Source organism: Brevundimonas sp. P7753, assembly GCF_013386595.1.
Classification (GTDB): domain Bacteria; phylum Pseudomonadota; class Alphaproteobacteria; order Caulobacterales; family Caulobacteraceae; genus Brevundimonas; species Brevundimonas bullata.
The window spans coordinates 1-46667 of sequence record NZ_JACARP010000025.1 but is presented as its reverse complement, the minus strand read 5'-3'; the positions used below and the strand labels follow the sequence as shown (position 1 = coordinate 46667).

The window sequence follows — 46667 nt, the reverse complement described above, 5'->3', positions numbered from 1 at the left end:
TCGGCTCGGTAGCCTGTCCCGAGAGATTTTACGACGTGGGTCTTGCCGACAATCGTGACCAACGACCGGGGAACACGAAGTCGAAGGTAGTAGGTCGATCCACGAACGATGAGGCCAGACGTTTGTCGCCGCCCAGCATCTGGGGACCGTGGAGACGGTTGAAGGGGCCTTTTGGACGGTGTGTGCGCCGAGGTGGTGCTACAGGCTTGGGAAGCTGAACCGACTATAGAGGAACGCTTTTTCGACGGTCGGTGTGGGACCGAGTGACACAGCGTGGTGTCAGTTTTCTCGCCTGATCCTGTCCAAACCCTTGTGGAGCAAGGATTTGGTGGAGCCGAGGGGAGTCGAACCCCTGACCTCGTCATTGCGAACGACGCGCTCTACCAACTGAGCTACGGCCCCGACCGACAGGCAGGGGCGGAGATAAGCGGGGCGTCGGGGGAGTGTCAACGGGTCGCGGACGAAACCTTGGCGTTCGGCGGCCGCGCCGCTAGAAGCGAACAGGTTTCACAGGAATTCGCTCATGGGCATCGGCGCCGGCGTCATCGGCTTCATCTTCTTTCTGATCGGCGCGCTGCTGCAGCTGCTGCTGTTCGCCATCATCGCCAATGCGATCCTGAGCTGGCTGTTCGCCTTCGACGTCATCAACTACCGCAACCGCTTCGTGGCCCAGGTGGCCGAGTTTCTGGATCGGTTCACCTCGCCGGTTCTGGCGCCGCTGCGCCGGGTCATTCCGCCGTTGGGCGGCATGGACCTGACGCCGATCGTGGCCCTGCTGATCATCCAGGGCGTGCAGGGCTATCTTCTGCCGCCGCTGCACGTGGCGGCGCTGGGCCTGGTCGGCGCCTACTGATCTGAAACGTTGGGGCGGGGACACGGGCGGTCAGGAATCGCAATCCCGCCTCATTCCGCCCCTTGCGCGCGGCGGGCGGGCTCCTAAGGTGCCCGCGATTGGTCCCTGCGGGGCCGCAGATTGCGCGTATCTATGACCACGATCAGGACAGTCGCCGTTATCGGCGCCGGGCAAATGGGTTCGGGCATTGCTCAGGCGGTGTCGACCGGCGGCTACGACGTGCGGCTTTACGACCTGTCGGCCGAGCGCATTCCTCTGGCCCAGGGCGAGATCGCGGCCAGTCTGGCGCGGCGCGTCGGGCGCGGCCTGATGACCTCGGCCGAGGCCGACGCCGCCCTGGCGCGCATCCGGCCCGTCGCCTCTCTCGCCGAAGCCGCCCAGGCGGATCTGATCATCGAGGCGGCGTCCGAGGACGAGGCGGTCAAGAAGTCCGTCTTCGTCGGCCTGCTGCCCCACCTGCGTCCCGAGACCCTGCTGGCCTCCAACACCTCGTCCATTTCGATCACCCGCCTGGCCTCGGTCACGGACCGGCCCGACCGCTTCATCGGCCTGCACTTCATGAAGCCGGCGCCGGTGATGAAGCTGGTCGAGATCGTGCGCGGCATCGCCACCTCGGCCGCCACCTATGAGGCCGCCGTCGCCTTCGCCGAGAGCCTGGGCAAGATCACCACCGAGTCCGAGGACTTCCCCGCCTTCATCGTCAACCGCATTTTGGTGCCGATGATGAACGAGGCCATCTATGTCCTGTACGAAGGCGTCGGCAACGTCGCCTCCATCGACAAGGCGCTGAAGCTGGGCGCCAACCACCCGATGGGGCCGCTGGAACTGGCGGACTTCATGGGTCTGGACGTGGTCCTGGCCATCATGAACGTGTTGTATGACGGCTTGGCCGACAGCAAGTACCGCCCCTGCCCGCTGCTGGTGAAGTATGTCGAGGCCGGCTGGCTGGGCAAGAAGAGCGGGCGCGGCTTCTACGACTATTCCGGCCCCGTGCCGGCGCCGACCCGCTGATGTCGCGCCTCGACCGGATCGAGGACCTGCCGGGCCTCAAGCGCGTCGCGCCGCAGCGTTCGACGCAGCGGACCGTACTGGCGTCTCTGGCCGCCGCCGCCTGGCCGCCGCTGATCATCACCCTGGCCATCTGGCCGCCCGAGAACTGGGCCTCGGGCGTCGATACCGACTGGCGGCTGGTGCTGCTGGTGCTGGGCCTGATCGCCGCGCCCGTCGGCCTGTGGATGCTGCGCCAGACCCATGCGCAGGTCGGGCGCCCCTCGACGCGGCTGGGCGTTGTCTGCCGCTTCATGGTCTTCGGCGGACTGCTGGCCGCCGCTGTGCAGATCCTGATCGCCGTGGTCATGTCCCTGTTGTCGGTGATCGCCTCGCAGAGCCTGATGCAGGGACTGGGCGCGCTGGAGACCACCTTGCTGATCTTCGGCGTCGCCGGCCTGCCGCTGGCGGTGCTGGTGGGCGTCAGCTACGCCCTGTGGGCCGGGCTGTGCGTGGCCTTCATCGCCTTCGCCCCCGCGCCGGTGGTCAAGGACCGCATGGGTCTGATGCAGAACGGCGCCGGCTGACATTACGCGGATTTAAGGTGCCGAGGGCGGGCGGGCCCGCGTAAGCCTCGCCTTGATACGGGGAGCGAAGACGCCATGGCCGACCAGACCATCCTGCAACCCGTAGAGACGGGCGCGCGCATTCATACGCTGGACGTGCTGCGCGGCGTCGCCGTGCTCGGCATCCTGGCCGTCAACGCCGCCGCCTTCGCCCTGCCCATGTCGGCGGCGATGTCGCCCGAGCAGTCGCCCTTCCCCCTGGTCGGCGCGTCGGCTGCGGCCCATTGGCTGGTCGAGGTCTTCTTCCATCAGAAGTTCATCACCCTGTTCTCCATGCTGTTCGGCGTGTCGATCTTTCTGGTCGGCGGCGAGCGCAGGGACGAGTCGGGCGGGCGGGTGCTGCGCCGACGCCTGATATGGCTGGGCCTGTTCGGCCTGATCCACGGCCTGGCCTTCTGGTACGGCGACGTCCTGCTGCTCTATGCATGGTCCGGGCTATTCGTGATGCTGATGCGCTCCATGCCGGCGCGCCCCCTGATCCTGTTCGGGATCGGCGCCACCCTGGCGCTGGCCACGCTTCAAGCCGGTACTCAGTGGATGGCGGTCAATGGTCCCTCCGGTCTGACCGAGGCCCTCGGCGACGAGTCCATGCGCCTCGCGGACGGCGCCGTCGCCGCCAGCATCGCCGCCTATCGCAGCGGCTGGCCGGCAGGCCTGATCGAGAACCTGAAGGCCTGGGGCATCCTGCAAAGCGCCAGCCTGTTCGTCTATGTCTTGGCCACCATCCCGCTGATGATGCTGGGCATGGGCCTCTTCAAGGCCGGCTTCTTCCACGGCCGCATGCCGACCCGCGTCTATCTCATCCTCATCGCCGTCGGCGCTGCGGTGCTGGCGCTGCTGGGCGTGCTGGAGTGGCGCGAGATCACGGCAGGCCCCGGCGTTGAAGCCACGCAGGGCTGGGCCAATGTCGTCGCCTCCTATCCGATATTCATCACCCTGGCCTACGCCAGCGGCCTGATCCTGCTGACCTCGCGAGGCGTCGGCTGGGTGCGGCGCATCTTCGCGCCGGTCGGGCGGATGGCCTTCACCAACTACCTGAGCCAGACCATGATCATGAGCACCCTCTTCTACATGCCGTGGGGGCTGCGCCTGATGGGACAGATCGATTATCCGGGCCAGTTGGGCATCGTCGTCGCCGTTTGGGCCCTGCAACTGATCTGGTCGCCACTGTGGCTGAGCCGGTTCCGCATGGGGCCGCTGGAGTGGCTGTGGCGCCGCCTCAGCTATGGTCACGACCTGCCCTTGCGCCGCGAGACCTGAAGCCACGGGTCGGGAAGTTGCAGCCGGTCCGCCGATGGCTTAATCGCGCGGCATGACCGACGAAGCCCCCATCCGCCCCGAAGCCCGCGCCCCCCGGGGGTTCGCCGACCGCCGCGGCCGCGACCTGACCGCCGAACGCCGCATCGTCGCGCGCGTATCCGAGGTCTACGAGCGCTGGGGCTTCGAGCCGCTGGAGACCCCGGCGTTTGAATACGCCGACGCCCTGGGCAAGTTCCTGCCGGACGCCGACCGTCCCAACGAGGGCGTCTTCGCGCTTCAGGACGACGCCGGGTCGGACGAGCCGGGCGAGTGGATGGCCCTGCGCTATGACCATACCGCCCCCCTGGCCCGCTTCGCGGCCCAGAACTGGGAAACCCTGCCCAAGCCGTTCCGCCGCTATGCCTATGGTCCGGTCTGGCGCAACGAGAAGCCCGGCCCCGGCCGCTTCCGCGAGTTCTGGCAGTGCGACGCCGACACCGTCGGTTCAGACCGTCCTGAAGCCGACGCAGAGATCATCGCCATGGGCTGCGAGGGCCTGCGCGCCGCCGGTCTAGGCGACGGCCAGTCGGTGATCCGCGTCTCCAACCGCAAGCTGTTCGACGGCCTGTTCGACGCCGGCGGCGTGACCGACGCGGTGCAGCGCCTGACTGCGCTTCGCGCCGTCGACAAGTACGATCGCCTGGGCCTGGAGGGCGTGCGCGCCCTGCTGGGCGAAGGCCGCCTGGACGAGTCCGGCGACTACACCAAGGGCGCCCGCCTGCCCGCCGCCGTCATCGGCGCGGTCGAGGCCTTCCTCGTCTCGGCCGAGACGCCCGGCCTGAGCCGCGCGGGCGTTCTGGACGCCGTGGCGAATGCGGGAGCCGCCTTGGGCGCGGCGGGCGAGGCCGCCCTGGCCGAGCTGTCCGCCATCGACCGCGCTCTGACCGCCATGCGCGTCGGCGAGGCCGAGGTGAAGTTCGACCCGACCATCGTGCGCGGGCTGGAATACTACACCGGCGCCGTGTTCGAGGCCGAGCTGCTGCTGGACACCAAGGACGACAAGGGCAGGGCCGTACGCTTCGGCTCCATCGGCGGCGGCGGTCGCTATGACGACCTGGTAGCCCGCTTCACCGGCCAGTCCGTACCCGCCACCGGCTTCTCCTTCGGCGTCTCGCGTCTGGCCTCGGCCCTGCGCGCCGCCGGTCGCGGCGCCGACGACGCCACGCGCGGCCCCGTCGTGGTCATCGTCTTCTCCGAGGACGACATGCAGCACTATCTCGACGCGGTGTCGGAACTGCGCGCCGCCGGGATCGCCGCCGAGCTCTATCTGGGTCGCGCCGGCATGAAGGCGCAGATGAAGTACGCCGACCGTCGCGGCTCGCCCGCCGTGGTCATCCTGGGCGGCGACGAACTGGCTGCGGGCGAAGTGACCATCAAGGATCTGGACGCCGGGCGCGCCCGCGCCGCCGCCATCGCCGACAACGAAGCCTGGAAGGCCGAACGCCCAGGCCAGCAGAAAGTGGCCCGCAGCGAACTGGTCACAACGGTTCGCGCCATTATCGAATAAGCTTCGATTAAACCCGCGCTCTCAACATGGGTTATCGATGTTTAGTCACAAATGGCTGCTTTTTGACGTTTGCATTGATTGACTTGAACCCTGAGTTCGCGTCATTTGGTCTCACTCAAGAGGCGCAGCGGTCAAACGCAGCGACAACTTGAAGGCGTTTCGGGGAGGAAACGTCCGCTCCTTAGAGAGCGATAAAGCCCGCTGCGATGTATCCCCCGCAGCGGGCTTTTTCATGCCTGAAGCTCGGAATATCGGCCCGTGCGCCTGACTTTCACAGAACCATTCTCGAAGCCTGTTCGATAGAGCAAGCCGCGCCTCAGCCATGAAAAAGGGCCGGAGCGTCGCCGCCCCGGCCCTCTTCATTCGTCAGGCGTCGCCTCTACCAGATGCGGACGCGGTCTTCGGGCGCGAGGTAGTACTTGTCGCCCGGCTTGACGCCGAAAGCCTCGTACCAGGCGTCCACGTTGCGCACCGGGCCGATGACGCGGAACTCGGCCGGGCTGTGCGGATCGGTGGCGATCTGATTCTTCAGCGCGTCCTCACGGTACTTCGACTGCCAGACCTGGGCCCAGCCGTAGAAGAAGCGCTGGTCGCCGGTCACGCCGTCGATCACCGGCGCGGGCTTGCCGGCCAGCGACAGGTGATAGGCCTCAAGACCGACCGCCGTGCCGGCGGCGTCGCCGATGTTCTCGCCCATGGTCAGGCCGCCCTGAACATGGAAGCCCGGCAGCGGCTCATAGGCGTCGTACTGGGCGCCCAGTCGCGTGGTCAGGGCCTGGAAATTGGCCTTGTCCTCATCGGTCCACCAGTTGCGCAGCACGCCGTCGCCGTCGGACTTGGAGCCCTGGTCGTCGAAGCCGTGGCCGATCTCGTGGCCGATGACGCCGCCGATGCCGCCGTAGTTGACCGCCGGGTCCGCGTTCGGATCGAAGAAGGGCGGCTGCAGGATGGCCGCCGGGAAGACGATCTCGTTATTGGCGGAGTTGTAGTAGGCGTTGACCGTCTGCGGGGTCATGCCCCACTCGGCCTTGTCGACCGGCTGGTTCAGGCGGTTCAGCTGATAGTTCCACTGGAACTGGCCCAGACGCTGGGTATTGCCGAACAGGTCGTCGGCGCGGACCTCCAGGGCGGAATAGTCGCGCCACGTCTCCGGGTAGCCGATCTTGACCGTAAACTTGCGCAGCTTCTCCTGGGCCGCCGCCTTCGTTTCCGTCCCCATCCAGGTCAGGTTGTCGATGCGGTGCGACAGGGCGGTGCGCAGGTTGGCGACCAGCTCTTCCATCTTGGCCTTGGACTCGGCCGGGAAGTATTCGGCGACATAGAGACGGCCAGCAGCTTCGCCCAGCGAACCTTCAGCAAAGCTGATGGCGCGCTTTTCGCGGCTGCGCTGCTCGGGCTGGCCCGACAGGTCGCGCGAACGGAACTCCCACTGGGCGTCCGAGAAGCGCTTCGACAGGGTCGAGGCGGCGTCATCGGTCGTGTGGAAGGCCTGCCAGGCCTGCAGGGTGTCGATCGGCGCCTCGGCGAAGATGGCGGCGATCTTGGGCATGGCGGTGTTCTGGCGCACGATCAGGCGATCGATCGAGCCTAGGCCCGCAGCGTTGAAGTAGCCGTTCCAGTCGAAACCAGGAGCTTCGGCGGCCAGGGTCTGGATGGTGTATTCGTTGTAGGTCTTGTCGCGGTTGCGGTTCTCGATCGGGGTCCAGTGGGCCTCGGCGATCTTGGTTTCCAGCGCCACGATAGCGGCGGCGTGACCGGCGGGATCAGCCCAGCCGATATTGGTCAGCATCCGCTCGATATAGGCCTGGTACTTCTCCTTCTTGTCCGCAAAGCGGGCGTCCAGATAGTAGTCGCGGTTGGGCAGGCCGATGCCCGACTGACCCGCCGAGACGACGTAACGAGTCGGCTGCTTCTGATCGATGGTGATGCCGGTGCCGAAGAAGGACGAGCCGACGCGGCCCTGGGTCTGCCCCATGTAGGCGGCGATCTTTTCGTGCGTATCAGCGGCGCGGATGGCGGCGAGATAGGGCTGCAGCGGCTGGGCGTCGAGTTGCTCGATGCGCGCCTCGTCGATGTAGCTGCGATAGGCGTCGGCGATCTTGGCCTCATCCGAACCGGGCGTCAGGTCCTTGCGGGCGACCAGGTCCTGGATCAGGGCCTTCATGCGGTTATCCGACAGTTCGCGCAGCAACGGGAAGGAGCCGTAGGAGGTGCGGTCCGACGGGATCTCCAGCTTGTCCAAGGCCGCCCCGTTGGCGTAGCGGAAGAAGCTGTCGCCCGGCGACACCGAGGTGTCGCGACCCGACAGGTCGAAGCCCCAGTCGCCATACTTGGGCGCGTCCGTGCCGACCCAGCCGGCCGGCGCGGCCCCGCCTTCGGGCGCCGAGGCGCCGTGGAACAGCTCCACGACCGTGCAGCTCTCGTCCACGCAGGCGTGGTCGTGACCGTCTTGCGCCGCCGCCATGCCGGCCGGCAGGAGCAGGGCGCCGACAGCGGCCCCGATCAGCAGTTTCTTCATAAGCAATTCCCTCGACTAACCCGTGCTCAGGTTCGGCGCGGACCCTAGCCCCGCCGTGAGCGCCGTCGCGTCTTAAAAAAAGTTCATGAAAGACGCGAGCGCTCTCGCCAGAACGTGATCGTCTGGGTCACAGTGCGGCGCTACGGAGGATCGATGGGCGAAACGCACGGCGGCGAGTATCGGGATCTGGTGGTCTTCCTGGCCGCTGCGGGGGTCGTCGTCCCCCTGTTCAACCGCCTCAAGATCAGCCCCGTGCTGGGCTTTCTGGCGGCCGGCGTCCTGCTGGGGCCCGACGGCCTGGGCCGGTTCGCCCAGAGCCACGGCTGGCTCAGCTGGCTGACCATCGGCGACCAGGCCCAGATCCGCCAGCTGTCGGAACTGGGCGTCGCCTTCCTGCTGTTCATGATCGGGCTGGAGCTGTCGTGGGAACGTCTGAGGGCCATGCGGCGGCTGGTCTTCGGCCTGGGCATGCTTCAGGTCGCCGTCTGCACCCTCGCCATCGCCGTCGTCTTCATGGCCCTGGGCCAGTCTCTGGCGGGCGCGGCGGTGCTGGGCATGGGCCTGGCCCTGTCCTCGACCGCCGTGGTCATGCCGGTGCTGGCGGCCCAAGGCCGGATCAACAGCGAGACCGGGCGCGCCACCTTCGCCGTTCTGCTGGCGCAGGATGTGGCCGTCGCCCCCATCCTGATCACCGTCACCGTCCTAGCCGCCCTGGCTCAGAGCGGGGCTTCCGTCGAGCCCGCCGAGCTGGGGCGCGCGCTCTTCACCCTGCTGCCGGCGGCCGGCGGCCTGTTCCTGATGGTGCTGCTGGGACGGCTGGTCTTGCGCCCCATGTTCCGGTCGGTCGCCCGGGCCCAGCATCGCGGCGAGGGGCGCGAACTGTTCGTCGCCGCCAGCCTGCTGGTCGTCGTCGTCTCCGGCCTGACGGCTCAGGCGGTCGGCCTGTCGATGAGCCTGGGCGCCTTGGTCGCCGGGGTGCTCCTGGCCGAAACCGAGTTCCGGCGCGAGGTCGAGGTGGCCATCGACCCGTTCAAGGGCCTGCTGCTGGGCGTCTTCTTCATCGGCGTCGGCATCGGTCTGGACCTCGACGCCGTCGCGGCCGACCCGACCACGGTCCTCGGGCTGGCGGGCGGGCTGATCGTGTTGAAGGCCCTGATCATCTTCATCCTGGCCCGCGCCTGGGGTCTGGCCGCGCGATCGGCCATCGAGACCGCCCTGGTGCTGGGCCCGGCGGGCGAGTTCGCCTTCGTCATCCTGTCCACCGGCCTGGTCGAGGGCCTGGCCTCGCCGGAACTGACGCGCAAGGCCATGCTGGCCGCGACCCTCAGCATGTTCACAGTGCCCCTGCTGGCGGTCCTGGCGCGCGCCTTGACCCGACAGGCCGCGCCCCCCGCCGACGTCGAGACCCAAGGCCTGAGCCCCAGCGCCGACGTCCCCACCCCCGACGGCGCCGTGCTGATCGTCGGCTTCGGACGGGTCGGGCGGCTGATCGGCGAACTGCTGGTCGAACATGATCAGAAGTTCGTCGCCCTGGACGCCGATCCCGCCTCGGTCCGGTCCGGTCGCGCCGAAGGCCATGAGGTCTATTACGGCGACGCCGCGCGGCCCGACATGCTGAGCGCCTGCGGCCTGGAATCGGCCCGCGCCCTGATCGTCACCATGGATAGCCCGACCAAAGTCGATGAGGTGGTGAAGACCGCCCGCGCCCTGCGGCCCGACCTGATCCTGATCGCCCGCGCTCGCGACGATCATCACGCCGCGCGCCTCTACGCCTTGGGCGTCACCGACGCCGTGCCAGAGACCACCGAGGCCAGCCTTCAGCTGGCCGAAAACACCCTGGTCGATCTCGGCGTACCCATGGGGCTTGTGCTGGCCTCGATCCACGAGCGTCGCGACGGCTTCCGCAAGGCCTTTCAGGCGGCGGCGCCGGATGGTCGCGGCGTCCGCCCCGCGCGGGCGTTCCGCAGCGTCCGTTCGTCGCCGCCGCCACCGAACACCAGTACGTAAACTACGTAAAAACCCTTATGCGGATTGACCTTACGGCCAAGCTTAAGCAAGATTTGAGATCGGTTCGCGACCCATTTTGGTCAATGTTCGGTGATGAAAGTTCACCTCCCCCCACGGGACGCTCGTTGTCGTCTTATCGTGGTCCACGCCGAGGCGGCGCCGGATCAGGTTCGCTGCGGCTGGCGTCCTTCACGACCGGCGGGCGTAAGCCCTTCCCGAGCCAGAGTATTTTCCTGATGCGTGAGACCATTTCGTCCGCCCCCGAAGTCGCCGACACCGAGGGCCAACCCCGCCTGAACCGTCGTCAGGCCGCCAAGATCCGCACGCGCCAGAAGGTGCTGGACGCCGCGCGCGCCCTGTTCGCCGAGCGCGGATACGACGCCGCCACCATCCGAGACATCGCAAAAGGCGCCGGAATGTCGACCGGCGCGGTCTTCGCCAACTTCCAGGACAAGGCCGAACTGTTCGAGTGCGTCTTCGCCGAAGAAATGGCCGGCCTCCTGCAGGACATCCAGACCGCCGCCGGACATGAAGGCCGCGTCGCCGAGCGCCTGGCCGAGGGCCTGACCGCCGGCTACCACCGCTCGCTGGAGCACCTGCCGCTGATGCAGGCCATGATCGCTCGCTCCTGGTTCCAGCCGGAAGCCGCCGACGAGCGTTCGCGCACCTTCGTCAAGCCGATCATCGAAGCCGTCATCGCCGTGCTGCAAGCCGGCATCCGCGAAGGCGAACTGCGTCAGGACCTGGACCAACTGGTGCTGGGCCGGATGATCTGGGACACCTTCATCGCCAACTTCCGCTACGCCGCCTACGACAACTGGGGCATTGAGGAACTGACGCCGCACATCCGCAAGCAGTTGGACCTGATCCTGTCCAGCCAGCTGGCGCGGCAGTAGTCGACGGGGGCCGATGCGCGCCCCTGACCGCCGAACAAAAAAGGCCTCTCCCAGCGCGGGAGAGGCCTTTTTCTTGGCTTCAAGCTTGGAGCGGGCCGACCGTGGCAGCCCTCCAATCAGCTCTTCCACCTCAAGACCACTTCCTTGATGGGATTGATGAAGCTGCGGCCTTCGGCGCGGCTCTTGATCCATTCGCGCTTGAGCTGCTGGTACCACTTGGCCTGTTTGTCGGCGTCGTCGATCCAGATCAGGGCCGGGTCGTACTTTAGCCCCTCGTTCTGCAGGTTCACCATGCCGCCGTCCTGCTTCAGGAAGGCGACGACGCCCATCCGCAGGAAGGGCTTGGCGACGTTGAACACCCAGTGGTCGGACCAGAAGATCTGGGTGATGCGCGTCTTCGTTTCCGTCACCGGCGTCAGGCAGGTCAGGGCCAGCACCTGCTTGGCGCCCACCTGGATATGCTCCCAGCGATAGCCGGGCAGGCGGAAGGTGATCTCGGTCGCCGGCGCCCCGCCCAGGATCTTGTAGAGGCGGCTGTTCGACGACGGGGCGTGGCGCACCATGGCCCAGCCATAGTCGCGCGGCGCAAAGGTCTTGGCCTTTTCGTGCATCGAGTGTTCGGAGCGCCACCACCACTGCTGATGGACGAAGGGGCCGTGCGCCGGGTCCATCAGGCCGATGACGGCGTGATCGATATGGCTGTCGAAATCCATGGCCTCGACCAGCTTCACCTCGCCCTCGGCCCCGGGGAAGAGCGGCGGCTCGTGGTCGGGCTCGGACGGGGCGCGGGCGTCCGCGGCCATCCAGACAAAGACCAGACCCTGACTCTCGCGCACCGGATAGGACCGCACGCGGATGCGGTTGGCCTCAAAGGCCTGATCCTCGACCAGGGACGGGATGGCGGCGCAGACGCCGTCGGGACGGAAGCGCCAGCCGTGATAGGGGCACTCGATCGTCTCGCCCTCGCCCGGCTTCTCGACCAGACGCCCGGCCGACAGGGGCGCGGCGCGATGGGGGCAGATGTCGCGCATGGCGTAGACGTCCCCCGCGCGCGTCCGGCCGATCAGGACCGGCTCGTCCATCACCTCATAGCGCTTCAGGTTGGCGACCGGCACGTCGCGCGCCAGGGCGACGAAATACCAGGCGTCGCGCACGAAGCCCTTGCCGAAGGCGGTCGGCGGCGCCTTGGCCTCGGGAGTGGTCGCGGAGGAGGAAGCAGCGTCAGCGGTCATGGCCGCTATCTAGCAGCAGGGACCGCCGCCCGTCCAAAGCCCATTCCCTTCCTCGCTCGATGAATTAATCTGGGTCAAAATCTCCGGAAGAGACGCCATGATCCGAACCGCCTGCATCGCCTTGTCCGCCGCCGTCTTGCTGGGCGGACCCGCTCTGGCTCAGGACGGCCACGTCAACCACGCCGAGGGCCATGCCCACGCCGCCTTCGCGTCCGACCGCATCCATGTCGCGGTCGACGGCGACACGGATGGTCGCGACATCATCCTCATTCCCGGCCTCAGTTCCTCGCCCGAGATCTGGCAGGGCACCGTGGATCACCTGATCGCGCAGGACGGCGTGGGCTGGCGGGTTCACCGCATCCATGTTCAGGGCTTCGCCGGCGCCCCCGCCAAGGCCAATGCCACCGGCCCCGTCGCCGCCCCGGTGGCCGAAGAAATCGCCCGCTATATCCGCGAAAACGGCCTGAACAAGCCCGCCGTCGTCGGCCACTCGATGGGCGGGACCATGGGCATGATGCTGGCCGCGCGGCATCCCGATCTGGTCGGCCGGCTGATGGTCGTGGACATGATCCCCTTCATGGGCGCCATGTTCGGCCCGCCCGGAACCACGGCGGAAAGCGTCGTCCCTGTCGCCGATCAGGTCTTCACCGCCCAGTCGACCGCGCCCCGCGACCAGTACCTGACCCAGGCCAAGGCCGCCGTCACCGGCATGATCAAGACCGAGGCCGCCCGCTCCGGCCCGTTGCAGGACACTGAAACCAGCGACCAGCAAGTATCGGCCTCCGCCTTCCGCGAACTGATCGTTACAGACCTGCGCCCCGAACTGTCCAAGATCACCGCCCCGGTCGAAGTCCTCTATGTGAAGTTCAACGATCCGCGCATGACCGACCCCATCACCGACGCCATCTATCAGATGTCGTTCGCGACCCTGCCGGGGGCGAAACTGAAGCGCATCGACGACAGCGCCCACTTCATCATGCTGGACCAACCCCAGGCGTTTTACGGTGATCTCGACGCCTTTCTTTCGGCGAAATAGGTCCTCACGCTCCTGTGATTAGAAACGACGGCGTTTTCTGCGGCGGCGTGACCCGGCATCTTGCTGGCGCGAATATCTGAGTTTGGACGCTGTCGCGTCCCGACGGATTTCGCTCTAGGGTCACGCCGCTGCAAAAGGGACTTTCATGGCGCGTAAAGACGGCGGACCGGACCGCAATGAGCAGGGCGGCGGCAAGAAGCCGCGTCGCTCCTTCCTCGGCAACCTCCTCTACTGGGGCGCGGTGCTGGCCGTCTGGGGCCTGATCTTCGCCGTCGTCTTCTTCGCCGTCTTCGCGCGCGACCTGCCGGACACCTCGACCCTCTATGACGTCGAGCGTCAGCCCTCAATCACCTATCTGGACCGCTCGGGCGCCCTGATCGCGGTGCGCGGCACCCAGATGGCGCCGCCGGTCGATCTGGACGCCCTGCCCGACTATGTCCCCGCCGCCTTCATCGCCATCGAGGACCGGCGCTTCTATCACCACCCCGGTTTCGACCCCATCGGCATGAGCCGGGCCATGGCCCTGAACCTCAAGGCCGGACGCGTGGTCCAGGGCGGTTCGACCATCACCCAGCAGCTGGCCAAGAACCTGTTCCTGACGCCCGACCAGAACCTGAAGCGCAAGGTTCAGGAGCTGATGCTGGCCGTCTGGCTGGAACTGAAATTCACCAAGAAAGAGATCCTCGCCCTCTATCTGAACCGGGTCTATTTCGGCGCCGGCGCCTATGGCATCGAGGCGGCCTCGCAGCGCTATTTCGACAAGAGCGCGGACAAGCTGACGGTGGGCGAATCCGCCCTGCTGGCCGGCCTGCTCAAGGCCCCGTCGCGCTATTCTCCCGTGTCCGAGAGCGAGCGCGCCGCCACCCGCGCCACCGTCGTCCTCAATGAAATGGTCGAGGCCGGCGTCATCACCCCGGCCCAGCGCGACGCCGCCGTGGCCGAGCCGGTCCGCGTCTCGCGCACCCTGGCCAGCCAGCACGCCCAGTACTTCATCGACTGGCTGGACAAGCAGATCCGCGGCCTGGTCGGCGAACCGACCGAGGACATGGTGGTCGAGACCACCCTCGACCTGACGCTGCAGACCGACGCCGAGCGCGCCGTGCGCCGCATCCTGGATCGCGACAAGGGCCGTGGGGTCGAACAGGCGGCCCTGGTCGCCCTGGACGGCGAGGGTCGGGTCCGCGCCATGATCGGCGGCGGCTCCTATGCCGACAGCCAGTTCAACCGCGCCGTCGACGCCCGCCGTCAGGCCGGCTCGGCGTGGAAGCCCTTCGTCTATCTGGCGGCGGTCGAGGCCGGCTACACCCCGACCACCCCCGTCGTGGACCAGCCCGTGACCATCGGCGGCTGGTCGCCGCGCAACTATTCCGGCAATTTCTCGGGCCAGATGACCTTGGCTCAGGCCGTGGCCCAGTCGACCAATACGGTGGCCGCCTATGTCGCCGATCAGGTCGGCCGCGATTCCGTGGCCCGCGCCGCGCGGCGTCTGGGCATCACCAGCGAGATCGGTCTGCAGCCCTCCATGGCCTTGGGCGCCGTCGAGGTCAGCCCGCTGGAGATGGCCCAGGCCTATGACGCCTTCGCCAACGGCGGCAAGCGGGTCGAGGCCTATGGCATCAGCCGCATCCGCACCCCCTCGGGCCGCGTCATCTATCAGCACGGCACGGGCGAGAACGGTCAGGCGATCAACAACCCGTCGCTCTACTACATGAACCAGATGCTGCGCGGCGTGATCACCTCGGGCAGCGGCCGTTCCGCCGCCATCAGCGGGCGCGACATCGCCGGCAAGACCGGCACCACCTCGGACTACAAGGACGCCTGGTTCGTCGGCTACACCGGCGGTTTCGTCGCCGCCGTCTGGGTCGGCAAGGACGACAACAAGGCCATGCGCGGCGTCACCGGCGGCTCCTCGCCCGCCGCCATCTGGCGCGGCTTCATGGAGGCCGCCCTGCCCAAGCTGGCGGTCCAGCCCATCCCTAACGGCCCGCCCCTGCCCGAGGGCTGGGTCGCCCCCGATCCGGTCGGCGACATGATGGGTCAGGTCGAGGACCCCTATGCCCAGCCGCTGGAGGGCGAGCCTGGCCCGGCCATCGTCGACGGCCAGCCGCTGCCGACGCCCGCGCCCCTGCCCAATGATCAGCCGATCATCCGCCCGACCTCGCCCCAACCATCCACCAAAGAAGCCCCGCGCAGCGACAAGAAGCCCGAGGCGGTGTTCTTCTAAGCGGAGGAGCAACCAGCTGTTGTTTTTGTCATTCTCCGACGAAGCGAAGCGGAGATCGGGGAACCCAACAGCGCCGAAGGCGAACTCTCAGCGACGCGCTTGGTTTTTCGCCCTTCGGGCGCCGCTTGCCGGAGGATGACGAAAGAGTTGAGAGCCTCAGCGCCCCACGGCGTGCAGCGCCGCGCCGTGGTCGCGCAGCCACTGGCGGAACGGGCGATGATCCCCGACCAGTCGGTGCACCACCGCCCAGTAGGCCGGGCTGTGGTCGGCGTGGACCAGATGGGCGACCTCGTGCGCGGCCAGGTAGTCAGCCACCTCGGACGGGGCCATGATCACGCGCCAGCTGTAGCGGATCGAGCGGTTATGCGGGCTGCACGAACCCCAGCGCGAGCGGGTGTCGACGATCGACACCTTGACCGGCCTTTGGCCTAGCGTCCTCAGATGAACCTCGGTGCGCTCGACCAGAAAGGTGCGCGCCGCCCGCTTGAACCAGTTCTCGACCCGACGCGAGAAGGCCTCGCCCTCGCCGCCCGAGCGGATCACCGGCCCGTCCGGCGTCTCGACCAGACGCGCCGCACCGGCCCCGCCGACGGCCTCCAGCCGCACGCTGCGTCCCAGCCAGGAAACCGTCGCGCCGGGCTCCAGCGGCGAACCCGCGACCCTTGCGGCCAGCCGGTCAGCGATCCATTCCGACTTGGTGCGGGCGAAGGCCACGACCTCGCTCAAGCGCCGCTCGGACGGCGCCACGGCCACGGCTTCGCCGGCGCGCGCGTCAATGCGGATCGATAGCCTTCGGGCGCGCGGGTTCACCGAGAGGCGAAGGGCGCCCCCGCCCTCAAGCGGCAGCCGCTGACCGTTCCGGTACTGCACACAAGGACTCGTTCTGGGCGATGAAGTCGCGCACGCGCGGATAGATCTCGTCGCGGAAGCGGCGGCCGTTGAAGACCCCGTAGTGGCCCACGCCCGGCTGGACGTAGAGCAGGCGGCGCTCATCGGGGATGTTGGGCGTCAGGCCATGCGCGGCCTGGGTCTGACCCACGCCGGAAATGTCATCCTTTTCGCCCTCGACCGTGGCCAGGCCGATGTCGGTGATGGCCGACAGATCCACACGCTTGCCCCTGTGCTCCAGCAGGCCGCGCGCCAGCAGATGCTGCTGGAAGACGATGTCGATGGTCTGGAGATAGAATTCCTCGGTCAGGTCCAGCACCGACAGATACTCGTCATAGAACTGCTCGTGCTTGTCCACTCCGTCGCCGTCGCCGCTGACCAGGTCCTCGAAATAGCGGCGATGGGCGTCGACGTGCTTGTCCTCGTTCATCGACATGAAGCTGTAGAGCTGGACGAAGCCCGGATAGACCCGCCGGCCAAAGCCCGGATAGGGCCAGGGCACGGTGTGGATCATGTTCGACTTGAACCAGGCGAAGGGCTTGGCCTCGGCCAGCTGGTTCGTCACCGTCGGCGACAGGCGGGCGTCGATGGGCGAGCCCATGAAGGTCATGGAGGCGGGCCGGTTCGGGTCGTTCTCTGCCGCCATGACGGCGCAGGCCGCGAGCACCGGCGGTCCCGGCTGGCAGACGCCGACGACGTGGGCGCGCGGGCCGATGGCCGTCAGCATGGCCCGGACGTGATCGATGTAGTCGTAGAAGTCGAAGCGGCCTTCCAGCACCGGCACCTGACGGGCGTTCTCCCAGTCGGCGACATAGACGTCGTGGTCCTGGAGGAAGCCCTCGACTGTGCCGCGCAGCAGGGTGGCGTAGTGACCCGACAGGGGAGCGACGATCAGGACGGCGGGCGCCTCAAGCGCCTTGCCCGCCTTCTTCAGATCGCCTGCGTCGCGCTTGAACCGGACCAGCCGACACCAGGGGGATGACCAGACGACCTGCTCCGTCGTGCGCACGACATGGCCGTCGATGTCGATGGTCTCCAAGCCCCAGCCGGGCTTGCCGTAGCGGCGCGTCAGGCTCTCGAACACCTCGGCCGAGGCGTAGGCCGTGCGACCGATGGCCGTGTCCGAGGCCGGATTGAAAGGCGACGTCCAGAACGACCGGGCCATCTGGGCCCCGATCCGAAACGGCGTCGCCGAATGATAGGCGAGCTCGTGAAATGCGTAGAGCATGAAACCCCGAATGCGGCCCCCGCCGATGTGGCAGTGCAGCATATAACGCATCTCGGCGCAAAGTGGACCAAGGCCGCGCCCGATCAGGGAAAGGTGATCAGCCGCGCTCCATGGCCCGCTCGATCAGCTTGGCGGTCTTGTCCGGCCCCAGGTCATGGGCCACGGCGCTGCGGAACTGGCCGTCAGGCCCCATCAGATAGACGGTCAGGCTGTGGTTCATCGTGTAGCCCTCGCCCTCGCCGACCTTCTGGTAGAAGGCGCGGTAGGCCTTGGCGACCTCAGCCGTCTGCTCCTGCGTGCCGGTCAGGCCGATGACGCCGTCCGGGAAGCCGTCCGACGACAGATAATCCTTCAGCAACTTGGGCGTGTCGCGCTCGGGATCGATGCTGACGAAGACGATCTGAAGGTCCTTGGCCTTGTCCCCCATCCGCTGCTGCACCGCATTCAGAACGCCGAGCGTCGTCGGGCAGTAGTCGGGGCAGTAGGTGAAGCCGAAGAAGACCAGGGTCCACTTGTCCTTCAGGATCGACTGATCGACCACCTGTCCGTCCTGATTGGTCAGGGTGAAGGGACCGCCGACGGTCGGCTGGCCGGTGCCGGTCTCAGCTGCAATCTGAGCGGACTGCTCGCGTCCCTTGACCACGACCATGGTGATCAGGCCCAGGGCCAGGGCGATGACCGCACAGGCGGCGGCGAACAGAACGACGGGACGACGCGGCATCGACTTCTCCTCAAGGTCTGGCGACGGGTGTGCAGCCGCCAGCGTCGCGGTCTATAGAAGAGGCGTGAGCAGCACAGAAGCCCCCTCCCTGTCGCAGGCCGTAAAGGTCGCGGGCCATCCCGGCGCCATGGAGGCCCTGCGCGAGCGGCCCCGGCGCGGGCGCGGCCTTTCGCTTCGCACCCTGATCGTGCTGCGCTGGCTGGCCGTGGTCGGTCAGACCTGCGCCATCCTGACCGCCTATTTCGCCCTGCACTTCCCCCTGCCGCTGTGGGAGTGCCTGCTGACCATCGGGGCCGGGGTGGCGATGAACCTGGCCACCATGGCGCGGGCGCGCCGCGTCGACGGCAGTCTGCCCAACGGTCTGCAGACGGCGACGCAGCTGGGCTTCGACATCCTGCAACTCGCCACCCTGCTGGCCCTGACCGGGGGCCTCGACAATCCCTTCTGCCTGCTGCTGGTCGCGCCCGTGACCATCGCGGCGGCCTCCCTGCCCTCGCGTCAGGCCCTGGTGCTGGGCGTCATGGCCCTGATCGCCCTTGCGGTGCTCTTCTCCTGGTCCCTGCCTCTGCCCTGGCGGATGCATGAGCATCTGGTCCTGCCGCCCCTCTATCGCTTCGGCATGGGCCTGGCCCTGGCCACCGGCGTCCTGTTCACCTCGGGCTACGCCTGGAAGGTGGCCGCCGACGCCGAGAAGCTGGAGCTGGCCCTGGCCACCACCCAGGACGTGCTGCAACGCGAACAGAGGCTGGCAGCGCTGGGCGGTCTGGCCGCCGCCGCCGCCCATGAGCTGGGCACGCCGCTGGCGACCATCCAGGTGGTGGCCAAGGAACTGCTGCGCGCCTCGCCGCCGGACAGCCCGGTCGCCGAGGACGCGGCCCTGATGCTGCAACAGGCCGAACGCTGCCGCGACATCCTGAAACAGTTGTCGGCCCAGCCCGAGGAGGGCGACGCCCTCTACGCCGACATCGACCTGAAGGCCCTGCTGGAAGAGGTGGTCGAGCCGCACCGTGGCTTTGATCTGGACTTCCAGACCGCGATCAAGGCCCCGCCCGGCCAGCCCGTGCCGCGCGTCCACCGTCTGCCCGAGGTCATCCACGGCCTGTCGACCCTGATCGAGAACGCCGCTGACTTCGCCCACAGCCGGGTGCGTGTCACCGCCATCGTCGACGCCGGGTGGATCGAGATCGACATTGTCGACGACGGACCCGGCTTCGCCTCTGAAATCCTGCCGCGCCTGGGCGAACCCTATGTGACCAGCCGCCCCCAGACCAAGGCGCGTCGGGCCCTGGCGGCCCAGATCGCCGCCGCCTCGAACGCGCCGCGCAAGGGCCGCAAGGCCGCGCCGCCGCCGATCACCGCCCCCATCGCCCCCAGCCAGGGCGGCATGGGCCTGGGCTTCTTCATCGCCCGCACCCTGCTGGAGCGCAGCGGCGGCAAGGTCTCGGTCGGCGCCGGCGACGGCGAAAAGGGCCAACCCAAGGGCGCGCGCGTCACCATCCGCTGGCCGCGACAGGCCCTGGAAGTCGCCGATCCGGCGCTGGAGCCCCGCGTGGCGGATGGAACCTGATGTCGCAGTCAGGAGCTAAAACCTTGACCATGCGGCGCAGACGCACGACCTGAGCGTCAGGAGAACCGAATGTCCGAACTCGAAGCCCGTATCGCCACCCTCGCCGACAAGACCCTGCTGCTGCTGGACGACGACGCGGCGCTGCGCACCCGCCTCGGTCGGGCGCTGGAAGCCCGCGGCTTCGAGGTGACCCTGGCGGGTTCGGTGGCCGAGGCCGGCGACGCCCTGCGTGTCTCGGTCCCCGCCTTCGCCGTGCTGGACATGCGGCTGGAGGACGGCAACGGCCTGAAGGTGGTCGAGGCCATCCGCGAGCGCCGCGAGGACGCCCGCATCGTCATGCTGACCGGATACGGCGCCATCGCCACCGCCGTCGCGGCGGTCAAGGCAGGCGCCGTGGATTACATGCAAAAGCCCGCCGACGCCGACGACGTGGTCAAGGCCCTGCTCTCGGTCGGCGAAGCCCCCGAACCGCCGGAAAACCCGATGAGCGCCGACCGGGTGCGCTGGGAGCATATCCAGCGCGTCTATGAGCTGTGCGACCACAATGTTTCGGAAACCGCCCGCCGCCTGGGCATGCACCGCAGGACCTTGCAGCGAATTCTGGCGAAGCGCGCGCCTCGCTAAGCCTTTCCTCCCCACCCTGTGGGAAGGGGGACCACGCAGTGGAGGGGGCGCGCAGACGGTCGCCGGGGTGTCGCCCCCTCCGTCTCGTCGGCTGGGCCGCCGATCCACCTCCCCATTCGCTCCGCGAACAGGGTGGAAAATCAGTCCCGCATGGTTCTGAGCGCCCCCAACCGGGCGAAGGCCAGCGTCAGCGCCTTCCTGCGCGCTGGGGCCAGGGGCGTGGCGGGTGCGTCCCGGACCACCGCCCCGCCGAAGCCGTCGGCGACGATCAGGCCCGGCGCCTCGGGCAGGACGGATTGCGGAAACTCCGGCGCGACGGCGAAGTAGAAGGCGTCGCAGAAAGGCCCATACTCCTGCCATTTGCGATCGACGCGATAGTCGTCGATCCCCGACTTCACCTCGCAGATGACGATATCGCCCTTCGACCCCAGGGCCATGACATCGGCGCGCCGACCGTTGGGCAGACAGACCTCCAGCAGGGGCGCATAGCCCATGTCCAGCATCAGCCGCGCCGCCCCGCGCGTGACCGACAGGGTCGTTTCTGGACGACTGAAAACCAGTTCGAGATGCAGGGCGGAGGCGGTCATACCGACTTTATGTTCCGCCTATGTTCTTATCGCAAGCGGCGCCGTCAGCGCCCAGTGTGAACCTGCTGGCCGCTGAAGCCCAGTTCCCGCGCCCGTGCGATCAGCCGCGTCCGCGTGGCCTCGGACGGGCTCTGGCTGCGGTGCCATATCCACCAGTTCGACTTGTTCGGCAGGCCCATGATGACCCAGCTGTAGTCGGGCGCATGGTCCCAGACCCAATAGTTCTGACCCGCCAGACCGCCAAAGCCGAGCAGCCCCCTCAAGGTGAAACGGAACTTGGCGTTGGTCGAGGCGTCGGTGACGCGGGCGGCGGCGCGCAGGGTCTCGATCTGTCCGCCCGGCCGCCGGGTGCAGGTCACGGCCAGGGCGTAGCGTCCGGTCTGCCCCTCAGGCGTAAAGTCGATCTGGGCGCGGCTGCAGTCCTTCTGGACATCATTGGGATTGCGCACGATCTCGAACCAGCGCCCGTCGAAGCGGTTCAGATCCACCGCCTCGGCCTGGGCCAGGGCAGGGCCGGCGAACAGACTGAGGCCGACGACCAGCGGCGCCAGGGGGCTCAAGGTGCGGTGTCTCATGCGGCGTCCTCCGAAAGTCCCGACAAGACCCATACGCCCGACGCCGGGCTTCGGATGACCTATCGGCTACAGACGCGCGCGGTTGGTCCGCCATGCCTCGCGCGTCTGGCCCCACAGGTTGACGGGGTGATGCTGGAACGGCGGCGGCATGGCCCCCAGCCCGCGATTGGTCGAGCCGAGACGCCGGGCCACCTTTTCCGACGCCAGATTTTCCGGGTCGATGCAGTGGATCACGTCGGGCCAGTCCAGCACATCGAAGGCATAGTCCATGGTCGCCGCCGCAGCCTCGACCGCATAGCCCTTGCCTGTGGCGTCGCGATGCAGGCTCCAGCCCACCTCGCGGCCCGGCCAGTCATAGGGGTGGAGCGGCCCGATGCGGCCCATCCAGTCGCCGGTCGTCTTCTCGATCAGCGAGAACATGCCCTCGCCGTGCAGAGCCCACATGCCGGCGACCGAAGCCATGGCGCGCCAGACCTCGTGCTTCGACTGCACCCCGCCGATGAAGCGGGTCGTCTCCGCGTCGCTCATGAAGTCGGCCCAGCGCGGGAAGTCCTCCAGCGTCGGCGGGCGCAGGAAAAGGCGCTCGGTCTCCAGCGTCGGCCCTAGAGGCGAGGTCGGACGCGCAATCACAACAGATACTCCCGTTCCAAAGTATAGACGCTGCCGTCGCCGGTCAGGACGCTGGAATAGAGGCCGAAGCGATCCACCCGGATCGGCGGCGACTTCAGCAGGTTGTGGCCGCTGATCCAGGCCCCCACGCGGTCCGGGTTCGTCTGGGGCTTCAGATAGGCCAGGGTCACGTGGGGCCGATATTCGCGCTTCTCCGGCGGCACGCCCGCGCGCTCGCCCGCCGCGCGGCAACGCCCGGCCAGGACGCTCAGCGGCTCCGACCGCTCCAGCCCGGCCCACAGGGTATGGGTGCGGTGGGCGTCGCCGAAGGCCCCGACGCCGTTCAACGTCAGTTCAAACGCCCCGCCGCCCTCAGCGCGGCTCAACTCCGAGGCCAGATCGTCAGCCGTGCGCTCCGACGCCTCGCCATAGAAGGCCAGGGTGACGTGCAGGGCGTCCAGCGGCCGCCAGCGGGCGCCGGGAAGGCCGGATTGACGGCGCTGAAGCGTCTCGGCGATGTCTTCCGGGATCGAAATGGCGGTGAACAGGCGCAACATGCGACCCTTGGTAGCGGGCGGAACGTCAGTTCGGAAGACGGGTTTTCCTTGCAAGGCGGCCCGTCCGTCACGATATTTCCAGCCAAGGTCGGCGCTTGCCGTCCAAATGGGAGACTTCTTTCGCGATGAGCGACTTCAACAACGGTTATGCGCGCCCGCTTCCGCAGTCGGCGGACATGTCCGTCGACGCCGGTCTGCGCGCCTTCATGCTGGGCGTTTACAACAAGCTGGCCCTCGGCCTCGTGGTCGCCGGCGCCCTGGCCTACATCACCGGCAACGTGCCCGCCGTGCAGCAGCTGCTGTTCGCCCGCACCGACGACGGCCGCATCGGCCTGACCCTGCTGGGGATGATCATCCAGTTCTCGCCCCTGGTCATGCTGTTCGGTTCGATGTTCTTCATGAAGAACCCGACGGCAAAGGGCGTGAACATGCTCTACTGGGCCGTGGTTTCGACCATCGGCGCGGGCCTGGGCGTCCTGTTCCTGCGCTACACCGGCGGTTCGCTGGCCTCGACCTTCTTCGTCACGGCGGCGGCCTTCGCGGGTCTCAGCCTGGTCGGCTACACCACCAAGAAGGACCTGACCGCCATGGGCAGCTTCCTGATCATGGGCGTGATCGGCCTGGTCATCGCCTCGATCGTCAACATCTTCATGCAGTCGGGCACGATGTACCTGATCATCTCGGGCCTCGGCGTCCTGATCTTCTCGGGTCTGATCGCCTATGACACCCAGCGCCTGAAGATGACCTACTACGCGCTCGGCGGTAATCAGGAAGCCATGGGCGTGGCCACGGGCTTCGGCGCCCTGAGCCTGTTCATCAACTTCGTGAACCTGTTCCAGTTCCTGCTGGCCTTCATGGGCGGCAGCCGGGAATAGAAGGCATCTGAGTGCGCTATGGCCGTGACACGGTCACGGCCGACTTGAGCGCGAACGGCCTCAAGTAGCCCGAAGGGTGGTAGGCCCAAAAAGAATAAAGGCCCCTGATGGAAACGCCGGGGGCCTTTTTCATTACCTCGTCATCCCGGCCGAAGCCGAAGGCGGAGAGCCGGGACCGCCCAAAACGCCGCCGTCAGCGCTTCTCGCGGTCCCGGATAGCGGCTTCGCCGCTTCCGGGATGACGGATCGGGTCATTCCACCACGCTGAACTTGCGGCTGTCGAACACCCGCAGCACCTGGGCCAGGTCGCGGCCGCGCTTCAGCACATGGCCGCCCTCGCCGATCACGGCCCACTGGCCCTGTTTAAGACGCAGGGCCGGGCGCTTTTCGATCCGATACAGAGGCGCGTCGCCCGAGCGGCGGAAGACGGCGAACTCGGCCACCTCCTTGTGGCCGATCATGGCGTAGTCGCGCCATTCGCCAGCGGCGACCATCCGGCCATAGACCCGCAGGACCAGCCCCAGTTCCTGACGATCAAAGAAGACCGGACCAGGCTGCGCGGCGTCTGAACTGTGCGGATCAAGGCTCATCGTCTTTCAACTTAAGCAGGCTCGCGCCGAACGCCAGCGGCGCCGCGACTTGTCACCCGCCCGCCACGCGTCCAAAAGGCGGTTCAAGTTCTAGATACGGAGACGAACCCATGGCGACGAGCGAAGGCTGGGATATGCCCACCGGCGACCTGATGAAGGGCAAGAAGGGCCTGATCATGGGGGTCGCGAACTCCAGTTCCATCGCCTGGGGCATCGCCTCGCAGCTGGCCGCCCAGGGCGCCGAGCTGGCCTTCACCTACCTCGGCGAAGGCCTTGAGCGCCGCGTGCGCCCCCTGGCCGAAAGCGTCGGCGCCAAGCTGCTGATCCAGGCCGACGTCACCGACGACGCCTCGATGGACAAGGCGTTTGAAGAGCTGGAAAAAGAGTTCGGCACGATCGACTTCGTCGTTCACTCGGTGGCCTTCGCCAACAAGGACGAGCTGAAGGGCTCCTTCGTCGACAACACCACCCGCGACAGCTTCCTGCTGGCCATGAATATCTCGGCCTTCAGCTTCGTCGACGTGGCCAAGCGTTCGGCGAAACTGATGCCCAACGGCGGCTCGATGATCACCCTGACCTACCTCGGGTCCGAGCGGGTCATCCCCAACTACAACACCATGGGCGTGGCCAAGGCCGCTCTGGAAGCCGCGACCCGCTACATCGCGCGCGACCTGGGTCCGAAGAACATCCGCGTCAACGCCATCTCGGCGGGCGCCATGCGCACCCTTAGCCTGGCCGGCATCTCGGGCGGGCGCGGCCTGCACTCCAAGTCGGCGCAGTTCTCGCTGATCAAGGAAGAGACCTCGATGGAAGGCGTCGCCGGCGCCGCCCTGTGGCTGTGCTCGGACCTGGGCCGCTCGACCACGGGCGAAGTCGTCCACGTCGACGCCGGCTTCCACGCCGTCGGCCTGCCGGACGACATGGAGGGCTGAACCCGACCGGGTTATGCCGCACATAGAGGGCCGCCGGGCGAACCGGCGGCCCTTTTTGCTTTTCGGCGCCTTGTCCTATGGCCTAGCTTGACCGCATGAGCCCGTTCCGTCTGCCCCCTCCCGCCAGCTTCTCCGCCGCCGCCGTGGCGATGGTCGTCGGTTTCGGCGGCACGGTCGCCCTGATCGTTCAGGCCGGTCAGACGCTGGGCGCCTCGCCCGCCCAGATCATCTCCATGGTCACGGCGCTGTGCCTCGGCATAGGCCTGCCGGGCGCGGTGCTGAGCTGGCGGCTGAAGATGCCGGTGGTTCTGGCCTGGTCGACGCCGGGCGCGGCCTTGCTGGCGGCCTCGACGCTGGGCCTGGGGTGGTCGACCGCCGTCGGCGCCTTCGTCATCGCCGGGTTGCTGATGGTGCTGACCGGCCTGGTTCCAGCCCTGGGGCGGCTGGCCGAGCGTATTCCCGCCGCCATCGCCTCAGCCATGCTGGCGGGGGTGCTGCTGCCCTTCTGCCTGAAGCTGTTTCTGGTCTTCCCCGCCGACATGGCGCTGGCGGCGGGCCTGCTGGCCGTTTTCCTGATCATGCGAAGGGTCGCCGCCGCCTGGGCCCTGCCCGCCGTTCTGGTCGCGGCCTTTGCAGTTCTGGCGCTGCGCGGCCAGGTCGGCCTGCCCGCCGGAACCGGCCTGTTCGGCGAGCTGTCGCCGGTCATGCCCGGCTTTGACTGGAAGGCGGCGATCAGCCTGGCCCTGCCGCTCTATCTGGTGACGCTGGCCTCGCAGAACCTGCCCGGTCTGGTGGTGCTGCGGGCCGCAGGATACGCTCCGCCCGCCGGAAAGCTGATCTTCTGGGGCGGAATGACCAGCACGATCCTCGCCCCCTTCGGCGCCCACGGCGTCAACCTGGCCGCCATCACCGCCGCCCTTTGCACCGGCCCCGAGGCCCACCCTGACCCCGAGCGCCGCTGGGTCGTCGGCGTCCTCTATGGGCTGATCTATCTGGTCGTCGCCCTGTTCGCCGCGCCTCTGGCGGGCCTGTTCATCGCCATGCCGACCGGCGCCCTGGCCGTCATCACCGGCCTGGCCCTGATCGCGCCGCTGACCGGGTCGCTGAGCGCCATGATGAGCGTGGCCGAGGATCGCGAGGCGGCGGTGCTGACCTTTGCCGCCACGGCGTCGGGCGTGGCTCTGTTCGGGGTCGGCTCGGCCTTCTGGGGGCTGGCGGTCGGCTTCCTGGCCCTGGCGGCGCGGCGCTGGATCAAGCCGCGCGCCTGATCCGGCCTGACCCGGTTTTACATTTCGCGGGCTTCCGTCCCCAGCGTGACTGTGAGAGCCTGACGCCCGGCCGACTGGCGGCCGTCTGAGCGAGGCGATCATGGCGCACAAGTTCGAAGTCTATCAGGACAAGGCCGGCGAGTTCCGCGTCCGGTTCAAATACAATTCCGAGATCATTTTCTCGACCGAGGGCTACTCCGACAAGTCGGGCGCCAAGCGCGCCATCGAGTCGATCAAGAAGCACGTCGGCGACGCCCCGACCGAAGAAGTCTGAGTTCAGCGGGGGCGCGGCGTAGAGCCCGCCCCCGCCACCCTCTCTTAAGGCCGCGCCGGAATGTTCAGACCGCGCTGCACCGCCGGTCGCGCCAGACCCCGCTCCAGCCAGGCGGCGACGCGCGGGAAGTCGGCGAAACCGACCAGATCGCCCGCCTCGTAGAAACCGATCAGGTTGCGCACCCAGCCCAGGCTGGCGATGTCGGCGATGGTGTAGTCCTGGCCCATGATCCAGTCCCGGCCCTCTAGCCGCCCTTCCAGAACCCCCAGCAGACGGCGGGATTCCGCGACGTAGCGGTCGCGCGGGCGCTTGTCCTCGAACTCCCGCCCGGCGAACTTGTGGAAGAAGCCGACCTGGCCGAACATCGGGCCAATCGCCGCCATCTGGAAGAAGACCCACTGGAGGGTCTCGTAACGCGCCGCCGGATCGGCAGGCAGGAAGCGCCCCGTCTTCTCGGCCAGATAGACCAGGATGGCGCCGGACTCGAACAGGGGCAGCGGCTTTCCGCCGGGACCGTCGGGGTCGATGATGGCGGGGATCTTGCCGTTGGGATTCAGCGACAGATAGTCGGGCGTCCAGGTCTCGTTCTGGCCGATGTCCACCAGATGCGGCTCATAGGCCAGACCCAGCTCCTCCAGCAGGATGGAGACCTTCACGCCATTGGGCGTCGGCAGGGAGTAGAGCTGCAGCCGGTCGGGATGGGCCGGCGGATACTGGCGGGTGATCGGAAAGGCGGACAGGTCGGCCATGGGGCGCTCCGGGCGGGTTGAAGCTTCCATGTTGGAAGCCTGACCGCCCCTCGCAATAGCCACTGCGTCGGTGGCGGTCGATCAGGCCTCGTCGCGCTCGTCCACCTCGGTCGGGCGCACGATGCGCAGCCAGCCCTCGGCGATGCGCAGGTCCGGCGCCGCCTCGCGCGTGAAGGGCAGATACCAGGTCGGACCGCCCTCCCTGGGCGCGATCTCCAGCATGTCCGAGGCGCCGAAATTCTGCACCGACTTGACCGTGCCGACCGCCGTGTCGTCGAGGTCGCGGGCTTCCATGCCCACGAGATCGGTCAGGTAGAACTCGTCTTCCTCGGGCTCGGGCAGGCGGTCGCGCGGCACGAACAGTTTTTGTCCACGCGCGGCGTCGGCCTCTTCCTTCGTGGCGATCTCCTTGACCTTGGCCACCACGCCCGCCTTGTCGGGCCGCGCCGAGAGCAGGGTCAGGGCGGGCGTACCGTCGGCCTTCAGCAGGGGCTGATAATCCATCAGGGCCATGGGCTCAGCGGTGAAGGCGGTGATCCGCACCTCGCCCTTTACGCCGAAGGCGCCGCCGACCTGGCCGACGAGGATCATCTTGTTGTCGTCGCTCATCGACAGGCTCCGTTTCTCAATTCCAAGCGCCAGATAACAGAAAAGCAGCGCCCGGGATCGGACGCTGCTTTTCATTTTGCATCCCGGCCGAAACCGGGAAGCCGAAGGGTTTAGCCTTCAGCCTTTTCTTCGGTCGCTTCAGCAGCGGCTTCAGCCGGAGCTTCAGCGGCGGCTTCTTCAGCAGCAGCTTCAACCGGAGCTTCTTCAACAGCCGGAGCGTTCTTGGCGGCTTCAGCAGCGGCAGCAGCTTCTTCCTTGGCGCGAGCGGCGGCTTCAGCAGCTTCGACCTTCGCGGCGGCTTCCGCTTCCAGACGGTCGGCTTCGCGCTGGGCGCGCTCGGCGGCGCGTTCCTGGGCCTTCTTGCCCGGAGCGCCCTTGTTCGGGTTGTTCGACTGGGTCCACTTGACCTTGCCGACCAGAACTTCGTCTTGCGACTGGCTGATGAAGCGCGCGACGCGGTCGGTCGGCTGGGCGCCCTTGGCCAGCCATTCCGAGATACGGTCGGCCTTCAGGACGACGCGCGGCGTGGCGCTGTCCTTGGAGAGCATCGGGTTATACGAACCCACGCGCTCCAGGAACTTGCCGTCGCGGGGAGCGTGGCTGTCAGCAACGACGATGTAGTAGTAGGGGCGCTTCTTGGCGCCGCCGCGGGCCAGACGAATCTTCAGCATTTTCAGTCTCTTTCTAGAAGGTCGAAATCAGTTCTTTTTCGGGAAGCCCGGCAGGCCCGGAAGGCCCCCCGGAAGTTGTCCGCCGCCCAGTCCGGCGAGCCGGTCCTGAATGGCTTTCATTTCGTCGGCGCTGGGTTCGGCCATCTTGCCGCCGCCCAGGGCCTTGAGGCGGGCCATGTCGGGGCCGCCCCCCATGCCGGGAAGGCCGGGCATTCCGCCGCCGCCTCCGCCGAGACCGCCCATCATGGCGGCCATCTTCTGCAGGTTCTTGCCGCCGCCCTTGGACAGGGACTTGACCATGTCGGCCATCTGCCGGTGCTGTTTCAGCAGGCGGTTGATGTCCTGGACCTCAACCCCGGCGCCGGCGGCGACGCGCTTCTTGCGGCTGGCGTTGAGCAGGTCGGGCTTCTTGCGCTCGGCCTTGGTCATGGAGCTGATGATGGCTTCCTGACGGGCGATCATCTTGTCGTTGACGTTGCTGTCGGCCATCTGGGCCTTCAGCTTGGCCACGCCGGGCAGCATGCCCATGATGCCCTGAAGCCCGCCCATCTTCTTCATCTGCTGCAGCTGGGCGGCCAGGTCGTCCAGATCGAACTGACCCTTGGCCAGCTTGCGGGCCATCTTCTCGGCCTTGGCCTGGTCCAGCTCGCCAGCGGCCTTTTCGACCAGGGCGACAATGTCGCCCTGACCCAGGATGCGGCCGGCGACGCGGCGGGCGTCGAAGACGTCGAGGGCGTCGACCTTTTCGCCGGCGCCCAGATACTTGATCGGCAGGCCGGTGACGGCGCGCATCGACAGCATGGCGCCGCCGCGACCGTCGCCGTCGGCGCGGGTCAGCACCAGGCCGGTCAGCGGCAGACGTTCGTGGAAGGCGGCGGCGGTGCGGACCGCGTCCTGACCCGTCAGGCTGTCGGCGACCAGCAGGGTCTCGACCGGATTGGCGACGCGGGCGACCTCGGCCACCTCGGCCATCAGGGCCTCGTCCAGGGTGATGCGGCCGGCGGTGTCGAGGATCAGGACGTCGAAGCCCTGGAGCTTGGCGGATTGCAGCGCGCGCTTGGCGATCTCGACCGCCGACTGGCCCGTCACGATGGGCAGGGTCGCGACCTCGATCTGCTGACCCAGGGTCGCCAGCTGCTCCATGGCCGCCGGACGACGCGTGTCCAGCGAGGCCATCATGACCTTCTTCTTGTCGAACTTGGTCAGACGCAGGGCCAGCTTGGCCGAGGTCGTGGTCTTGCCCGAGCCCTGCAGGCCGGCCATCAGGATGACGGCGGGCGGCGTCGCATTGATGTTGATCGGGGTCGGCTCTTCGCCGCCCAGCATCTCGACCAGGCCGTCATAGACGATCTTGACCACCTGATCGGCCGGCTTGACCGAACGGATGACCTCTTCGCCCGTCGCCTGTTCCTTCGCGCGGCTGATGAAGTCCTTGACCACCGGCAGGGCGACGTCGGCCTCGAGCAGAGCGACGCGGACTTCGCGCAGCGCTTCCTCGACATCCTTTTCGGACAGGGCGCCGCGGCCGGTGATCCGGTCGAATACGCCTGTCAGTCGCTCGTTCAGAGCCTCGAACATTCAAAACCTTTCATGCGCGAACCCTGACCTCCATAGAGAAACGGCCTCTGGCGACGATCACGTCGGCAGAGGGTCCTCGCCGGGCTCGTTCTTTCCTTTTGGGGCTATCGGCCGGTCGGCCTACTTGAGCCCGAATGGGCTGTGCTCAAGTAGCGCTCAGCGCGGTAGCACGACCAAGAAAGCTGTCGTACCGGAGGAGGCGCAGGTTCAATTGCGCCGGAAGCGCGGACTTATGGAGCATTCACAAGCAAATGTCGACTCCCGCTTCGGCGCCCCGACAACCACACAAAGGGTTTCAGCGTTGACCTTGGGGACTAGGCGGTTCGGATTCCGCTGATACGGTTCCGCTCCCAGCCTCCCCGCTGAAGGACAATGCGATGATCCAGGCCGCCGACGATCGACTGCGCGATGAGGTTCGCCTGCTGGGCGCCCTGCTCGGCGAGGTAATCCGTGAAGAGGGCGGCCAGGAACTCTATGACCGGATCGAGGCGGTGCGTCAGGCCTCGGTGGCCTATCACCGCGACCCGGCCTCGCACGACGCCGCCGAACTGGAAGCCCTGCTCAAAGACCTGTCGCTGGATCAGGCCATCGGCCTGACCCACGGCTTCGCCGCCTTCTCCCTGCTGGCCAATGTCGCCGAGGATCGGGCGGGCAAGCGCCGCGCGCGGGAACAGGCCGAGGCCGGCGAACGCGCCGACACGCCCGAGGGCGCGCTGAAGCGGCTGGATACGGCGGGGGTAGACCGGGCGGCGGTGCGCGACCTGCTGTCCACCGCCCTGATCTCGCCGGTCCTGACCGCCCACCCGTCCGAGGTGCGGCGCAAGAGCGTCATCGACCGCATCGGCGCGGTCGGCGCCCTGCTGGACGGCTGCGACCGCGACGGGATCGCCTGTTCGCCGACCACGCTGAAGGCGGCACTGCGGCGTCAGATCGTCATCCTGTGGGCCACGCGGCTGACGCGGGCCTCAGGCCTGGTGGTGCAGGACGAGATCAATACCGTCACCGACTGGCTGCAGCGCATCTTCCTGCACGTCGCCCCGGCTCAGCTGGCCGAATGGCGCACGCTTCTGGACACGCCCGACCTGCCGCCCTTCCTGCGCATCGGCACCTGGGTCGGCGGCGACCGCGACGGCAATCCCAATGTCGACGCCACGGTTCTGGCCGCCGCCTTCCGCACCCAGTCGCGCGCCGTGCTGCGCTTCTATCTGGAAGAGGCCAATGCTCTGGGCGAAGAGCTCAGCCTGTCCGCCGACCTGACCACCGTCACCCCCGAACTGGCCGCTCTGGCCGACAGCTCGGGCGACGCCTCGATCCAGCGCGCGGACGAGCCCTATCGCCGCGCGCTGAGCCAGATCTACGCCCGCCTGTCGGCCACCCATCTGGCCCTGACCGGCGGTCCCGCCCCCCTGCCCGCCCAGTTCGAGGCCCCGGCCTATGACGGCCCCGACGCCTTCCGCGCTGACCTGGCCGTGCTGCACGACAGCCTGATCCGCACCCACGGCGCCGTCTTCGCCGACGACCGGCTGGCCCGGCTGATCACGGCGGCGGACATCTTCGGCTTCCACATGGCGACCCTGGACCTGCGCCAGAACTCGGATGTGCACGAGCGGGTCGTGGCCGACCTGCTGAAGGTCGCGGGCGTCTGTCCCGACTATGCGGCGCTGGACGAAGAGGCCCGTCTGACCCTGCTGGCGCGCGAACTGGCCAATCCCCGCCCGCTGTTCTCGCCCTATGCCGACTATGCGCCCGAGACCCTGAAGGAGCGCGCCATCCTGCAAGCGGCGGCGAGCGCCCTGACCGCCTTCGGCCCCCAGGCCATCCGCACCCACATCGTGTCCAAGACCGACGCCGCGTCCGACATGCTGGAGGTCTATCTGTTGCTGAAGGAGGTCGGCCTCTACGACCCGGCCGACCCCGCCGCCTGCCCCATCCAGGCCGCGCCCCTGTTCGAGACCATCGAGGACCTGCGCGCCTCGCAGCCGACGCTGGAGCGGGTGCTGGCCGAGCCGTCCGCCCGCGCCGTGGCGACCGCGCGCGGGGTGCAGGAGGTCATGATCGGCTATTCCGATAGCAACAAGGACGGCTCCTACCTGACCTCCGGCTGGGAACTGCACGAGGCCTCGCGCGCCCTGCTGGAAGTGACCCGCGCGGCGGGGGTCCGTCTGCAGCTCTTCCACGGACGCGGCGGCGCCGTGGGGCGCGGCGGCGGGTCCAGCTTCTCAGCGGTTCTGGGGCAACCGGCGGGGACGGTGGCCGGCCGCATCCGCGTCACCGAACAGGGCGAGGTCATCGCCAACAAGTACGGCGAGCCCGAGGTTGCGCAGAGGAACCTGGACGCCCTGACCTGCGGGACCCTGCTGGCCTCGCTGGGGCCTCAGACCGACGGCGGCTACAGCGCCCAGCACGGCGCCACGGCGGCGCGCCTGTCGGCGGCCTCGATGAAGGCCTATCGCGCCCTGGTCTATGAGACGCCCGGCTTCGTCGACTATTTCCGCGCCGCCACCCCTATCGCCGAGATCGCCGACCTGAAGATCGGCTCGCGCCCGGCCTCGCGCTCGACCTCCACCGCCATCGAGGACCTGCGCGCCATTCCCTGGGTGTTCAGCTGGTCGCAGTCGCGGGTCATGCTGCCGGGTTGGTACGGCTTCGGCTCGGCGGTTCAGGGCGAGGACCCCGACGAACTGCGCGACATGGCCGCCGCCTGGCCCTTCTTCCGCACCGTGGTCCAGAACATGGAGATGGTGATGGCCAAGGCCGACATGGCCATCGCCCGGCGCTACGCCAAGCTGGTCCCCGACGCGGCCCTGGCCGAGCGCATCTACGGCGCCATCCGCGCGGAGTGGGACCGGACCCGCGACGCCGTCCTGTCGATCACCGGCCACGACGACCTGCTGGGCGGCCAGCCCGAGCTGGACCGCCTGATCCGTCAGCGGATGCCCTATGTCGAGCCGCTGAACCATGTGCAGATCGAGCTGATCCGCCGACGCCGCGCCCGCGACGACGACCCGCGCGTCAGGAACGGCATCCTTCTGGCCATCAACGGCGTGGCGGCGGGCCTCAGAAACAGCGGCTGATCACAACCACTTGGTGCGCTTGAAGGTGATGTAGAGGCCTAGGCAGATGGCGAAGATCAGCCCCATCACCGCCGGATAGCCATAGGTCCAGCGCAGCTCCGGCATGTGCTCGAAATTCATGCCGTAGATGCCGGCCACCGCCGTGGGGGTGGCCAGGATGGCGGCCCAGGCGGCCAGCTTGCGGGTGATGACGCCCTGACGCTGCTGCTCCAGCAGGTTGGAGACCTCGAACACCGAGGCCAGAATGTCGCGCAAGCTGGCCGCCCGGCTGGAGACGCGGCGGACATGGTCGGCCACGTCGCGGAAATAGGGGCGGACCTCGCGGTCGATGCAAGGCAGGTCCAGCGACTGCAGCTTGTTGGCCACCTCCTCCATCGGGCCGAGCACGCGGCTGAACTTCAGCAGTTCGCGGCGCAGCTGGAACAGGCGCTTGATGTCGGCGCGGGACAGGAAGCTGTCCAGCGCCCGCTGCTCCATCTCCAGGACGCTGTCCTCGATATCGTCGACGATGGGGACATAGGCGTCGACGATGAAGTCCAGCACCCCGTGCAGGATGAAGTCGGCGCCGTGCTTCAGCTGCAGCGGCGAGGCCTCCAGCTGGGCGCGCAGCTGGGTATGGGCGCGGGCCGAGCCGTGGCGGATGGTGATGACGTAGCGGGGTCCGACGAAGACGTGGGTCTCGCCGTACCAGATGGCGTCGTCGGCCTTTTGCGCCGTGCGGGCGACGATGAAGAGCTCGCCGCCATAGACCTCGATCTTGGGCATCTGATGCGCCGCCAGCGCATCCTCGACCGCCAGGGGGTGCAGATGAAAGCGCCGCACCAGGGCCTCGAACTCCTCGCTCGTCGGCTCGTACAGACCGATCCACAGGTATTCGCCGGGCTGGAGCCGCAGCCCCTCGTCCGTCAGCGGCGCCTCGCGAACCCGCTTGCCGTCCTTGTAGATATAGGAGGCGACGACGCTCATGGGCACTCCTTCATTCGAACGGCCAAGGCTTACGCCACCTCAGCCGGAAACAGAATGGGCTGCCGACAAGGCTCTTCCTCGCCGTCATTCCGGGGCGCGCAGCGAACCCGGAACCCAGGCGCCGAATCCTGTCGCGCCCTGCCCGATCAAGCGCCTGGGCCCCGGATCGCCCCTACGGGTCGTCCGGGGTGACGGCGCGGTTTGCGCGACGATGACGGCCAAAGAAAAGGGCCCAGCGGACTACTCCACCGAGCCCTCTTCAACTTTAGCGCCTAACGGGCCTCAAGTAGCCCGAAGGGCGATAGGCCCCCTCAGGAAGTGGGGAAGCCGCGCACCTTCAGCAGGGCCGCCACGTCCGGGTTGCGGCCGCGGAACTGGCGATAGGCGTCGCCGCGGTCCGTGGTGTTGCCCGGCGCCAGGATGATCGACTTGAAGCGGCCGCCGATCTCCGGGTTGAAGACGTCGCCAGACTCCTCGAAGTAGGCCCAGGTGTCGGCGTCCATCACTTCCGACCAGAGGTAGGAGTAGTAGCCGGCCGAGTAGGCGTCCGAGGTGAAGAGGTGGTTGAACTGCGGCAGGCGGTGCCGCATCACGATCTCCTTGGGCATGCCCAGACGGTCCAGCGAGGCCTTCTCGAACGCCGCGATGTCGGTCGGCGGCGTCGCCTGCGTATGCAGGTCCATGTCGACCAGGGCCGAGGACAGGTAGCTGACGGTGGCGTAGCCCTGGTTGAAGGTCGAGGAGGCCTCGATCTTGTCCACCAGCGCCTGCGGCATCGGCTGCTTGGTCTCGACGTGCTTCATGTAGCCGTCGAGGATCGGGCGGCTCAGCACCCAGTGCTCGTGCACCTGCGACGGATATTCCACGAAGTCGCGCGGCGTGTTGCCGAACGACGGATAGGTCACCACCGACGAGAAGTAGTGCAGGGCGTGGCCGAACTCGTGGAACAGGGTCTCGGCGTCGTCGAGCGAGATCAGCAGGGGCTGACCGGCCTCGGCCTTGACGAAGTTGTTGTTGTTCGAGGCCAGGATCGGCTTGGCGCCGGTCAGGGTCGAGAAGGACCGATAGGTGGTCATCCAGGCGCCCGAACGTTTGCCCGGACGGGCGAAGTCGTCGGCGTAATACAGACCGATCAGCTTGCCGGTGGCCTTGTCTGTGACCTCATAGGTGGTCACGTCCGGCTCGAAGGTCGAGACCGTGCCCTTGGCCAGAGGCTTGAATACGAAGCCGTACAGGCGCTCGGCCATGTAGAAGGAGGCTGCACGGACGGCGTGCAGCTCGAAGTAGGGCTTCAGCTCGTTCTGATCGAGGTCGTACTTGGCCTTGCGGACCTTCTCGGCGAAGTAGAGGTAGTCCCAGGGCTCGATGTCGTAACCGGCGATCGCCTTCATGTCGGCGACCTCTTCGGCCACGCGGGCCTTGGCCGGGGTCCAGACGCGCTGCATCAGCTCCATCGCCGCGGCCGGGGTCTTGGCCATGGTGTCCTGCATCCGCCATTCGGCATGGTTGCCGAAGCCGAGCAGCTTGGCGCGCTGCTGACGCAGGGCGACGATCTGGGCGATGGTCGACTTGGTGTCGTTGGCGTCGCCGTTGTCGCCGCGCTTGACGAACTTCTTCCACACCTGCTCGCGCAGGGCGCGGTCGTCGGCGAAGGTCAGGAAGGGATCGACGCTGGAGCGGGTGTTGACGATGGCCCAGCCCTGGACGTTGCGCGAACGCGCAGCGGCGGCGGCGGCGGCCTTGTTGGACTCAGGCAGACCCTTCAGGCCGGCCTCGTTGGTGATGACGGTCCAGGTGTTCTCGTCGGCCACGACCTTCTGACCGAAGCCAGTGAAGGCGTTCGACAGGGCGGTGTTGATGCGGCCCAGCTCGGCCTTGCCGGCGGCGTCCAGGGCGGCGCCGTTGCGGATGAAGCTGTCGCGGCTGCGCTCGGCCAGACGCTTCTGCTGGGCGTTCAGGCCCGCCGCGTCGGCGCCGTCGGCCACGGCCTTGATGCGGGCGAACAGCTTCTCGTTGAAGGTGATCTCGTCCGAGGCGGCCGACAGGATCGGCGACAGCTCGGTTTCCAGAACGTCCCACTGCTCGCCGCCGATGTTCGAGGTCATGACGCTGAACACGTTCATGGCGCGGTCCAGCGGCTCGCCGACCAGTTCCATGGCCACCAGGGTGTTGGCGAAGGTCGGAGCGTCGGGGTTGTCAGCGATCGCGGCCACGTCGGCGCGTTGCAACTCGATGCCTTCCAGGATGGCTTCGCGCATCTTGGGCGCCGTCACCTTGTCCCAGGGGGGCACGCCCTCATAGGGGCCGGTCCACGGCTGCAGCAGCTCGGCGCGCGGCGCGGTCGTCGGCAGGACGGCGCGGGCGAGGCGGGCTTCGTCGGCGGTCGAGAGGGCCGTGGCCGATCCGGTCATTCCGTTCTCCAGGGCGCCGGCGGAGGCGCAGCCCGTCAGGGCGAAGAGGCTCGCGCCTCCGATGAGAAGATGGCGTCTGTGCATCCAGGTCTCCCAACCATAGCTGTTTCGGACTTCCCCCGGCGTGCTCGCCCGGACCGTCGTATGCGTCGATGTAATCCTAACCATTGGACGACGGAACCCCACGGGTCTAAAGGCCGCGTCATGGCGATAGGCGTTTTTGACTCCGGCGTGGGCGGACTGACGGTCCACCGCGAACTCGTGGCCCGCTTTCCGACGCGGGACTTCATCTATCTGGGCGACCAGGGGCACGCCCCCTATGGCGGGCGCGGCGGCGAGGACATCGTCGCCCTGACGCGCGCCGGGTGCGAGCGGCTGTTCGAAGCGGGCGCCTCGGTCGTGGTCCTGGCCTGCAACACGGCCTCGGCCATCGCGCTGCGCCGGCTGCAGCAGACCTGGATTCCGGGGATGCGCGAAAAGCTGGGCCGCCCGGTCAACGTCCTGGGCATCATCGTCCCGACCATCGAGGCGGCCACCGGCCTGCCCTGGTCCTATGAGGCCGAGCGCAACGGCCGCAACGAGGGCCAGAAGAAGGAGGCGATCGACATCACCGGCGTCTTCTGCACCGCCGCCACGGCCATGAGCCGGGTCTATGAGATCGAGATCGACAAGCGCCGCGAGGACCTGGCGGTCTTCACCGAGGCCTGCCCCGGCCTGGCCGGCCTGATCGAACTGGGCGCCCCGGCTGAAGAGCTGAAGGTGGTGGTCGACGACCACGTCGACGCCCTGCGCCGCCGCATCGGCCGTCACCCGGACAAGGCCATCCTGGGCTGCACCCACTATGAGATCGTGGCCGACCTGTTCGCCGCCGCCCTGCCCGCCGGGGTCCAGGTGATCAGCCAGCCGACCGCCGTGGCCGACTCGCTGGAACGCTATTTCGCGCGCCATCCCGAATACGACCTCGGCTCGTCGGCGCGTCGCGACTTCCTGACCACCGGCACGCCCGGCCCGCAGTCCGACCTGATCGCCCGCTTCTGGGGCGCGCCGCTGAGCTTCGACGCCGCCTGAGGCGAAGGGCGCCGGGCCGTGCGCCCTGCCCATAGGCCGGCGTCATCCTCGGGTTTGCCCCGAGGATGACGCCGGGGGGGGTGGCGGATGACGCCAGGACCCGTTCGATTGCACCATGGCGCGAAAAAAACAGTGCAATTGGTGCAATAGGGCCGGAGCGAATGTCGGGCGCTCTTCGCCGAACCGCTCGACCTCTCCTTGCCAACGCCAGACTCTGTCAAAGATCAGAGCGCATCATAGCCGCGCGCTGAACCTCGGCGCGTTCGATGGGGGTTTCACGGGGCAAACGCCCGCTGTGGCTAGGTTGACGGCGTCGGCGAAAAGAATATGGCTCGCACTCGGATCGCCCCGCAGAGCGCCCATTTCCGATCCCGACCTCTTGCCGTCCTTTCACAAATTGAGTTTCCTCGTGATCCAGTGGCGCTGGTGCGCCCTGCCTACCGGATGGCAAGTCTCGTCATGCTCAGAAAGCCGGCTTTCGTCAGATGGGCGCGCCAGTTTGGAACAGCCGTTGCGCCTAGCGCAGTCGCCCTTCTTGTCGCGGGCTGCGCCACGTCACCGCAAACCTACCGACTTAAGGCCGAGATCGGAGATCCGTTGGGTTTTCCGCAGGGCGCCACCGCCACGAGAGGCGCCTCGCGCTGGACGATTGAGCGTCGTGTTTACACAAGCGGCCGAACCTTACGCGTCAGGCTGTCGCGGGAAGATTCGCTGGCCCTGGACGCCGCCGTTGCGGATTCTGCACTCTATGCGAGGCCGCAGCCCCGAAGAGACTGGGACTGCATAGACGAGCCTTTGATCACTCTAGAAGTCACAGCTGACGGGTCGCGACGACACCTGACCTTGGAGTGCGAGACATCTCCGGGTCTCGAGGCTGTGCTACGCATCCTTTTCGACTGGCCAAAGACTGCTGGCGCGGCGGGTGAGCCCGTCAAAGACTAGCTACGCGTACTGACCCTAGTTAGCCTCGAGCCCGACAGACTGCCTTCTAGTTCCGCTCTCTACCCTCAAGCGAACTTCGCTTCACGACCCATCGAAGACCCCGTCAACGTCTGCTATGCGAAGGCTTAGCGGCCGAACGGGATACACCGATGGACGAAGATGATTTGCGGCAGATCGAGGCGCGGGTAGATGCTGCGTCTCCCGGACCTTGGACATCATGGATCGAAGGTCGCGACCATACGGCAGGCTCAAGCTTCATTGAGACGAGAAGCGCCGAAGGAAGAGGCGACGACATCGAGTTGTTAGGGGCCTCGTCTGCCGATCAAGATTTTATTGCCGCCGCCCGATCGGATATTCCAGCTCTGATCGCTGAAGTTAGACGCCTCAGAAACCTGATGGACACGACCTCTTAGGCATGGACACGCTAGAAAACCTTAGGCTCGACCGGGAGCATGTGGCGCACCTGCTTTACGAGTGCCGCAACGGCCGCCATCCCGCTACGCAGGACAATGAGGCGGACCTTCAGCGCGAGTTGGAGGAACTAGATGCGAAGATCGCTAGCCAGGCCAGTCAAGCCTAGGTCCGCTTTCCACCCTTGCCAGACATTCGGCGGGTCCGCTTCCGTCATCTAGAGGCCGCTCAACCTACTCCGCCGCACGCGCGCCTGAGCGGCGCTGGCCGAAGGTCGGGGCGCGCTCCTTTTGCTGGGCCCAGTAGGTGGGGCCGTCGTCGGGCTTGAACATGGTGCGGGGCACGCCGTTGCGGTCCACCACGGCGAAGGTGTTGGTCGAGGCCTGATAGTAGAGGGTGTCGCCGTTGGGGCGCTTGACCGTCTCGGTCCCCTTGGGCGTGGCCTCGGTGAAGGCCCGCACCTTCGTCAGATAGTCGTCGGCGGACTTGGCCCCGAAGGCTGCGCCGTTGCGCTCAAACAGGCGTTGAACCTTGGCGTCGGCGGTTTCGCGCCGATTGGCCGTGACCGGGGGCTTGGCTTGGGGTGCGACCTCCATCTCGCTCTCGGGCGCCGCCGCCGAAATCAGGGCGACCGGGTCAGCCGTCGCCCGATCCCGCGTCTCGACCGCCGAGCCGCCGCTGTCGCAACCGGCCAGCACCAGCGCCGCCAAGACGCCCGCCATTGTTTGAATGCGCATGGGTCACCCTCCCTAAAAAACCCGCCGAACGCAGTTAGGCATAGGATTTTTGTTCTGGCAATGTTCTGCTTCGGCACATTGGTTCGCCACGGCTTTGTCTCGACGCCGTCATGCGGCCCCGCTAGAGATTCCCCATGACCGCATCCTCGCTATCCGGCCGCAAGGTCCTGCTGATCGTCGGCGGCGGCATCGCCGCCTACAAGGCGCTGGAGCTGACGCGCCTGCTGAAAAAGGCCGGGGCCGAGGTGATGAGCCTGCTGACCAAGGCCGGGGCCGAGTTCGTCACCCCCATGTCGCTGGCGGCCCTGACCGGCCATCCGGTGCGGCAGGACCTGTTCATGCCGGAAGACGAGACGGCCATGGGCCATATCGAGCTGTCGCGCTGGGCCGACCTGGTGGTGGTGGCGCCGGCCACCGCGGGCCTGATCGCCAAGGCGGCGAACGGGATGGCCGACGACCTGGCCTCGACCACGCTTCTGGCCACCGACAAGAAGGTGCTGCTGGCCCCGGCCATGAACGTGCGCATGTGGCTGCACCCGGCGGTTCAGGCCAATGTCGAGCGGCTGAAGGGCTTTGACGGCTTCCACGGCGTGGCCGTGGTCGGACCGGATGAGGGCGAGATGGCCTGCGGCGAGTTCGGGCCGGGACGCATGGCCGAGCCCGCCGCCATCTTCAACGAGATCGCCCGCCTGCTGGCCGGGCCCGATGGGCGCCCGCTGACCGGCAAGACCGCCGTCGTCACCGCCGGGCCGACCTTTGAGCCCATCGACCCGGTGCGCGGCCTGACCAATCGCTCCAGCGGCAAGCAGGGCTATGCCGTCGCCGCCGCCCTGGCGGAACTGGGCGCCGAGGTGACGCTTATCTCCGGCCCCGTGGCGTTGGACGTGCCGGTCGGCGTCACCCGCGTCTGGGTCGAGGCCGCGACCGAGATGAAGGCCGCCGTCGAGGCGGCGCTTCCAGCCGACATCGCCGTGATGAGCGCCGCCGTGGCCGACTGGCGCGTGGACGGCATCGCCTCCGGCAAGATCAAGAAGAAGCCGGGCGGGCCGCCGTCGCTGGCCCTGATCGAGAACCCCGACATTCTGGCGGGGGTCTCGGCCCCCGGACCTCGGCGCCCGAAACTTGTGGTCGGCTTCGCCGCCGAAACCAGCGATCTGGAGGCCAACGCCCGGGCCAAGCTGTCGCGCAAGGGCTGCGACTGGATCGTCGGCAACGACGTGTCCGACGAGGTGTTCGGTTCCGACGGCAACGCCGTGACCCTGTTCACCCGTGACGGCGCCGAGCCCTGGCCGCGCCAGTCCAAGACCGATGTGGCGCGCAAGATCGCCCAGCGCATCGCCGATCATTTTAAGGCCTGAGAGACTTCCCCATGACCACCGTCCGCGTCGAACGCCTGCCCCACGCCGAGGGCCTGGCCCTGCCCGCCTATGAGACGACGGGATCGGCGGGGATGGACCTGCGCGCCGCCGTGGCCGAGTTCGAGCCGATCGTGCTGGCGCCCGGAGAGCGCAAGCTGATCCCGACCGGGCTGAAGATCGCGCTGGAGCCGGGCTATGAGGCCCAGGTGCGGCCCCGCTCGGGTCTGGCGCTGAAGCACGGCGTCACCTGCCTGAATTCGCCCGGCACCATCGACAGCGACTATCGCGGCGAGGTCGGGGTCATCCTGATCAACCACGGCCGGGTCGCCTTCGAGATCCGGCGCGGCGAACGCATCGCCCAGATGGTGATTGCGCCCTACGCCCAGGCGGTGATGGCCGAGGTCGAGGCTCTCGACGAGACGGCGCGCGGCGCCGGCGGCTTCGGCTCGACCGGGCGCTGACGATGGGCGCCGCCCTCGGCTAGAGGCTTGAGTAGAGGGCCTCGACCAGGCGCAGGGCGCGCGGGTCGCCGATCAGGTGCGGCGACTGACGGGTCATGACATAGGCCGCCGAGACGCGCGCTTCAGGATCGGCGAAGGCCATCGACCCGCCCCAGCCGCAATGGCCGACCGCCTGCGGGTTGGGTCCGAAGACGTTCAGTCCCTGGTTGCGTGTGAAGCCCGCCGCCCAGCTCATGACATAGGGCAGGACCTTGTCTTGGCCGTGAATGCGTTCACGGGTCGCCTCGGTCAGGGTCTCCTGCGACAGCATCACCCGACCGTCCAGGGCGCCGCCCGTGGCGATGATGGACATCATTCGCGCCAGGTCCTTCGCCGTGCCGTGCAGGTTGGCCGAAGGGATCTCCGTCATCCGCCACTCGGTCGAGCCCCGCCCACCCGGCGCCGAGCCCCGGTCGAGGAAGGCGGCCTTCTTGATCGCGTCGATGGGGCCCAGGTCGGGCGCGGCGGCCGGTTTGCGCAGCTGGGCCACCCGACTGTGCTCAGCCTCGGGCAGGCCGATCCACAGGTCGAGGTCGAAGGGGGCGGCGAAGTCCTCGCGCAGGGCCGCGCCCATGCTGCGCCCGTCGACGATGCGGAACAGCTCGCCCGCCAGATAGCCGATGGTGATCGGGTGGTATCCTGACGCGGTGCCCGGCGCCCACAGCGGCGTCTGGGCCGCCAGCCGGTCCAGAACAGCCTGTCGGTCGAACCAGATGGCCGGCTCGACCCCGTCGGAAAAGCCCGGCAAGCCCGACTGATGGCTCATCAACTGGCCGACGGTCAGGGCCGCCTTGCCCGCCGCGCCGAAGGCCGGCCAGTGGTCGGCCACCCGGTCTTCATAGGACAGCAGACCCCGGTCGACGCAGCGCGCGATCATCAGGGCCATCACCGCCTTGCCGGTCGAGAAGACCGGAACCAGCGTATCCTCGGCGAAGGGCTGCTTCCCCGCCAGATCGGCGGACCCGGCCCACAGGTCCAGCGCGACCTCGCCGTCGATGACCACGGAGAAGCGCGCGGCCAGTTCGTTCAGCCCCTCGGGCGCATCGACGAAGTTGGCGGCGAAGGCGTCCTTTACGGCGTTGAAGCGGGACGGGCAGAGGCCGTGGATTTCAGGCAGGTCGGTCATGGGCAAGGTCTAGCGCGTCTGGAGCCAGTCCGTCACGCCCTGCGCCGCCACGACGCCTGACGCGAAGGCGGCCTGCAGCAGGTAGCCGCCGGTCGTGGCCTCCCAGTCCAGCATCTCGCCGGCGACGAAGACGCCGGGTTTGGCCTTGAGCATCAGGCGGTCGTCCACGGCGTCCAGCGTGACGCCGCCGGCGGAGGAGATGGCGCGGGACAGGCCCTGAACCCCGGTCAGGGTCAAGGTCACGCCCTTGATGCGCGCCGCCAGCGGACCGGGTTCGGTCGGCAGGGGGCCGCCTTCGCGCAGCAGGGCGATAGCGGCGGGGTCGAGGTGGACGATCTTGCGCAGCCAGTTGGACAGGCTCTCCTTGCCGCGCGGCTTCAGCAGTTTCTGGGTCAGGGCAGGGCGGCTGAGGTCGGGCCGCAGGTCCAGGGTCAGCTCGGCGGAACCGTCGCGCTCAATGGCGTCGCGCAGGCCCGCCGACAGGGCATAGACGCCGCCGCCCTCGAGGCCATAGGCAGCGATCATGGCCTCGCCGCGCACGGTGCGCCCGGCGTGGGTCAGGGCGATTCCCTTGATCGGCTGACCGGCGAAGCGCTCGCGCAGCAGGGGCGACCAGGCCACGTCGAAGCCGACGTTGGAGGGGCGGAAGGGGGCGACGGCGACGCCCGCTTCCTCCAGCCAGGGCATCCAGGCCGCGTCGGAGCCCAGCCTGGCCCAGCTGGCCCCGCCCAGCGCCAGCACGACGGCGTCGGGGCGCTCGGTCCGTTCGCCCTCGGGCGTGTCGAAGCTGAGGGCGCCGCCCTTCCAGCCGGTCCAGCGTGAGCGGGTGCGGATCTCGACGCCCAGGCTCTCCAGCCGAGCCAGCCAGGCCCGCAGCAGGGGCGAGGCCTTCATCGCCCGGGGGAAGACGCGGCCCGAGGAACCGACGAAGGTTTCCTGTCCCAGGCCCTCGGCCCAGGCGGTCAGGTCGGCGGGCGAAAAGGGCTTCAGCCATTCGGCGACCCGCTCACGGGCCGGTGCGTCGTAGCGGTCGAGGAAGGGCGCCGGCGGCTCGGAATGGGTCAGGTTCAGTCCGCCGCGCCCGGCCATCAGGAGCTTGCGGCCGACGGACGGCATCCGCTCATGCACCGTGACGCGCAGGCCCGTCGAGGCCAGGCGTTCGGCGGCCATCAACCCGGCGGGGCCGGCCCCGATCACGGTGACGGTGGAAGGGGCGGAGGAGGAAGCGTCGGTCATCGGCTCTTCTAGACCGGAACGTCCGCGAACGGCATACGCTGTGTCATCATGAGCGTCGCCTTCACCCGAGAAGAAGATCTGGAAGCCACGGCCGCCGACCTGGTGGACCGCCCGATCTCGCCCCATCCGAACCATGTCACACCCGAGGGGATGGCGATGATCGAGGCTGAGCTGGCCTCGGCGCGGGCGGCCTATTCGGCGGCCCAGGCCAAGGGCTCGATCGAGGCGGATCGCACGGCCATGGCGCGGGCCACGCGCGACCTGCGCTACTGGTCGGCGCGACGGGCTTCGGCCCAGCTGCTGGAGACCAAGCCGGACGGTCGGGTGCGCTTCGGCGGCTCAGTCACCATCGAGCGCGAGGACGGGCGCACCCAGACCTGGCGCATCGTCGGCGAGGACGAGGCCGATCCCGCGAAAGGCTCAGTCAGCCACGTCTCGCCCCTGGCCCGCGCCCTGATGGGCAGGCGGGTCGGCGACGAGGCGACCGTGGCGGGCCAGTCGGTCGAGATCGTCGCCGTCGATTAGCGGGGCTTAGAAGCCGCCGGTCCCCTTTTCTTTCGCCACCGGCTGGAAGTCGCGCACGAAGCGTTCCAGCAGTCGGACGCTGAAGCCCGCAGAGCCGGCCGGCTTGACGTCGCTGGCGGCGCCGTAGGCCATGTTGGCGATGTCCAGATGGGCCCAGGGCGTCTCGGGCCGGGCGAAATAGCCGATGAAGTGGGCGCCGGTGCCTGCGCCCGCGCCGCCCTCGCCCGAGTTCTTGATGTCGGCGATGGGGCTGCTGGTCGCGGCGACGTAGGAGGGGTGCAGCGGCAGACGCCACAGACGCTCGCCGGTCGCGTCGCCCGCTGTCTTCAGCTGCTCGGCCAGGGCGTCGTGGCGGCTGAACAGGCCGGCGTAGTCATTGCCCAGGGCGCCGCCGACCGAGCCGGTCAGGGTGGCGACATCGACGATGGCGGCGGGGTCCAGGCGGGTGTCAGCCCAGACCACGGCGTCGGCCAGGACCAGACGCCCCTCGGCGTCGGTGGAGATGACTTCGATGGTCTTGCCGTTCATGGCGGTCAGGACGTCGCCGGGCCGGATGGCGTTGGCGTCGGGCATGTTTTCGGCCAGGGCCGCGACCGCGGCCACATCGACCGGGGCGCCCGCCTTGGCCAGGGCCAGGACGGCGCCGACGACGCTGGCGGCGCCCGACATGTCCATCTTCATATTGCCCATGTTGGCGCCCGGCTTAATCGAGATGCCACCGGAATCGAAGGTGATGCCCTTGCCCAGAAGGGCGACGGGGCCAGCGTCCGGGGCGCCCTGACCGCGATAGCGCACCACCAGCAGGCGCGGCGGGCGCGCGGAGCCCTGGCCGACACCCAGCAGCGAGCCCATGCCGAGGCGCTGCATGGCGGGCACGTGCAGCACCTCGATCTCGACGCCGGGCACGCCGGCGAAGGCGGCGCGGGCGCGCTCCACGAAGCTCTCGGGATAGACCACGTTGGCGGGTTCGTTGGAGACGTCGCGGGTCCAGGCCATGGCCTCGACCAGGGCCGCGCCGCGCCGCCAGGCGGCCTGAGCGGCCGAGGCGTCGTCGGCGACGAGGGTGATCCCGCCCGGCGCTGCGGCGTCGCGGCCCGTGGTCCGGTGCAGGTCCGAGCGGTACTGGCCAAGGCCGAGGCCGGTCGCCAGTTCGGCGGCGCTGTCGGCGGACAGACCGCTGGTCAGGGCGGTCATCGCGCCCGGCTGGGCGATCAGAGCGCGACCGGCGACGGTTCCGGCGGCCTGGACGTCCGCGGGCTTGGCGTCCCCGGGCAGGCCGACGACCAGGATGCGGTCCCAGCCGCCGACGCCGTGCAGGCTGAGCGTCTGGCGCGCCTTGTAGTCGAAGCGGGCGGCGGTCAGGGCGGCGGCCACGGCCTCGCGCACGGCGGGGCTGAGGGCGGCGCCGCGCGTCGCCAGATCGCCCTCGGCGCCCAGGGGCAGGACCAGGGCGCCCGAGGCCTGGCTCGGCATAGCGGCGAAGGTCACGGCGCGCTGCACGGCCGGGGCGGCGCGGGGCGTCAGGGCGGCGGGGGCTTCGGCGCTGGTCGTCGCGCGACGGGATTGCGCCTCGGCGGGCAGGGCGACGCTCAGGCTGACAGCGGCCAGAGCGGCGGCGGCGGCGAAGGTCGGGAAATTCTTGGTGCGGCGCATCGGTCGGAGCCCCCTCGGTGTCGATGAAGCGGCTCTTATGGCCAACGTCGCCGGAGCGGCGCAAACCGTTCCGACGACGGAGGGGCCGACCGCGACGCCTTGTCGCGGCGGCGGGGTCAGCGGGTCAGCAGGCGGCGCGGCGGGAGCGCAGCCTCGGCGCGGGCGCCGCGACGGGCTTGGTCGCTGCGGGCGTAGAAGCTTTGCGTGCGTCCAGCAGGGCGCCGATCCAACCCCACGCGGGTTCCTTATGGGTGCTGTAAATGTAGTCCATCGGTCGTCCTCCTTTCTTGAAGCCAGAGTATGCAGTTGACGCGGGGCGTTCACAAACGAGACGATGGGGCTCATGCATAAGGCTTGCTTATGGTTGACGTCCTTTCCCGCATTCCCGTCGACGCCCTGAGGGTGTTCGAAACCGCCGCGCGGCTGCTCAGCTTCACCCGCGCCGCCGAAGCCCTGGGCATGAGCCAGGCGGCGGTCAGCTGGCGCATCCGCGACCTGGAACAGAGGCTGGACCGGGCCCTGTTCGTGCGCGGCGTGCGGCAGGTGTCGCTGACGCCCGAGGGCGAGCGGCTG

General features: G+C 68.1%; 43 protein-coding genes and 1 tRNA gene. 22 read left to right on the top strand and 22 right to left on the bottom strand.

The features are described 5' to 3' along the window. Both HX774_RS20380 and HX774_RS06195 read right to left on the bottom strand, forming a co-directional pair. The coding region (locus HX774_RS20380; protein ID WP_370523357.1) for a DUF6538 domain-containing protein at positions 1-365 on the bottom strand (365 nt) is incomplete at its 3' end. Then, a tRNA-Ala gene (locus HX774_RS06195) sits at positions 327-402 on the bottom strand. The genes HX774_RS20380 and HX774_RS06195, both read right to left, overlap by 39 nt. Positions 403-523: 121 nt before the next feature. Between HX774_RS06195 and HX774_RS06190 the strand changes: the two genes are divergently transcribed. The 5 genes from HX774_RS06190 to hisS all read left to right on the top strand — a co-directional run bounded on the left by HX774_RS06190 (position 524) and on the right by hisS (position 5272). Beyond that, on the top strand, positions 524-853 hold the full coding sequence (locus tag HX774_RS06190; RefSeq protein ID WP_178825216.1) for a YggT family protein: 330 nt from the start codon (positions 524-526) through the stop codon (positions 851-853). Positions 854-985: 132 nt separating this feature from the next. Continuing rightward, a complete protein-coding gene (locus HX774_RS06185; RefSeq protein ID WP_178825214.1) occupies positions 986-1864 on the top strand; it encodes a 3-hydroxybutyryl-CoA dehydrogenase in 879 nt (292 codons plus the stop codon). Next, positions 1864-2427: a hypothetical protein gene (locus tag HX774_RS06180; protein WP_114818322.1), complete on the top strand. Its 564-nt coding sequence runs from the start codon at positions 1864-1866 to the stop codon at positions 2425-2427. The genes HX774_RS06185 and HX774_RS06180 overlap by 1 nt, the downstream gene beginning before the upstream one ends. A 75-nt stretch (positions 2428-2502) precedes the next feature. Beyond that, positions 2503-3726 carry a DUF418 domain-containing protein gene (locus HX774_RS06175; protein ID WP_178825212.1) on the top strand — a complete coding sequence of 408 codons (1224 nt, stop codon included), beginning with the start codon at positions 2503-2505 and terminating at the stop codon, positions 3724-3726. A gap of 52 nt (positions 3727-3778) precedes the next feature. Continuing rightward, on the top strand, positions 3779-5272 hold the full coding sequence (hisS, locus tag HX774_RS06170) for a histidine--tRNA ligase (protein ID WP_178825210.1): 1494 nt from the start codon (positions 3779-3781) through the stop codon (positions 5270-5272). A 379-nt stretch (positions 5273-5651) separates the two neighbouring features. Here hisS and HX774_RS06165 read toward each other — a convergent pair whose 3' ends face one another. Further along, complete coding sequence (locus HX774_RS06165) at positions 5652-7790, bottom strand: M13 family metallopeptidase (RefSeq protein WP_178825207.1); 2139 nt, start codon at positions 7788-7790, stop codon at positions 5652-5654. 153 nt (positions 7791-7943) lie between these two features. Between HX774_RS06165 and HX774_RS06160 the strand changes: the two genes are divergently transcribed. Beyond that, the gene (locus HX774_RS06160) at positions 7944-9797 is read left to right on the top strand and encodes a cation:proton antiporter (RefSeq protein WP_178825205.1); all 1854 of its coding nucleotides are present in this window, start codon (positions 7944-7946) and stop codon (positions 9795-9797) included. 236 nt (positions 9798-10033) lie between these two features. Continuing rightward, complete coding sequence (locus HX774_RS06155) at positions 10034-10693, top strand: TetR/AcrR family transcriptional regulator (protein WP_178825203.1); 660 nt, start codon at positions 10034-10036, stop codon at positions 10691-10693. 116 nt (positions 10694-10809) lie between these two features. On the opposite strand, the gene HX774_RS06150 is transcribed toward HX774_RS06155, so the two are convergent. Beyond that, complete coding sequence (locus tag HX774_RS06150) at positions 10810-11925, bottom strand: aromatic ring-hydroxylating dioxygenase subunit alpha (protein WP_178825201.1); 1116 nt, start codon at positions 11923-11925, stop codon at positions 10810-10812. 97 nt (positions 11926-12022) lie between these two features. On the opposite strand from HX774_RS06150, the gene HX774_RS06145 reads away from it, so the two are divergent. Continuing rightward, a complete protein-coding gene (locus HX774_RS06145) occupies positions 12023-12961 on the top strand; it encodes an alpha/beta fold hydrolase (RefSeq protein WP_178825199.1) in 939 nt (312 codons plus the stop codon). Between the two features lie 145 nt (positions 12962-13106). Further along, entirely contained in the window at positions 13107-15185 is a 2079-nt protein-coding gene (locus HX774_RS06140; RefSeq protein WP_178825197.1) for a transglycosylase domain-containing protein, read from the top strand. Positions 15186-15341: 156 nt separating this feature from the next. Here the strand turns inward: HX774_RS06140 and HX774_RS06135 are convergent, their stop codons facing one another. The 3 genes from HX774_RS06135 to HX774_RS06125 form a co-directional block, all read right to left on the bottom strand. Continuing rightward, positions 15342-16055, bottom strand: a complete 714-nt coding sequence (locus tag HX774_RS06135) for a SprT family zinc-dependent metalloprotease (RefSeq protein ID WP_178825195.1) — start codon at positions 16053-16055, stop codon at positions 15342-15344. Next, entirely contained in the window at positions 16021-17301 is a 1281-nt protein-coding gene (locus HX774_RS06130; protein WP_178825220.1) for a polyhydroxyalkanoate depolymerase, read from the bottom strand. Before HX774_RS06130 ends, HX774_RS06135 begins: the two co-directional genes overlap by 35 nt. A 97-nt stretch (positions 17302-17398) precedes the next feature. Further along, a complete protein-coding gene (locus HX774_RS06125) occupies positions 17399-18022 on the bottom strand; it encodes an SCO family protein (protein ID WP_178825193.1) in 624 nt (207 codons plus the stop codon). Positions 18023-18086: 64 nt separating this feature from the next. Here HX774_RS06125 and HX774_RS06120 point away from each other — a divergent pair, with 64 nt between their 5' ends. Continuing rightward, entirely contained in the window at positions 18087-19589 is a 1503-nt protein-coding gene (locus HX774_RS06120) for an ActS/PrrB/RegB family redox-sensitive histidine kinase (protein ID WP_370523354.1), read from the top strand. 69 nt (positions 19590-19658) lie between these two features. Further along, positions 19659-20213: an ActR/PrrA/RegA family redox response regulator transcription factor gene (locus HX774_RS06115; RefSeq protein WP_178825191.1), complete on the top strand. Its 555-nt coding sequence runs from the start codon at positions 19659-19661 to the stop codon at positions 20211-20213. A gap of 140 nt (positions 20214-20353) precedes the next feature. Here the strand turns inward: HX774_RS06115 and mmcB are convergent, their stop codons facing one another. From mmcB to thpR, 4 genes are all read right to left on the bottom strand, one after another. Then, positions 20354-20800, bottom strand: a complete 447-nt coding sequence (mmcB, locus tag HX774_RS06110; protein ID WP_178825189.1) for a DNA repair putative endonuclease MmcB — start codon at positions 20798-20800, stop codon at positions 20354-20356. Positions 20801-20844: 44 nt separating this feature from the next. Then, positions 20845-21375 (bottom strand): lipocalin family protein, encoded by a 531-nt coding sequence (locus HX774_RS06105; RefSeq protein ID WP_178825187.1) that lies wholly within the window; start codon positions 21373-21375, stop codon positions 20845-20847. 66 nt (positions 21376-21441) lie between these two features. After that, positions 21442-22005, bottom strand: a complete 564-nt coding sequence (locus HX774_RS06100; protein WP_178825185.1) for a GNAT family N-acetyltransferase — start codon at positions 22003-22005, stop codon at positions 21442-21444. Continuing rightward, positions 22002-22541, bottom strand: coding sequence for an RNA 2',3'-cyclic phosphodiesterase (thpR, locus tag HX774_RS06095; RefSeq protein ID WP_178825183.1), 540 nt, complete (start codon positions 22539-22541; stop codon positions 22002-22004). Before thpR ends, HX774_RS06100 begins: the two co-directional genes overlap by 4 nt. Positions 22542-22666: 125 nt before the next feature. On the opposite strand from thpR, the gene HX774_RS06090 reads away from it, so the two are divergent. Continuing rightward, positions 22667-23416, top strand: a complete 750-nt coding sequence (locus HX774_RS06090; RefSeq protein WP_114818307.1) for a Bax inhibitor-1/YccA family protein — start codon at positions 22667-22669, stop codon at positions 23414-23416. Between the two features lie 251 nt (positions 23417-23667). Here HX774_RS06090 and HX774_RS06085 read toward each other — a convergent pair whose 3' ends face one another. After that, positions 23668-24006 carry a DUF2794 domain-containing protein gene (locus HX774_RS06085; RefSeq protein ID WP_178825181.1) on the bottom strand — a complete coding sequence of 113 codons (339 nt, stop codon included), beginning with the start codon at positions 24004-24006 and terminating at the stop codon, positions 23668-23670. Positions 24007-24140: 134 nt separating this feature from the next. Between HX774_RS06085 and HX774_RS06080 the strand changes: the two genes are divergently transcribed. The 3 genes from HX774_RS06080 (at position 24141) to HX774_RS06070 (ending at position 26480) form a co-directional block, all read left to right on the top strand. After that, positions 24141-24938: an enoyl-ACP reductase gene (locus tag HX774_RS06080; RefSeq protein WP_162790687.1), complete on the top strand. Its 798-nt coding sequence runs from the start codon at positions 24141-24143 to the stop codon at positions 24936-24938. 95 nt (positions 24939-25033) lie between these two features. Beyond that, positions 25034-26206, top strand: a complete 1173-nt coding sequence (locus tag HX774_RS06075; RefSeq protein ID WP_178825179.1) for a benzoate/H(+) symporter BenE family transporter — start codon at positions 25034-25036, stop codon at positions 26204-26206. A 100-nt stretch (positions 26207-26306) separates the two neighbouring features. Continuing rightward, on the top strand, positions 26307-26480 hold the full coding sequence (locus HX774_RS06070; RefSeq protein WP_114817138.1) for a DUF1508 domain-containing protein: 174 nt from the start codon (positions 26307-26309) through the stop codon (positions 26478-26480). Positions 26481-26524: 44 nt separating this feature from the next. On the opposite strand, the gene HX774_RS06065 is transcribed toward HX774_RS06070, so the two are convergent. From HX774_RS06065 to ffh, 4 genes are all read right to left on the bottom strand, one after another. Continuing rightward, on the bottom strand, positions 26525-27229 hold the full coding sequence (locus HX774_RS06065; protein WP_178825177.1) for a glutathione S-transferase N-terminal domain-containing protein: 705 nt from the start codon (positions 27227-27229) through the stop codon (positions 26525-26527). An 81-nt stretch (positions 27230-27310) separates the two neighbouring features. Continuing rightward, complete coding sequence (gene rimM / locus HX774_RS06060) at positions 27311-27844, bottom strand: ribosome maturation factor RimM (protein ID WP_370523355.1); 534 nt, start codon at positions 27842-27844, stop codon at positions 27311-27313. A 104-nt stretch (positions 27845-27948) separates the two neighbouring features. Beyond that, the gene (gene rpsP, locus HX774_RS06055; RefSeq protein ID WP_114817135.1) at positions 27949-28509 is read right to left on the bottom strand and encodes a 30S ribosomal protein S16; all 561 of its coding nucleotides are present in this window, start codon (positions 28507-28509) and stop codon (positions 27949-27951) included. Between the two features lie 27 nt (positions 28510-28536). After that, positions 28537-30087 (bottom strand): signal recognition particle protein, encoded by a 1551-nt coding sequence (gene ffh / locus HX774_RS06050; protein WP_178825173.1) that lies wholly within the window; start codon positions 30085-30087, stop codon positions 28537-28539. Between the two features lie 377 nt (positions 30088-30464). On the opposite strand from ffh, the gene ppc reads away from it, so the two are divergent. Then, on the top strand, positions 30465-33161 hold the full coding sequence (gene ppc, locus HX774_RS06045) for a phosphoenolpyruvate carboxylase (RefSeq protein WP_178825171.1): 2697 nt from the start codon (positions 30465-30467) through the stop codon (positions 33159-33161). On the opposite strand, the gene corA is transcribed toward ppc, so the two are convergent. Together corA and HX774_RS06035 are read right to left on the bottom strand one after the other, a co-directional pair. Next, a complete protein-coding gene (corA, locus tag HX774_RS06040; RefSeq protein ID WP_114817132.1) occupies positions 33162-34127 on the bottom strand; it encodes a magnesium/cobalt transporter CorA in 966 nt (321 codons plus the stop codon). A 311-nt stretch (positions 34128-34438) separates the two neighbouring features. Continuing rightward, positions 34439-36622 (bottom strand): M3 family metallopeptidase, encoded by a 2184-nt coding sequence (locus tag HX774_RS06035; protein ID WP_178825169.1) that lies wholly within the window; start codon positions 36620-36622, stop codon positions 34439-34441. A gap of 120 nt (positions 36623-36742) precedes the next feature. Here HX774_RS06035 and HX774_RS06030 point away from each other — a divergent pair, with 120 nt between their 5' ends. Together HX774_RS06030 and HX774_RS06025 are read left to right on the top strand one after the other, a co-directional pair. Further along, positions 36743-37606 (top strand): glutamate racemase, encoded by an 864-nt coding sequence (locus tag HX774_RS06030; protein ID WP_114817130.1) that lies wholly within the window; start codon positions 36743-36745, stop codon positions 37604-37606. A gap of 1091 nt (positions 37607-38697) precedes the next feature. Further along, positions 38698-38961 (top strand): hypothetical protein, encoded by a 264-nt coding sequence (locus tag HX774_RS06025; RefSeq protein ID WP_178825167.1) that lies wholly within the window; start codon positions 38698-38700, stop codon positions 38959-38961. 231 nt (positions 38962-39192) lie between these two features. On the opposite strand, the gene HX774_RS06020 is transcribed toward HX774_RS06025, so the two are convergent. Continuing rightward, positions 39193-39696 (bottom strand): S-type pyocin family protein, encoded by a 504-nt coding sequence (locus tag HX774_RS06020; protein ID WP_178825165.1) that lies wholly within the window; start codon positions 39694-39696, stop codon positions 39193-39195. 134 nt (positions 39697-39830) lie between these two features. Here HX774_RS06020 and coaBC point away from each other — a divergent pair, with 134 nt between their 5' ends. Both coaBC and dut read left to right on the top strand, forming a co-directional pair. Further along, positions 39831-41054: a bifunctional phosphopantothenoylcysteine decarboxylase/phosphopantothenate--cysteine ligase CoaBC gene (coaBC, locus tag HX774_RS06015; RefSeq protein ID WP_178825163.1), complete on the top strand. Its 1224-nt coding sequence runs from the start codon at positions 39831-39833 to the stop codon at positions 41052-41054. 11 nt (positions 41055-41065) lie between these two features. Beyond that, positions 41066-41515, top strand: a complete 450-nt coding sequence (dut, locus tag HX774_RS06010; RefSeq protein WP_178825161.1) for a dUTP diphosphatase — start codon at positions 41066-41068, stop codon at positions 41513-41515. A 19-nt stretch (positions 41516-41534) separates the two neighbouring features. Here dut and HX774_RS06005 read toward each other — a convergent pair whose 3' ends face one another. Beyond that, positions 41535-42680, bottom strand: coding sequence for a serine hydrolase domain-containing protein (locus tag HX774_RS06005; protein ID WP_178825158.1), 1146 nt, complete (start codon positions 42678-42680; stop codon positions 41535-41537). A gap of 9 nt (positions 42681-42689) precedes the next feature. Continuing rightward, a complete protein-coding gene (locus HX774_RS06000) occupies positions 42690-43916 on the bottom strand; it encodes a TIGR03862 family flavoprotein (RefSeq protein ID WP_178825156.1) in 1227 nt (408 codons plus the stop codon). A gap of 48 nt (positions 43917-43964) precedes the next feature. On the opposite strand from HX774_RS06000, the gene greA reads away from it, so the two are divergent. Next, positions 43965-44441: a transcription elongation factor GreA gene (gene greA / locus HX774_RS05995; protein WP_114817124.1), complete on the top strand. Its 477-nt coding sequence runs from the start codon at positions 43965-43967 to the stop codon at positions 44439-44441. 6 nt (positions 44442-44447) lie between these two features. On the opposite strand, the gene HX774_RS05990 is transcribed toward greA, so the two are convergent. Continuing rightward, on the bottom strand, positions 44448-46094 hold the full coding sequence (locus tag HX774_RS05990) for a leucyl aminopeptidase (protein WP_178825154.1): 1647 nt from the start codon (positions 46092-46094) through the stop codon (positions 44448-44450). A gap of 360 nt (positions 46095-46454) precedes the next feature. On the opposite strand from HX774_RS05990, the gene HX774_RS05985 reads away from it, so the two are divergent. After that, on the top strand, positions 46455-46667 hold a 213-nt coding region (locus HX774_RS05985), incomplete at its 3' end, for a LysR family transcriptional regulator (RefSeq protein ID WP_178825152.1).

Coding starts and splice junctions, on each gene's coding strand:
- HX774_RS06105 (WP_178825187.1), bottom strand. CDS start 21,375: ATGAGACACCGCACCTTGAGCCCCCTGGCGCCGCTGGTCGTCGGCCTC.
- thpR (WP_178825183.1), bottom strand. CDS start 22,541: ATGTTGCGCCTGTTCACCGCCATTTCGATCCCGGAAGACATCGCCGAG.
- HX774_RS06000 (WP_178825156.1), bottom strand. CDS start 43,916: ATGACCGACGCTTCCTCCTCCGCCCCTTCCACCGTCACCGTGATCGGG.
- HX774_RS06115 (WP_178825191.1), top strand. CDS start 19,659: ATGTCCGAACTCGAAGCCCGTATCGCCACCCTCGCCGACAAGACCCTG.
- HX774_RS06035 (WP_178825169.1), bottom strand. CDS start 36,622: ATGCACAGACGCCATCTTCTCATCGGAGGCGCGAGCCTCTTCGCCCTG.
- corA (WP_114817132.1), bottom strand. CDS start 34,127: ATGAGCGTCGTCGCCTCCTATATCTACAAGGACGGCAAGCGGGTTCGC.
- rpsP (WP_114817135.1), bottom strand. CDS start 28,509: ATGCTGAAGATTCGTCTGGCCCGCGGCGGCGCCAAGAAGCGCCCCTAC.
- HX774_RS06090 (WP_114818307.1), top strand. CDS start 22,667: ATGAGCGACTTCAACAACGGTTATGCGCGCCCGCTTCCGCAGTCGGCG.
- hisS (WP_178825210.1), top strand. CDS start 3,779: ATGACCGACGAAGCCCCCATCCGCCCCGAAGCCCGCGCCCCCCGGGGG.
- HX774_RS06190 (WP_178825216.1), top strand. CDS start 524: ATGGGCATCGGCGCCGGCGTCATCGGCTTCATCTTCTTTCTGATCGGC.
- dut (WP_178825161.1), top strand. CDS start 41,066: ATGACCACCGTCCGCGTCGAACGCCTGCCCCACGCCGAGGGCCTGGCC.
- coaBC (WP_178825163.1), top strand. CDS start 39,831: ATGACCGCATCCTCGCTATCCGGCCGCAAGGTCCTGCTGATCGTCGGC.
- mmcB (WP_178825189.1), bottom strand. CDS start 20,800: ATGACCGCCTCCGCCCTGCATCTCGAACTGGTTTTCAGTCGTCCAGAA.
- HX774_RS06185 (WP_178825214.1), top strand. CDS start 986: ATGACCACGATCAGGACAGTCGCCGTTATCGGCGCCGGGCAAATGGGT.
- HX774_RS06070 (WP_114817138.1), top strand. CDS start 26,307: ATGGCGCACAAGTTCGAAGTCTATCAGGACAAGGCCGGCGAGTTCCGC.
- HX774_RS06005 (WP_178825158.1), bottom strand. CDS start 42,680: ATGACCGACCTGCCTGAAATCCACGGCCTCTGCCCGTCCCGCTTCAAC.
- HX774_RS06025 (WP_178825167.1), top strand. CDS start 38,698: ATGGACGAAGATGATTTGCGGCAGATCGAGGCGCGGGTAGATGCTGCG.
- HX774_RS06080 (WP_162790687.1), top strand. CDS start 24,141: ATGCCCACCGGCGACCTGATGAAGGGCAAGAAGGGCCTGATCATGGGG.
- HX774_RS06150 (WP_178825201.1), bottom strand. CDS start 11,925: ATGACCGCTGACGCTGCTTCCTCCTCCGCGACCACTCCCGAGGCCAAG.
- HX774_RS06030 (WP_114817130.1), top strand. CDS start 36,743: ATGGCGATAGGCGTTTTTGACTCCGGCGTGGGCGGACTGACGGTCCAC.
- ppc (WP_178825171.1), top strand. CDS start 30,465: ATGATCCAGGCCGCCGACGATCGACTGCGCGATGAGGTTCGCCTGCTG.
- HX774_RS06140 (WP_178825197.1), top strand. CDS start 13,107: ATGGCGCGTAAAGACGGCGGACCGGACCGCAATGAGCAGGGCGGCGGC.
- HX774_RS06075 (WP_178825179.1), top strand. CDS start 25,034: ATGAGCCCGTTCCGTCTGCCCCCTCCCGCCAGCTTCTCCGCCGCCGCC.
- HX774_RS06065 (WP_178825177.1), bottom strand. CDS start 27,229: ATGGCCGACCTGTCCGCCTTTCCGATCACCCGCCAGTATCCGCCGGCC.
- HX774_RS06165 (WP_178825207.1), bottom strand. CDS start 7,790: ATGAAGAAACTGCTGATCGGGGCCGCTGTCGGCGCCCTGCTCCTGCCG.
- HX774_RS05990 (WP_178825154.1), bottom strand. CDS start 46,094: ATGCGCCGCACCAAGAATTTCCCGACCTTCGCCGCCGCCGCCGCTCTG.
- HX774_RS06180 (WP_114818322.1), top strand. CDS start 1,864: ATGTCGCGCCTCGACCGGATCGAGGACCTGCCGGGCCTCAAGCGCGTC.
- HX774_RS06155 (WP_178825203.1), top strand. CDS start 10,034: ATGCGTGAGACCATTTCGTCCGCCCCCGAAGTCGCCGACACCGAGGGC.
- HX774_RS06145 (WP_178825199.1), top strand. CDS start 12,023: ATGATCCGAACCGCCTGCATCGCCTTGTCCGCCGCCGTCTTGCTGGGC.
- HX774_RS06125 (WP_178825193.1), bottom strand. CDS start 18,022: ATGCCGCGTCGTCCCGTCGTTCTGTTCGCCGCCGCCTGTGCGGTCATC.
- ffh (WP_178825173.1), bottom strand. CDS start 30,087: ATGTTCGAGGCTCTGAACGAGCGACTGACAGGCGTATTCGACCGGATC.
- HX774_RS06160 (WP_178825205.1), top strand. CDS start 7,944: ATGGGCGAAACGCACGGCGGCGAGTATCGGGATCTGGTGGTCTTCCTG.
- HX774_RS06085 (WP_178825181.1), bottom strand. CDS start 24,006: ATGAGCCTTGATCCGCACAGTTCAGACGCCGCGCAGCCTGGTCCGGTC.
- HX774_RS06175 (WP_178825212.1), top strand. CDS start 2,503: ATGGCCGACCAGACCATCCTGCAACCCGTAGAGACGGGCGCGCGCATT.
- HX774_RS06130 (WP_178825220.1), bottom strand. CDS start 17,301: ATGCTCTACGCATTTCACGAGCTCGCCTATCATTCGGCGACGCCGTTT.
- greA (WP_114817124.1), top strand. CDS start 43,965: ATGAGCGTCGCCTTCACCCGAGAAGAAGATCTGGAAGCCACGGCCGCC.
- HX774_RS06020 (WP_178825165.1), bottom strand. CDS start 39,696: ATGCGCATTCAAACAATGGCGGGCGTCTTGGCGGCGCTGGTGCTGGCC.